This is a genomic window from Rhodococcoides fascians A44A, assembly GCF_000760735.1.
GTDB lineage: Bacteria > Actinomycetota > Actinomycetes > Mycobacteriales > Mycobacteriaceae > Rhodococcoides > Rhodococcoides fascians_E.
The window spans coordinates 1,877,013-1,932,857 of record NZ_JMEX01000008.1 but is presented as its reverse complement, the minus strand read 5'-3'; the positions used below and the strand labels follow the sequence as shown (position 1 = coordinate 1,932,857).

The window sequence follows — 55,845 nt, the reverse complement described above, 5'->3', positions numbered from 1 at the left end:
GGTGCCGCTGCTCCTCGTCCGGAGTTCTCGTGGATCTTCCGTGCAGCACCGTGGGGCAGGACCATGCCCGGTACCCGGTTCGGCTCCCGGTGACCGGTGCGCCGAGCACGATTCTCACCGAAGTTCGACGCCGCATCGCCGCCGTCCCGGACGGCGGCGCAGGTTACGTCACCGCGAAGCGAGCCCCCGCCCTCGCCCGCAAGCACGGCGCGCAGATCGCGTTCTCGTTCGAGCCCGACGCCGCCGCGATCACCGCGCCCGGCGACGACGATCCCCTTCGCCACAACCTCTCGGTCACGTGCAGCGTGTCCGAACTCGACGGAGTGGTCATGGTCGACGCCGAGTTCCGCTGGAACAGCCGAGTTTTCACTCGCGCCGACGTCGACGACTTCGAGAGGTTCTGGGAGAAGACCGTCTCGGCGTTCGTTCGATCCTGAACCTCAGAGCGACTTCAGGTACTGCACATCGGCCGCGAGGCCCTCTGCTGGAGTTTCCAGGATCACCGGCGCGCCCGACGCCTCCGCGACTGCGACCAGAACGTCGGCGTCGATGGTTCCGTCGGCAAGATTCGCATGGCGGTCACGAGCGGAATCGAACTCGTCGCGTGAATTGTTCAGGTGCACCAGGTCGATTCGTCCGGTGATGGCCTTGATCCGATCGACCACACCGACCAATTCCTCCCCACCCGCCCATGCATGGCACGTGTCGAGGCAGAAACCTGCACCGAATTCTCCGACGGCATCCCACAGCCGAGCGATGTCGTCGAAATGCCTGGCCATCGCGAAATCCCCGCCCGCAGTGTTCTCGATGAAGATCGGCACCGCGAAACCACCGTCGTCGGCCTGGCGCTCGAAAAGCTTGCGCCAGTTCTCGAATCCTTTGGCGGTGTCCTCACCGTCGCGGACATGTCCGCCGTGGACGACCAATCCGATGGCGCCGATGTCGGCCGCAGCGGACGCCTGCTCGATCACCGCTTTACGCGACGGGATGCGGATCCGGTTGTTCAGACTGGCGACGTTGAGAACGTACGAACTGTGTACGACGACGTCGACGTCACTCGCCTTCAACTCCTCACCCTGCGGATGCGGTGTCAGCTTGTTCCACTTCTGCGGGTCGGTCAGAAACATCTGAACGAAATCGACCCCGAGGCTAGCCGCAGAACCGAGCGGGTCGGCACTGTCGCGAACGTGTGCTCCGATGCGCATCTCTCCATACTAGGGGCGGATGGGTGGTCTCCCCGATATGGAAATGCAGAAAACACTGAAACACTGATGCCATGACTGACACAGGACCCTCAGGTCGTTCCGCAGGCTCCACTCCTGGCCATCCGGGTCGTTCCGCAGGCTCCACTCCTGCCGCCCGGGCGAGCGCCCTCACCAAGACCTACGGTTCCGGCGACACTCAGGTCCATGCGCTGCGGGACGTGACGGTGGAGTTCGCCCGCGGCGAGTTCACGGCGATCATGGGCCCGTCGGGGTCGGGCAAGTCGACGCTGATGCACTGCCTCGCAGGTCTCGACACGGCCACCTCGGGAACGGTGACGATCGGTGACACCGAGCTGACCAATCTCGACGACAAGCAGATGACCGGACTGCGCAGAGACAGAATCGGTTTCGTGTTCCAGTCGTTCAACCTCGTGCCCACGCTGACGGCGTTGGAGAACATCACGTTGCCGCTGGACATCGCGGGGCGCAAGGCCGACCCGCAGTGGCTCGACACCGTCGTCGACCGACTCGGCCTACGTGACCGTCTCGGCCACCGGCCGAGCGAACTGTCCGGTGGCCAGCAGCAACGCGTCGCGTGCGCACGTGCACTCGCCGGACGACCCGATATCGTCTTCGGCGACGAACCGACCGGCAACCTCGATTCCCGCTCGTCCGGTGAGGTGCTGAGCATCCTCCGCGCTGCCGCCGACGAGTTCGACCAGACCGTCGTGATCGTCACGCACGATCCCCGCGCCGCCAGTTACGCCGACCGGGTCGTGTTCCTCGCCGACGGTTCGGTCATCGATCACCTCGCGAACCCGACCGCCGAGAACGTGCTCGACCGCATGAAGCGTCTGGAAACGGCCTGACCATGCCTTCGACCAATCCCATGCGCAAGGTCTCACTGCGCAATCTCGCCGCCCACAAGGTCAGACTCGCACTGACCGTCCTGTCCGTCGTGCTCGGAACCGCCTTCGTTGCAGGGTCTTTCGTGTTCACCGACACACTGCAACGAACGTTCTCGTCGATCTTCTCCGACACTGCCCAGGGCGCCGACGTCCGTGTCAGTGCCGAGGACGCACGCTCGAGCGGCGTCCCTGTCTCCGCAGCCGACGTCATCTCGTCCCTACCCGACGTTCGTGCCGTCGCACCGTATGTCAGCGGTCAGATCGTCGTACTGGATTCCTCGGGCGCTGCCGTGCAGACCGGTGGCGCGCCGACTATCGGCGAGGCGTACCTACCGCCCGAGCGGCGACTGGGCGAGGACGCGGTGTTCATCGCAGGTTCAGCGCCCACGGCACCGGGCGACGTCGTCATCAACGAGGGCGGCGCCACGCGCTCCGGGCTCGGCGTGGGTGACACCACGCAGGTCCTCGTGCCGTCGAAAGGCACCGTGGACGTCACCGTGACCGGGATCTACGACACCGCCGTCGAATCCGGCGGGTACATCGGCATCCAGTTCACCGAGGGCCAGGCCGACGAACTGTTCTCCGACGGCGAGCACGTGCAGTACTACGACATCGCCGGAACAGGCGTGTCGCAGACGGAGCTTCGGGACGAGATCGCCGCCGCCCTACCCGACTCGAAGGTGCAGACCGCGGACGACGTCCGGGACGAAGCACAGGCCGAGATCGAACAAGCCCTGTCCTTCGTGAACTACTTCCTGCTCGCATTCGGCGCGATCGCATTGCTCGTGGGCACGTTCATCATCTACAACACCTTCTCGATGATCGTCGCCCAGCGCGTTCGCGAGCTCGCTCTGCTCCGCGCGATCGGCGCCAGCCGCGGCCAGGTCAGCCGCTCCGTGGTGCTGGAAGCTCTCGTCGTCGGTGTCATCGGCAGCGCGATCGGCTTCGCGGGCGGCATCGGTCTCGCCTACGGCCTGCGCGCACTGCTCAACGCGTTCGACCTCGGATTGCCCTCGGGGGCACTGGCACTCGAACCTCGAACCGTCGTCGTCGCTTTCGCCGTCGGCATCGTCGTCACCGTGCTCAGCGCATACGCACCCGCTCGTCGTGCCGCCAAGGTGCCACCCATCGCGGCGATGCGCGAGGAGTTCGCCTCCGCCGGTGACAGTCTGCGCGTGCGCACCTGGATCGGCGTCGTGATCGGCGCGATCGGCGCCGCTGCCGTCGTCATCGGAGCGCAATCCACCGGCGGCGCTGCCGCAGCGACCGTCGGCGCAGGTGCCGTGGCGGTGATCGTCGCCGTCGCGCTGGCGGCACCGTCACTGTCCCGGCCGGTCGTCGGTGCCCTCGGTTCGGTTCTGACGCGGCCGTTCGGCCCGATCGGACGCCTGGCCCGAACCAACTCGGTCCGCAATCCCCGGCGTACGGCCGCCACTGCCTTCGCTCTCATGCTCGGGCTGATGCTGGTGTCGGTCATCGGCGTCCTCGGCTCGACCGCCAAAGCGAGCGTCGACGCCCTGGTCGACAACGGAATCGAAGCCGACTACATCTTCAGCGGCCCACCGTCGATCGGAATCCCGACGGGAGCCGCCGCAGCCGCCCGGGAAGTGAACGGGGTCGACCGCGTCGCCGTACTTCACCCGGTGTCGGTGGACATCGACGACGAGCCCGCCTTCGGCGTCGCGCTCGAAGGGAGCCCGGAAGGATTGTTCGACAGCGTCGTCGTCGCCGGGTCGCCGGAGCTGCAAGGCGACAGCATCGCAGTGTCGTCCTCCGCGTCGCGCGGCGAGGGGTGGGCGCTCGGCTCGATCGTGAACATGACGTCGGTCGACGGGCAGCAGGTTCCCGTCACGGTCACCTCCGTCTACGAGGACAACCCGCTGGTAGGGCAGTGGATGATCTCGAACGACGTCTACCAGAAGGTGACTCCGAGCATCGTCCGGTCGGACATCGTCGTGCTCGTCGGCGCCGCTCCGGGAACCGACCTGAACGTGCTCAGGACCGACCTGGAAGCCGCCACCAAGCCGTTCGTCGTCGTTCAGGTCCAGGATCGCGACGAATTCAAGGGGTCGCAGGGCCAGCAGATCGACACGCTGCTCGCCGTCCTCTACGGGCTGCTCGCGCTCGCCGTCGTCATCTCCGTGCTGGGAATCGTCAACACTCTCGCTCTGTCGGTCGTCGAACGACGCCGTGAAATCGGAATGCTCCGGGCCGTCGGCATGCAGCGCCCCCAGGTCAGGCGCACGATCTATCTGGAGTCGCTGCTCATCGCGCTCTTCGGGGCCATCGTCGGTCTCGGCCTCGGCGTGGCCTTCGGATGGGGATTCGTCAGAACTCTGCGCGACGAAGGTCTCGGTCTCCTGACCGTTCCGTGGGGCCAGATAGTGGCCATGCTGTTCGGCTCGGCCGTCGTCGGAGTCCTCGCGGCACTCTGGCCGGCGGTGCGCGCCGCCCGCACCCGACCTCTGGAGGCAATCACGGAACCATGAGACGGGTCGTGGCGGCCTCGTCGGTCGATCGAACGAAGAAGTTGCAGCCAAAAGGACCGCAGGGTTACCTTGTATGGAGTAAAACAGACTTTACGATTGTTTTCGGGTTGGTTTCCCGGTAGAGCGATCGCAAAGGACGCCGTACTCGAGGAGCAACCATGTCGGTGCACAAGCTGGAAGCGCCAACCCACGCGCCGCTTGCACCGCTGTGCAAACCCGGCACCAGGGATACCCTTCTCGACCGACTCTGCGAGGTCGCCCACGCGGTGCCCGACGCCGTCGCCGTCCACACCGAGGACGGGGCGGTCACGTTCGACCAACTCCTGCACCGCACCTATGCATCGGCGAGAAAGATCGCCCAGCTCGCGGGTGACGACCCTCGCCCGATCGCCGTGGAAGCCGCCTCCACGTCGGAGTCGATCGCCACGATGCTCGCGGTGATGGCGTCGGGCCACGCGCTGGTCCCGTTGGATTCCAACCTGCCGGCCAACCGCGCGGACCGCATCGTGGAGTCGGCAGCGGCACTCCGCCTCGACCAGGCGGACCTCGCGAACACGCAGGATTCCGCGATGCCGCTACCCACTCTCACCGGCAGCCGGACGGCATTGATCGCCTACACCTCGGGCTCCACCGGTGCCGCCAAAGGCGTGCTGCTGAGCCACCGCATGTGCCTGACCAAGGCGTACGAGGTCAGCTCGGCACTCGGCCTGTCCTCCCGCGATCGCGTCGGCAACGCCCTGCCGGTCAGCTTCGGCGCGGGCCTGAACACGTTGTTCGCCGGCATCCTCAGCGGTGCGACGGTCTACTGCACGGACCCACGCACCGTCCTGCCCACCACCTTGACCGAGTGGATCGAACGCTCCTCGCTGACAACACTGCACTGCTCCCCCTCGCTGGTGCGGAGCTTCCGAGGGGGAGCAGGGGAAAGCCCGTCCGACGCCATCGTCCCGCTCCCGGACAACGCCGTGCCGTCGCTGCGCGTCGTGACCACCTACGGCGAAGCCCTGCACTCGCGGGACGTCATCGGATTCCGTAGCGCACTCGGCAGCGGCGCCACCTTCGTCAACTGGTACGCAACCACGGAAGCAGGCGGCGTGGCGTACGGCGAATACCGATCGGACCACCCCCTGCCGTCGGGCTTCCTCACCGCGACGACCCTCCCGAAGGGCAAGATCGTCGACGTCGTCGACCCGGCGGGCACGCTCGCACCGGCCGGAGTGGCCGGGGAGATCCGCGTCTCCGCGGAATGCCTGTCCGACGGCTACCTCGGTCTCCCGGACCTGACGGAATCCCGCTTCGCGAGCGACGGGCCGCTCATGCGCTACGCAACCGGCGATCTCGGCCGATTCGACGAGACCGGACAGCTGCACCTGCTCGGCCGAGCCGACGACGCCGTCAAGATCCGCGGATACCTCGTCGAACCCGCCGAGGTGGAAGCAGCAATCCGCGGACTCGACGGCGTCCGAGACGTGGCGATCGTTCCCCGCTCGACCGACGACGAACCTCACCTCGATGCGTTCTTCGTCAGCGACACACGGGACAGTGCCTACGTCCGGGCGCGCATTCAGGACCAGCTCCCCACGTGGATGGTTCCCCGGAACATCACGCGCACACACACGATCGAACGCAACGAACGCGGCAAAGTGGACCGGCAGCGGCTGCCGGAGCAGGGTGCAGACCTGGAGTCCGCCACGGTGACGGAAGCGCCGCGCGGCGCGACGGAGATGTGGATCGCCAACATCGTCCACGATGCCCTTCGGGACGAGGTCGACGGGATCGACGACATCGGGTCCACCACCGACTTCACCGCCATGGGCGCTACGTCGCTTGCTCTGACGCGTATCTCGGTGGGGGTCGCGCGCGCCTTCCACATCGTGCTGTCGGCGGAGGAACTGGTCGGGGCCATGAGCGTCCGCCGTCTGGCCTCGATCGTGGACACCAAGCTCGCGTCCATCGACAACAACTCGGCCCGTTCCAGAGCCGAGTCGATCGCGGTGCCACTGCGCACCGCGGGTGCGCTCACGCCTCTCTTCGTCGTCGCAGGTGGTGGGGTGCCCGCCGTCGGTCTGGCCGCGCTTGCTCGGCGGCTCGATCCGGACCGTCCCGTCTACGTGATCCAGGCCAAGGGAATGGACACCCGGGCACTTCCCGACCGCACCATCCGCGCCGCAGCCCGCACCTACGTACGAGAGATCACGCGAATCCAGCCGACGGGCCCGTACCTTCTCGCCGGGCACTCGCTCGGCGGATGGATCGCACTCGAGATGGCACACCAGCTTCGGGCCGGCGGCGGATCGGTGGCGCGGTTGACTCTCCTGGACCCCCGCCTGTACCGCCATCTGCTCGACCGCTTTCCTGGCGGAAGCTCCCTCGAAGCTGCACCGGCGGGCGTAGGTGCAGCCGCGTCGCCGAAGATCACCGTCGCAACCCGCGTCGGTATCGCAGCGCGGGTGGTCACCGCGGGCATCGCACGTTATTCGACGACCGAGAGGTGGCTGGCATTCGCGGCGATCGGCTCGCTCGCTCTGCGCTTCCATCGTCCGAAACCATGGAACGGGCCGGTCAGCGTCATCGTCACGGCGGAGAACACCGACGATCGCCGGTCGTGGGCCGCGATAGCCACCGGTGACCTGTCCATCACACATGTCGACGGCCGCCACGTCGACATGGTCCGCGAACCGGTCGCCGAGGATGTCGCTCGAATCCTCGACCACGAACTACGCCGAGCAACCGAGGGAATCATCCACTAGTGCAGCACCTCGACCCGGAACGACGACACTCCTCTCGTCGTGCCGCCTCACGGTCACTGACGGCCTCCATCGCTGCTCACCGGGGCATCGACTGTCCCGAGGACGCCGATCCGCGTACGTTGGGCATCGAAGCCGCCGACGGAACGACCACGGCCACTGCGCGAGGAGGATCGATGCCAGACCGAACGTCGCCCTACGAGCTCGAGTCGGTCGAGTTCCATCGGGACACCCTGCGGTACGTCGACGCCGGGGACGGTCCACCTGTGGTCCTAGTTCACGGCCTTCTCGGCTCGCACGAGTCCTGGGCAGGTCAGATCGAGCGGCTGTCGGAGAAGTACCGCGTCATCGCACCGGACCTGTTCGGCCACGGCGACTCGGACAAGCCACCCGGCGACTACTCGCTCAGTGCGCACTCGGCGACCATCCGCGATCTACTGGACCACCTCGACATTCGTTCGGCACCGATGGTGGGGCATTCGCTCGGCGGCGGAATCGTCATGCAGACCGTCTACCTGTTCCCCGAGCGCGTGGAGCGGATCGCCCTCGTCAGCAGTGGCGGCCTCGGACGCGAAGTCAGCTTGTTCCTGAAGGCTGCGACTCTGCCGGGCAGCGAACTGGTGCTGCCGGTGTTGGCGTCGGACTGGGTCCGTAGGAACACCGAGAACGTGGTGACTAAGCTCGGTAAATGGGGGCTGCCTGTGCGTCCCGGTAAGAGCACCACCGAGACGTGGCGCGCGTTCAAGACGGTGGCGGACCACGGCTCCCGCTCCGCTTTTCTGGCGTCGACACGCGCCGTCGTCGGTCCACGCGGTCAAACAGTCAGCGCCAAGCAGCATTTCGAGAAGTTCGAATCGCTGCCCTCTCTCCTGGTCTGGGGCGGGAAGGATCGCATGATCCCGGCCTCGCACGCGGACAACATTCGACGCGAGGTTCCGAACTCGCGCGTCGAGATCTTCTCCGATGCAGGGCATTTCCCACAACTGGACGAGCCCGATCTGTTCTTCCGGGTGCTCGACCAGTTCCTCGGCACGGCAGCGGTGTCCGAGCTCGCACCGATTCCGCAGTCGACGCGGCCGGCCTCGTCGGACTGACCGTGGCAGTGATTCCGATGTTTCCCCTGGGAAGCGTTCTGCTCCCGGGTGAGCCGCTTCCTCTGCACATCTTCGAACCGCGCTACCAGGAGATGCTGCGAGACTGCCTCGCTACCGAGGACCCGAGCTTCGGGGTGGTGCTCATCGCCCGCGGCCACGAGGCCGGAGGCGGAGACGTTCGGCACGATGTCGCCACCAGGGCACACATCGTCGCGCACCAGGAGATCGGCGACGGCCGCTTTCTCGTGGAATGCGTAGGAGGGGAAAGAATCCGAGTCGACGCCTGGCTCGAGGACGACCCGTACCCTCGTGCCGACGTACGGCCGTGGCCCGATCATCCCGAGGATTCGGTCACCGAATCCGAGTTCGCCGAACTCCAGGAGCAGATCAGGGCGCTGTATCGACTGATCGGCACTCTCGCCGAAGCGGAAGGCTCGACGCCGCCGGACGATCCCGAATTCTCCGAGCTTCCCGCCGCGTCGGGGGAACGCCTGTTCCGCCTCGCCGCACAGGTTCCCATGGGCCAATCCGACCGCCAGGACGTCCTCGAGGCACTCGGCGCGTCGGATCGACTGCAGGCCCTGACCGACGCCATCGACAACGTCAGCGACATAGTCCGGTTTCGACTGCAGTAGCACATTCAGCGCACAAAGGAAGAACCCCCGGGAAGCAATGCTTTCCGGGGGTTCTTCTTTCGTAGCGGGGACAGGATTTGAACCTGCGACCTCTGGGTTATGAGCCCAGCGAGCTACCGAGCTGCTCCACCCCGCGTCGGGTGCTTCACTACCGTACCTCTCCACGGGCCCGAACACCCAATCGCCTGGTCAGACGCATTACGCCCACAGCGATCTCTGCTCGGAGCAGAGAATCCTTCCTTCCCGCCGACCCACCGCGCAGCCTGATGGGGACCGACGACACTCACGAGTGAGGAATGCACATGTACACCACCATGAACGAACGCGACACCGCCGCGGTGTCACCGTTCGACGACCAACTGGCGTCCCGACTGCTCGATCAACGCATCGTCGTACTGGGGGCCGCCGTCGACGACGCCATCGCCGGACGGATCTGCGCGCAGCTGCTCCTCCTGTCCGCCAACGACTCTCGCCGCGATATCAGCCTCTACATCAACTCACCTGGAGGTTCGGTGAGCGCGGGCCTCGCGATCATGGACACCATGCGGCTCATACCCAACGACGTATCCACCCTCGCAATGGGTTTCGCCGCCAGCATGGGCCAGTTCCTGCTCACCGCGGGCACCAAGGGAAAACGCTACAGCCTCCCGCACGCCCGCGTGATGATGCACCAGCCGTCCGCAGGCATCCGCGGCACCGCCGTCGACATCGAGATCCAGGCGCAGAACCTCGAATACACGAAGGCATTGATGCACAGCCTCAATGCCGAACACTCCGGCCACGACGTGTCCACGGTGACGGCGGACAGCGAACGCGACCGTTGGTTCACGGCCGAGCAGGCTCGGGACTACGGCCTTATCGACCACATCGTCACCACCCTCGACGACATACGACCATCGGCACCGCACCACAAGGTAGGACTGGGAGTCGAGCAATCATGAGCCAGTACACGATCCCCACCGTCGTCGAACGGACTCACAGCGGCGAGCGCGCCTACGACATCTACAGCCGACTCCTGTCCGAACGCGTCATCTTCCTCGGAACCGAGATCGACGACGGCGTCGCGAACGTCGTCATCGCGCAGCTCTTCCACCTCGAATCGGACAACCCCGATGCCGACATCAGCTTGTACATCAATTCACCCGGCGGATCGTTCACCGCGATGACCGCCATCTACGACACGATGGAATACATCAAACCCGACGTGTCCACCTTCTGCGTCGGGCAGGCAGCGTCGGCCGCGGGAGTGCTGATGGCGTCGGGAGCACCAGGTAAGCGAATCATGCTGAACCACGCCAGGATTCTGCTTCACCAGCCGTCAGGTGGAGGTGAGGGAACCATCTCCGATCTCACGCTGCAACGCGACGAGATAGTGCGCGTGCGCTCGGAGATGGAGAAGATCCTCGCCCATCACACCGGTCAGAAACCCGAGACACTACGGCTGGACACCGACCGCGATCGGATCTACACCGCCACCGAGGCAGTCGATTACGGGTTGGCAGACCTGATCGCGACCAATCGGAACTGACTGCGCTGCAGACCACTCCGCCCCGGTCAGGCGGCCAGCATGGTGACGGGAGCGGGACCGCGCGAGACTCGTTGGACGGAGTTCGTTCCAGCGAGTTCTCGCCCGGTCAACATCAGCAGGCGAGACGGGGCGATCTCCAGCGCGCCGCACAGAGCCGAGAGCACCTCGGACGACGCTTCCTTTCGTCCCCGCTCGACCTCGGAGAGGTAGGGCATCGACACCCGCGCCTCGGACGAGACCTCCTGCAAGGTGCGGCCCTGTTCCGTGCGGATTCGACGCAGAACCCGGCCCATACCCTCACGGACCAGCGGTTCGGGGCCGGGCGGCGTACGACCTGCGGCGGGGCGCAGCGGGAGAACCTTCGCGATAGCTCGTTCGTCTGCCATGCAGCCAGGCTAGGAGCTGTGTGGACCCTTCGCTCGATCTTCCGAACCTATTCTGCTGTCGGCAGAAATCGGTCCCGTCCGTCCTGGTCGTCTCCATACTGTCGCCGCGGTCATGAGCTCCCACGCCACGAAGGTGTAGATCGAGACACGCTCCACCGCGCCGACCGGCCCGACACCCGTGAGGAGCAACGCCGACGCCGCGAACCCCACCGTCCCCAGCCCGACGGAAGCGCGCGAGTACCAGCGCGGGAATCTCGTCGCATCGGAACCGACAGTCCGTGCCGAACCGACAGTCCGTGCCGAACCGACAGTGAGGGCGATGACGTTTCCTGCGCCGATGGCCAGAACCGCCCCCAGGGTGTGCAGGTTGCCCTCGCCCGTGTGCACCACGGCAACCAGCACACTCCCGACCGCGTAGGCGAGGACACTGCCACGCATCAGCTGCGCCCGTCCCCTCGTCAGCAGGGGAGCCGCGACGAGTCCCGCCGCGAGCACCGACGCCGCGGACACGCAGAACGAGGCGTTCATCAGTCCGTGCCACTCGGACACCTCCGGCACCCCGAGCTCGCTGACGGTGTCGTGCAGTGGGCTGTAGCCGTCGAACCGGAGAGCTGTAGCCGCCTCCGCGAGCAGATATTGCACACCGGCCACTCCGAACAGAGCGCCGGCAATGCGGCATCGTCGACCTACCGATGCGCCGCGTGCCCAGGCAGTACGCAGTGTCCCGATGACTGTCTCCCTGTACGAACGATCCGGAACCAAGGGGTCCGGGTGAACAGCCTGTACCGGTAGGTACAGTCGGGGTCGTTCCCACGCAGCGCGGCGCGGGAGCACCCCCTCGAGGAGCAACTGTGCCACGAACAGCAGCGTCACGAAGAGCAGCGTCACGAACAGCAGCGTCACGAACCACCGCCGACAGGCGGGACGTGGTGCCCGTCCTGGCAGGTGTCTTCGGAGACCTGGGCTGGAACGGGTCCTCGCTGTCGGTGATCAGCAAGCGAACCGGGCTCGGCAAGGGCAGCCTGTACCACTTCTTTCCCCGCGGAAAGACCGAGATGGCGGAGGCAGTTCTCGACGAGGTCGAGCGGTGGTTCCAGAGCAACGTGTTCGCACCGCTGCGTGCCGCGACGGACGCCCGCGCGCGCTCCCACGACATGTTTGCGCAGACCTCGAAGTACTTCCAGTCCGGCCGTCGGGTCTGCTTGTTCGCGGCGTTCTCGCTCGGTGAGGAGCGGGCACTCTTCGGCTCCCGCGTCGCCAAGTACTTCAGCGATTGGATCGACGCGCTGACGCCGGTGCTGCGGCAACTCGGACACGGCGACGACGCCCAGGGTTTGGCGGAGGAGATCGTCGCCGGGATACAGGGAGCGTTGGTGCTCTCCCGCACGTCCGGCGACACCCGTAGCTTCGAGCGTCTCATGTCCCGCCTGGAGACCGCCGCGCTCGGCACGGGCTCGCTGGAGATGGCGCGATGACCACCGGACCCATCACCACCAGACCTGCTCCGCCGCTGCGTACATTCGGAGTTCGCGAATTTCTGCGCCTGCTCGTCATCGGCGCGGTCCTGGTGTTCTATCAGGTGCTGGCTGTCGGAAAGTGGGCGCTCGCACCGCGTCGCGGTTGGCCGCTTCACGCCTCGGAGGGCGTCGTCGACGCCTTCTTCGTCCTGGGACCGACGTTCGTCAAGGTCGGGCAGTTGATGGGCTCATCCCCGGGACTGTTTCCCAAGGTCCTGGCCGACACCTGCCTCCGATGTCTCGACGAGGTCCCGCCCTACCCGGGTGCGCAGGCCCGCGCCACCATCGAGTCCGACCTGGGACGGCCGACGGCGGAACTGTTCAGCCGCTTCGACGACGTCCCGCTGTCCTCTGCATCGGTCGCGCAGGTGCATCTGTGCGTCCTGCGCGACGGCCGCGAAGTGATCATGAAGGTCCAGCGCCGGGGCATCTACCACCGCATGAAGGTGGACCTGCGCATCGCCTACATCTTCGCCCGGGCGCTCGAGAAGTTCATCGTGTTCTTCAAGACCGCCAACGCATCCGCGATCATCGTCGACCTCCACGCCGCCACATTCGCCGAGTTGGACAGTGTGGTCGAAGCGCGCAGGCAAGCACGCTTCCGCGAATCGATCTCCGCGTTCGGCGACAACGAGTACGTCACCGCGCCAGAGGTGTTCACCGAATACTGCGGCAGCCGCGTGATCTGCATGGAACGAATGCACGGTTCACCGCTCGACCAGTGCACGCCGGGCGACGCGTCGGAACTCGTCGTCCGGCGAGCCGCGAAGGTGTGGATGGAAGCGCTTGTGCTGCACGGCCTCTTCCACGGCGACGTCCATGCGGGCAACGTCTGGGTGCTCGACGACGGACGCGTGTCCTTCCTCGACTTCGGCGTGATGGGCGAACTCGACGAACAGTGGCGGATGCTCCTGCAGGACCTGTTCCACGCCACAGTCGTCGACGGCGATTTCACCCGCCTCGCGGGCAGCGTCAAGCGTCTCGGCATCGTCACCGAGGACGTGGGCACCGACGCCGAGGTCGGACTCATCCTTCAGGCCGTGTTCGCACCGATGCTGTCGGACACGTTGGCGCACTTCAGCCTGACCGATTTCATCAAGGCTCTCGTCGGAATGGGCAAGCAGTACCGAACGTCGAGTCCCGAGGAACTCATTCTCGTCGGCAAGCAACTCGGATATTTCGAGCGGTACGCGATCGAACTGGCCCCGAACTGGGCGCTCGGGACCGACCCGTTCGTCTTCAAGAACGTCTTCCCCGCGGAGATCGCTGCGTTGTCCACAGCACGCGGAGTGGAACTTCCCGATTGAACCGGAGTGGAACTGCCGGCTACTTCAGTTGTAGAACCACTTTTCCTGCGGCGGTGCGATTTTCGAGTGACAGTATGGCATCGGATGCCTTGTCGATCGAGAACACCGTCGGCTCCGGGGCTGTCAGTTCTCCCGACGCCAGCAGCGGTTCCAGCTCCGCCCACTGAGTCGCGAGGTACCCCGGCCGCGTCATCCACCATGCGCCCCAACCGACACCGACGACGTCGACGTTGTTGAGCAACAGGCGATTCACCTTCACTGTCGGGATCTCGCCGCCCGTGAAACCGAGCACCAGGATGCGTCCCGACGGCGCCAAACTCCTGATGCTGTCGGTGAACCGATCACCGCCGACAGGATCGACGACGAGGTCGACGCCTCTGCCGTCGGTCAGCTTCTTGACGGCGTCCTTCCATCCTGTTCCGTCCGCGTCCGCGGTGAGCACGACGTCGGTGGCGCCTGCAGCCCTCGCGATCTCACCCTTTGCCTCGGTGCTGACGACCGCGATCACGCGCGACGCTCCGAGTACCGGCGCCAACCGCAGCGCAGACGTTCCGATACCGCCTGCAGCGCCGTGCACCAGCACGGTCTCGCCCTCGGCCAATCGCCCTCGTTCGCGAAGCGCGAAGTGCACCGTCAGGTCGTTGAAGAGCAAACCCGCCCCTGCCGTGAGCGACACGGCGTCGGGTAGTGGAAACACGGTGTCGGGCGAGACGACGGCGACCTCCGCCATACCGTCGGACAGTCCGGTCAGCGCGGCGACACGGTCGCCAGGGGCGAACCCCGATCCCTCCGGCGCCGAGCGCACGATCCCGGCGATCTCGCTGCCGGGAACGAACGGTAGTTCCGGCTTGTACTGGTACAGCCCCCTGGTCAGCAGCGCATCCGGGTACGCGACGCCCGCCGCCTCGACGTCGATCACCAACGCGTCGTCGCGAACCGCGGGTTCGTCGATGTCGACGATCTGCACCGATTCCGGGCCGTCGAGACTCGTGATGTGTACCGCGCGCATGTGCTGTCCTCTCGGAAGATCTGCTGCCAGGGGGGATGCCGACGATCTACGTACCTCGATCCCACCGTACAAGTCGATGTGATCGAATCGACTCATGAGTACCCCCCTCACCGTCGAAACACCGTCCGGGCCGGCGCGCGGAGGCATCGTCGTCGTCCAGGAAGCCTTCGGAGTGACCACCCACATCGTCGACATCTGCCGGCGCCTCGCCGACGCCGGCTGGGTAGCCGTCGCACCCCATCTCTTCCACCGCCAGGACAAGCAGATTCACGATTACACCGACATGGACTCGGCGATGGCGTCCATCGGCGCGCTGCAGGCCACCGAGGTCGATGCCGACGTCGACGCGGCCCTCGGTGACATCGCCGCCCGAGGCTTCGAACCGGCCCAGTCCGCGATCATCGGGTTCTGCATGGGCGGATCGGTTGCCTTCCACACCGCTGTTCGACGCACGCTCGGCGCAGCCGCCACCTACTACGGCGGCGGTATCGACAAAGCCCGCTTCGGTTATCCGACAATGCTGTCCGTCGCCGACGCACTCCAGACACCGTGGCACGGTTTCTTCGGCGACCTGGACACCGGCATTCCCGTCGAACAGGTGGAACAACTGCGTGCCGCCGCAGCAACGGCCCCTGTGTCGACCGAGATCACTCGCTATGCAGAAGGCCGGCACGGCTTCAACTGCAACGACCGGCCCGCGGTCTACAACCCCGACGCCGCCGCCGACGCCTGGGTCCGCACTCTCGACTGGTTCGACGGCCATGTCGCCCACTGAACCGAGCTCGACCGAACGAGGAACGGACGAACCAGGAACGGACGAGACGGAGCAGGTCCGAGCGTTCTGGCAGGAGCTCGAACTTCCGGGGCTGTTCGACGTCCACACCCACTTCATGCCGAAGAACGTCATGGACAAGGTGTGGGCGTACTTCGACAGTGCGGGGCCGCTCGTGGGCATGGACTGGCCGATCACCTACCGCGAGGACGAGGAGGTGCGGCTGAACCGGCTGCGCGAGTTCGGCGTACGCGGTTTCACGTCGATGATCTATCCGCACAAGCCGGGGATGGCCGCGTGGCTGAATTCGTGGGGTGCAGATTTTGCGCAACGCACACCGGATTGCCTTCGGACGGCAACGTTCTATCCCGAGCCCGACGCGGGACGGTATGTCGCCGACGCGATTGCCTCCGGGACCCGAATCTTCAAGTCGCACATCCAGGTCGGGAACTACTCTCCCGGCGATTCGATGCTGGATCCCGTATGGGGCGCCATCGAGGATGCGGCGATACCCGTCGTCATCCACTGCGGTTCCGGCCCTGCACCCGGCGATCACACCGGGCCTGAGCCGATCGCGGCACTGCTTCGACGCTTTCCGCGCTTGCCGTTGATCATCGCGCACATGGGCATGCCCGAGTACACCGAATTCCTCGATCTCGCGACGCTTCACCAGGAGGTACGGCTGGACACCACCATGTCCTTCACCGATTTCTCCGAGTCGGCGTGGCCGTTCCCGGTCGCCGAGAGATCGCGTCTACTGGATCTGCAGGACCGCATCTTGTTCGGAAGCGACTTTCCCAACATCCCGTACCCGTATCTCGATGCGCTCGAGGCCGTCCGTCGACTCGATCTGGGCGACGACTGGGTTCGAGATGTCTGCTACCACAACGGCGCAACCCTCTTCGGACTGCACGACGCCTGAGCCGAAGCACCTGAACCGAAGGTCAGGCCAGCTTGAAACTGCGAAGCGCCTCGCTGGCCGCACTGCCTTGACGGAAGCCCGCCTCGGCGGCTGCAGAACGCACAGCCGGGTCCGTGGGGTCGGGTCCGATGACGGACAGGGTTTCGGCGTCGGGCCGGATGACCTCGACGCTCGAACCTCCCGCGATCAAGCGTTCACGCTCGGCAGCCGACGGATCCTGCCCGGCATCGATGACGCCGACCTGCAGGATCAGGACTTTCGCGAAACCGACTGCGAGGTCGGCGTTCTCGCTGGATCGAACGCCTCCGTCGACATAACGGTGCACGCCTATCGTCACCGGTGGCCACATTCCCGGGATGGCGCAGCTGGCCGCGACAGCGTCGACCAATCGCACTCCGGAATCACGATTCAGCACGCGGTGTCGGCCCGACTCCGCGTCCACCGCCACGACCCTGAGATCGCGGTCCGGCCACTCGTGCGACGGCAGCCGGTGTGCGATCACCGCACGCCGTTCGGCTTCGGACGGTGTCGACGCCGCCAGTGCGGCGGTACCGACGTAGCGGGCGAAGCGCTGACGGTCGCCGGCGGCCCGCTCGGCTGCCGTGTCGAGCAGCTCGTTCAACGAATCGATCGACACGTTCGGGCGCGGCTCGTCGATCTGCAATTCGGGCCGAACCTGCTTGTCGTAGAGGTCCGCGAGCGACACACCACTGCTGACCTGGGCTGCGACGGCTGCGCCCGCCGAGGTGCCGAGCAGCATGTCCGACCAGTCGGGGCCGGTCACGTCGACGCCGGCGTGGGCCAGTCCGTGAAGCAGTCCCGTCTGCCATGCGATTCCGGCGACCCCACCGCCGCCGAGAACCAACGCTGTGCGCGACACATTCATCCCCTTCGATACGAACATCCCCGGCTACGTTCTTCGAGCCCCAGGCACAGAACCTACTACCTCGGTGTCGACTCACTCGCGGAGCCAGACTGTCGATTCACCCGCGGAGCCAGCCAAGCGACCAGATCGGCGAGGACCTGCTCACGTTCGGGTTCGTTGAAGACCTCGTGGAACAAGCCGTCGTACACCTCGAGGGTGAGGTCGGTGGAGCCGGCTCTCTCGGCGATCATCCGGCTGCCTGCCACGTCGGCGAGCTTGTCCTCGCTGCCGTGCTGCAGCAGCACCGGCAGCGTCAACGACGGCAGAGCCGCCGGGAAACTGTCCATCGCGCCGACGAGGTGGCTGGCCAACCCGGCAGGAACCTTCCCGTGATGCACGAGAGGATCCGCGTCGTACGCGGCGACGACGGCGGGGTCGCGCGAGACGTCGGCCGAGTCGAGTGCCTGAACCGGAACGGAAGGCGCGATTCTGCCGAGAATCTTTCCGATCGGGACGAGGATCTTGGGTGTTCCGTCACCGAGCACCACGGCCGGTCCGGACAGCATCAGACCGTCGAGCTCGGCTTGATGCTCGAGTGCGTACGACAGCGCGATAGCGCCGCCCATGCTGTGCCCGAGCAGGAAGGTCTTGGTGTTCGGGTGCGCGGCGCGGGCGATGCGGAACAGCTCGTGCAGGTCGCTCACGTAGTCCGACCAGCTCTTGGACTCGAGCCGTTTGCCACCCGACCGCCCGTGCCCTCGGTGGTCGATCGCGTACACGACCAGACCGAGGTCGCCGAGGACGGCGGCAACGTGGTCGTAGCGTCGGGCATGCTCACCCAGTCCGTGGGACAGCACGACCAGCCCGGTAATCTCGGCATCGGGCGTCCAGACGTCGTAGACGATGTCGGTCCCGTGCCGGCCAACGAGCGAGAACTCGGCTCTGTCCACAGTGGTGCTCCTCACGTCGGGTCTGTGTGCCCATCCGATCACGTGGCTGGTTCGAACGACAATGGTGAGGACCTTTGCCCGAAAATAACTGTTACCTTTAGTCAGAGTAAATTTCTTGCGGTCGATTTTCCGAGAGGGGGTATGCGACCCTCATGAGCCAGCAGACTCCGAGCGTGCCGCTCACGTGGCGCGATCCCAAGAGATACCTGTGGCCTCTCGGCCTGGTGATCCCGCTCAGCCCGTTCATGGCCTGGGGCCTGGTCAGTTGGCTCGGCCCTGGCGCGTTCTGGCTGCTGGGCCTGGTGATCATGGGCATCGTCATCCCGCTCGTCGACGCCTTCTCCGGCGTAGACCGTCGTAACCCGCCCGTCGAAGCCGCCGAGGCGCTCGAAAAGGACAAGTACTACCGCTGGTGCCTGTATCTGCTGATCCCGCTGCAATACGCCGGGCTGGTCCTGGCCTGCTACCTGTGGGCGCACGGACCTCTCGGAGTTCCGGAGCGTGTCGGGTTGGCGATCACCATCGGAATCGTCGGCGGAGTCGGCATCAACGCCGCGCACGAACTGGGCCACAAACGTGAGAACGTCGAGCGCTGGTTGTCCAAGGTGACATTGGCGCAGTCGTTCTACGGGCACTTCTACGTCGAGCACAACCATGGGCACCACGTGCGCGTGGCGACGCCGGAGGATCCTGCGTCGGCCAAGTACGGCGAGAGCTTCTGGAGGTTTCTTCCGCGCAGCATGATCGGCGGCATCGTCTCCGCGTGGGAGCTCGAGCAGCGCCGGCTTCATCGCATCGGCAAATCGCGCTGGACCGCCCACAATCACCTGTTCAACGCGGCGGCCATCTCGGTCGTGTTGTTCGCGGCTCTGATCGCAGGCTTCGGCTGGATCGTGGCGCCGTACCTGGTGCTGCAGGCTGTGATCGCGGTAATTCTCTTCGAGGCCGCGAACTACCTGGAGCATTACGGGCTTCTGCGGCAGAAGACCAAGCGCGGGCGGTACGAGCGCACCAATCACACCCACAGCTGGAACAGCGATCACCTGTGGAGCAACCTGTTTCTGTACCACCTCCAGCGGCACAGCGACCACCACGCCAACCCGGTGCGGCGGTACCAATCCCTGCGCAGCATGGACGATTCACCGCAGCTCCCGGCCGGGTATGCGGTGATGATCTTCTGTGCACTCGTGCCTCCGCTGTGGCGGAAGGTGATGGATCAGAGGTTGATCGACTACTACGACGGGGACATGTCGCGCATCAATTCCCTGTGAGCGCGGAGCGCCCTAGTCGTCCGTCTGCGCCCGCAGGTATCGCCCGAAGTGGGGGACCGTGAAGGCGATGGTTCCCCGCTCGGCGGAGTAGATCAGCCCCTTCTTGATGAGCCCGTCCCGTGCGGGGGACAACGACGCGGGCTTGCGGCCCAGTTCGGTGGCCACCGCGGATGTCGGCACCGAGGCATCGTCGCCCGAAAGATCGGCCATTGCCCGCATGTACTCGCGCTCCGCTGGAGTTGCCCGCTCGTACCGCGAACCGAAGAATCCGACCGCGAGCTCTTCCTCCGCAGTCGGTGCTGCGACACGGACGTCCTCGGCGGTGATCGGTGATTCGGCCGCGAGATCCCACGTCGCCTTGCCGTACGCCTGCACGAAGTACGGGTATCCGTCCGCAGCGTCGTACAGCGCGTCGAGTGCCTCGGTGGTGAACTCGACGTCTTCGCGATCCGCCGGCGCGATCAACGCAAGATCTGCCGCGGTCCGTTCGAGCCTGCCGATGCGGTGATAGCTGAACAGCCTCTCCGAATAGCTCTTCGACGCGGACAGGACTGCAGGCAGATGCGGCAACCCTGCGCCGACGATGATCAGCGGCGCCGCGTCCTGGCTCAGCTCGTGGCAGGCCGCGCACAGGGCCGAGATGTCCGCAGGCCCGAGATCCTGCATCTCGTCGATGAAGATGGCGATACCTACTCCGACGTCCCCGGCGAGCGCCGACGCGTCGAGCAGCAGTTCGACCAAGTCGATCTCGATGTCACCCGAGTCGGCGCGTCCGGTCTTCGCCGGAACGTCGATGCCGGGCTGCCAACGCTCGCGCATGCCCTTGTCCGCCGACGCTCGGAGCGCGAACGCCTTGAGCACACCGAGAAATTCGTCGACGCGCTCAGGATCCCGGTGCGACGCAGCAATTCCTCGGACGGCCATGTGCAGCGCCGACGACAGTGGCCGTCGCAGCTCCTGGTCCGGCCGCGCTTCGATCTTTCCGGTTCCCCATCCTCGCGCGACGGCCGCCGATCGCAGGTGGTTCAGCAGCACCGTCTTCCCGACGCCGCGCAGACCCGTCAGTACGACGCTTCGCTCCGGACGGCCACGGGTGATGCGCTCGAGTACGACGTCGAAGGCGTCGAGTTGTTTCTTTCGCCCGGCAAGTTCGGGCGGACGTTGACCTGCGCCGGGAGCGTAGGGGTTACGCACGGGGTCCATGGGGCCAAAGTAACAAGTGGGATTGAACTTTATGGGCACATCTAGGTCGTGTCCTAGAGAGTGTTATCGAGACCTAGCGACTTCATCGCACCGTATCGGGCACTATCGGCTGAGCGCTAGACGCCGTTAGACGACCGAATTCTTGCTCTGCATGGGCAGGCGGGAGTACTTTGACACTCGTGCAGAAGTTTCTCGTAGTACACCGCCGTAGCGGGGTCTGATTCGGACCGACCCCCGCTGCGGGTCGTTGTGCTACCTATCTCGGTCCTTCCTTCACATTCGGAAAGACCACTTCCATGAACGCTCTCCCCTGCACCTCTTCCGCCCCGTCGTCTGCCAGCGAGTCCTTCGCGTCGCGTTTCGGCGGCATTCTCCCGCCGGAACTGACGGCCTCCGCGCAGGCCATGACCTGGTCGGAGTTCCGTGCCGAGTTCAGCGGCGCCTCGAGTCCGATCCGCCTGGGCAGCTGGCAGGAATCCGACGCGCGAGGCGGCCGGAAGACCTTCGATGCGACCTTCGGGATCGGCGACTCCATTCACTCCACGACGGCAACCAGCTTCGGCCCGATCGACGCGTTGACGTCGATGCTCTACGACGCAGGCATCCACATCGAGATCACCGCGTTCCACCAGCAACCGCTGGGCCTGCATGAGCTTCTGCACGGCTCGACGGCGACCTTCGTCCAGTGCGACATCGACGGTCGACGCGAATGGGCGATGGCCATCGACGCGAGCAGCGTCGAATCATCGATCAGGGCCGTCATCGGCGCAGCCAACCTACTACTCGACCGGCGCAGGGCTGCACGTCCGTCTCTGGATGGTTCTACACCTCTATCGGCTGCGCGCTAGATATGCGTAGAAGGCGATAGCAACGCTCACTATCGCCTTCTACGGCTTTCGTCCATGGACACTAGAAACATGTAGAAAGCGCTACGGCATTTCCATCGTCTGGGCCCGCCGAATCTCGCCGACCGCGCGTTGGATGTAGCCCTGGGCCGCGACCTTTCGCCTGACCAGCAAGTCGGTGATGATCAGGATCGCGTGCTCCGGCCGGGGAAACGGCCGTTGCTCCGCGGCCTCCTGCATGTGATCGGCGACGCCGAGCGCCCCCGTCAGCACCTCGACGAAGCCGGGAACGTCCAGATCCTCGTACCACGCGGCCGACGCCCGGACCGCGCTCGTCAATGCATCCTGGACGTCCTCGCCGGTAAGACCGTCGGGATGCAGTTCTTCGAGTAGCGAACGCACCATCTCGGCGTGGATCGAGGAGACCTGGGCTCTGTCCTCGGAGTCGAGACTCCGCGCGGCGTCGTCGAAGTCGCCTTTCGAGCGGGCGCGTGCCGCGGTGATTGCGTCATCGGTTGCGTCGGCGATCGCGCGTACGGTCGGCGGCCAGTCGGAGTTCTCGATCACCGGTCGATTCTCGCAGGCAGGACCGACAGTTCGTGTACATGTAACCCGGATTCATACTAAAGTCGAGTGCATGAGCACCGCTATGGACCGCAGAATCGTCGTCAACGAGGGCATGCACCTCGCCGTGTTCGAGACCGGCAACCCGGACGGTGAGACGATCGTGCTGGTTCACGGCTGGCCCGACACGCACGAGTTGTGGAGCCACATCGTCCCGCTCCTCGAAGAGGACTATCGCGTCGTGTCCTACGACGTGCGCGGAGCAGGCGAGAGCACGATTCCTCAGGAGCAGTCGGCATACCGGCTCCGCAACCTGGCCTCCGACTTCTATGCAGTGATCGACGCCGTCAGCCCGGACCGGAAAGTCCACGTCCTCGCGCACGACTGGGGCGCAGTCCAGGCCTGGGAAGCAGCGGCCGAGCCACACGCCATCGACCGCATCGCCTCCTACACATCCATTTCCGGTCCCAATCTCGACCACCTCGGCAAATGGTCGCGCTCGCGCCTCGCGAAACCGACGGCGGAGGGCATCCGACACGTCCTCGCCCAGGTGCGCGCCTCCTGGTACACGGTCACGTTCCACATCCCCGGACTGTCGACGCTGCGAATCAAACGCCAGTTCGCCAAAGGGTGGCCCGCGTTCCTGCAGGAGTTCTCGGGCGTCGATCCTGCTCTGGTGACACAGAATTCGACCCTGTGGTCCGATGCAACCAACGGCACCAACCTCTATCGCGCCAACATCGTTCCACGACTGACGAAGCCGCGGGAACGCTACGTGGACATCCCCGTCCAACTGATCGTGAACACCGAGGACGTCGCCGTGCGCCCGTACCACTACGCGGACACAGGCAAGTGGGTGAAGAACTTGACTCGCAACGACATTCCAGCAGGCCACTGGTCGCCGATCTCCCACGCGCGCGACATCGCGGAACTCACCAGGACGTACATCGCCGGACTGGCCGCTGAGTAGCCGGCCGTCGACCGAAGAACATCTCAGGGCGCGAGAACCAGCTTGTGCCGCACCGATGATGCTCGGCTCCATGCCTTCTCGACGTCGGACAGCGGAACTTCCTCGTACTCGATCCGAAGCTTGCCTTCGGCTGCCCAGTCACTGACCCGGCGGTAGGCGTCGACCACCGCTTGCGGCCCGTGGTGAATCGGCATGAACCCTGCGACTGTCGCTCCCAGTGCCCTCATGAGCTGTGCCGGGATCGTGATGTCGGCTCCGGCTCGGTCGCCGATCTGAATGGACCGCACGCCTCGGTTTCCCGCCCGAAGCGCGGCGAGTGCCACAGTGCCCCAGGTGTAATCGAGGATCACGTCGACGCCTCCGGACGCGTCGCGGATCGCTGCCGTCAGGTCGCCTTCGGTCGAGCCGACGGCGACCACACCGGTGGCGCCGAGTTCCAGCGTCGCCTCCAATGCCTGCCGGTCGCGTCCGACGACCGTGATGGACCCGGCGCCGAGCAAGGACGCAGCCTGCACGGCGATGCGCCCGACCACGCCGGTGCCGCCCAGGATGACGACGCTCTCGCCTGCCTTCAGGTGCGCCCCCTCGACGAGCGGCATACTTCCCGCCAGGCCTGCGTTTCCCAAGGTCGCGGCGGTTCCGAAGTCCAGGCCGTCCGGAATGTCGATCAGGTTGCCCACGGGTACGGGCGCGAACTCGGCCATCGAACCGAACGGAGCCCGCGGCAGGGAGAAGTACACCCGACGTCCGTCGGCGGTGACGCCACCGCCTTCGATGCCTGCGATCACGGGCAGGGTTCGCGGGCTCAGGTAGTGCCCGCCCGAGGCGATGGCAATATCGACGGCATTGATCGTGGCCGCTTCCACCCGAAGCACCTCGATGCCCTCCGCACCCGTCGGGTCCTCGTGATCGGCGAACCTCGGAATCCCGTAGTCGGTCAGAACTGCTGCTTTCACGACGTGCCTCCACCCATCGTCCGCACCCTCACGCGGGTGACTGAATCGGTATTCACTGAATCTAGATTCAGTCTGTACGCTACACATGTAGCTGTCAACCGAAAGGGCGCATGTGCCGACCACTTCACGCGAGCTTCAAGCCGCCCGAACCCGCACGGAACTCGAGGACGCCGCGCGCGTCGTGTTCGCGCGGACGGGATACCTCGCGGCCAAGATCACCGACATCACGCGCGAGGCCGGCCGGTCGACGGGGTCGTTCTACAACCATTTCGACAGCAAGGACGCACTACTGCTCGCCCTCGCCGAACGGCTCGGCGAGGAAGCCGACGCGATAGTCGCCGCGCAGGATCCGGTCGCACGAACCGCGCGAACCATGCGTCCCCACCTCGAGGTGTTCTGGCGGATCTTCGGCGAGAATCGAACAGTCATCGACGCGCTCCGCGACGCAGCCCTCGTCAACGACGAACTCTCCTCCCGTGTCGAAGAATTCACCATCCTGCAGTTCGAGCCGTGGGTCGACAGACTGCGCGGATTCGAGAGCGACGGCGTCGAGCTGCCGGCGTCACCCGCGGTGACGGCGCAGCTCGTAGCCGGCGCCGCCGAGTCGTTCGCACGCCGATGGACGGGCGAACCGTCGCACGGACTCGATGCGCTCGTCGACTTCGTCGATCGCGCAGTCTTCGGTCCACTCGTGAACACACGCCCCGATCAGGCGAGGTGACCACGCAGCGTGTCGGAGGTGTAGTCCCTACGGAAGAGCCCCCGCGACTGCAGGACAGGTACCACATGGTCGACGAAGTCGTCCAAACCGTCCGGATACAGCGGGGGCATCAGGTTGAAGCCGTCCGCTGCACCGCCGTCGATCCAGGCCTCGATCTCGTCGGCGATGGACTCGGGAGTGCCGATCATCGTCGCGTGGCCGCCGCCTGCGGCGAGCGTGCCGAGCAGCTCACCGACGGTCGGGGAGTCCTTCGCGATGATCCGAAGGATGGTCTCGTACCGTCCGTGGGGCCCGGTGAATTCCTCGATGGGAGGCAGTGAAGGGACAGGAGCATCGAGTTCCCACGCACTGCAGTCCTGTTCGACGAACGTGCTCAGTTGTTTCAACGACTGCTCCACCGGCAACAAGGCGTCGAGCTCGTCCTTCTTCGCTCTCGCCTCGGCTGTGGTCGATCCGACGTAGGTCACGAGGCCGGGCATGATGCCGACGGACGCCGGTTCCCGTCCAGCGCTGCGGACCCGCGCCTTCACATCTGCGTAATACGCTGCGCCGGAGTCGATATCGTAGGCAACTGCATAGATCGCCTCGGCGTAGCGGGCGGCCAGATCCCGGCCCTGCCCCGACGCGCCCGCCTGGAACAGCACCGGCCGGCCTTGCGGCGAACGAGGGACCGTCAGTGGACCGTCGACCCGGAAATGTTTGCCCGAGTGGTCAATCCGGTTCACCTTGTCCGGATCGGCGTACACGCCGTCACGGTCGAGCACGAGCGCGTCGGCGTCCCACGTGTCCCACAGAGCGAGGGCGACGTCGACGAACTCCTCGGCACGCGCGTATCGCTCACCGCGAGGCGGGATCTCGTCGAAGCCGTGATTGCGTGCCTCGGCGTCGAACATCGAGGTGACGACGTTCCATCCGGCACGTCCGCCGCTGATGTGGTCGAGGGAGGCGAGCAGGCGCGCGGCGTGGAACGGCGTGTAGAACGTGGTGGACACCGTGGTCACCAGACCGATGTGCGTCGTCGCCCGCGCCATCGCCGTCAGCGCGGTGATCGGTTCCAGAAACCATGTTCCCGCTCCTGCCGGGTCACGCACCGAGTGGCCGTCGGCGAAGAACACCGCATCGAGCTTGCCGCGCTCCGCCGTTTGTGCGAGCTTCTCGTAGTACCCGATGTCGCCCAGATCCTCGACGCGCGAACGCGGATGTCGCCAGGCGGCGCTGTGGTGACCGCAGTTGTACAGGAAGGCGTTCAGATGCATCATCAGTCCTTGACCAATCCACCGTCCACGACGAGATTCTGGCCGGTCACCGAACGGGACCACGGCGATGCGAAGAACAGCAACGCATCGGCGAACTCCTCGGGCGTCACCACACGCTTCAGTGGAGTGGAGGCGGCGATGAAATCGAAGACCTCCTCCGGCGTCGCGGCGCTCGCGTCGGTGGTGCGCAACAGGCCGCCGGACACCATGTTGACGGTGATGCCGTCGCCGCCGAGGTCGGCCGCAAGCGTCCTGGTCAGGGACAGAAGCGCGGCCTTCGATGCCGTGTAGTCGTGATACGGCACCACCGGGTTCTGAAACAGGTTGGTGCCGACGTTGACGATCCGGCCCGATCCGGCGGCCCGCATACCCGGCACCGCGCGCTGAGTCGTGTTGAGTGCGCCGCGCACTGCGCCTTGGAACTGGGCGTCGAACTGGTCCCAGGAGATGGTGTCCGCCTTGCTGCGCGCGTCACCGTCGAACGAGAAATCGGCGAGAGCATTGTTGACGACGGTGGTCACCGACGTGCCGAAATGCTGCTCGGCTGCGGTGAACAGGGCGTCGACCTGGGCGGGATCGGTGACGTCGGCAGCGACGGCCACACCACCGATCTCCGACGCCAGTGCCTCCGCAGCCTCGCGGCTACGTCGATAGTTGACGACGACGCGTGCTCCCTGCGCAGCGAACGCGCGGGCCACTGCGGTTCCCAGGCCCCGTCCGGCTCCGGTGACGACGACGGTCTGACGATCGAAGTTCATGCGTGTGCCTCTCGCTCGGCGGACACCACGAACGTGAGGATGCACGGACACCCAGATACCACTTTCGATCCGCGCTGACATCCCTAGGAATACCGGGGCATTCCGCAGGCTCCACGCCTGCCGCTGGTGTTGACCAGATCAGGTTCGACGGGTGTGTTCTCAGCCGCATCGGTGCGGCACCCCGTGTCGACTGCACACTGTAGTCCCTTCGCTGGGCACTACCGTTTATCACTGCTTCTACGGACATCTATCGAAATTTGTAGAGAGTGATAGATCGTCCTACGGTCGAGCTAGCCGATGACCGCCCATCCGTGTGCCGGCACCATCGTCCGTCCCCCGTCCACGGAGGCAATACCTGCCAGGACTTCACCGGAGATGCGGTAGTCGACGGTGTCGTCGCCGAGATTGAGCGCGACGTGCAGTGCGTTGTCGCCACTGTGGACCCGATAGAGCATCGCGGTGTTGGCCAGCTCGACGGTCTCGGTTTTCGCAGTGTGCAGCCACGGAGCGCGTCGACGTAGTCCGATCAGTTCCTGGTGCAGGTGGAACGTCGACCATCCCGCCGAATCGAGTTGCTCACGGGTCATGGGGAACTCGGGCCGGACGTCGTCGTCGCCGCCGACGCGCTCCTCCTTGACGCCGCGGAATCCCTGCTCGTCGCCGTAATAGATCATCGGTGTTCCACCAGTGGTGAACAGCGTGACGAGCGCGTGGGGGAGATGCCGTTCGTCGGAGATGGTGCTGGCGATGCGATTGACATCGTGGTTGCCCACGAACGTGGCGGGCACGAAGGTGTCGAGCCACTCGTTGTGGCGACCGAGGGCGTGCGAGAGCTCGAAGAAATTCTGCTCCGCGATTGCACTCCACGTCGCCTTCCACAGCTCGTACTGGGTCACCGAGTCCAGCGAGCTCCGCTGCACGATCTGTGCGTAGTCACCGTGGATGACCTCGCCGAGGAAATACGCGTCGGGGAACCGTTCGCGGACCCGCGGTAGCACGGTCGCCCAGAACTCCGGCGGCACAGCATATGCCGCATCCAGACGCCATCCGTCGGCGCCGCGGCCGAGCCAGTGTTGCATGACGTCGACGACGTAGTCCTGCACTGCCGCGCTGCTGTGGTCGAGCGCGACGAGTTCGTCGTGACCTTCGAAGTTGCGGTGACGCCCGGAGGCGTCGAGATGAAACCAGGATGCCGCGTCGGAGTCCCCGGCAAGAGCGCTCTGGAACCGTGGAAAGCTCTGCCCCACATGATTGAAGACACCGTCGAGCATGACCCTGATTCCCCGGCCGTGCGCTCGGTCGATCAGAGTGTCGAAGTCCTCGTCGATACCGAGCCGCTGATCGACGCGCAGGTGGTCGACGGTCTCGTACCCGTGGCCTTCCGAGGCGAAGATGGGACCGAGTGCGACACCGGATGCCCCGAGTTCCAGTGCGTAGTCGAGCCATTCGACCACCTTGAGCAACCGATGCTCCTCGGCCAAGGAGGTTCCGTCCCACTCTCGCACCGGCGCACCGGCGAATCCGAGAGGATAGACATGCCACCAGATTGCGTGCTCGACCCAGGACGGACTCATGCGCGCACCACGGATTCGCGGCCGAGTTCGCCGGCACCGGTGTGCCCGGACAAGCTGGTGACCAGATCGAATTCGGCGAGGATGCAGCGTAGTACGTGCTCCACGCCCTCCTGCCCGCCGAGCGCAAGGCCGTACAGGAACGGCCGGCCGAGCAGTACCGCGTCCGCTCCGAGCGCAAGCGCCTTGGCCATGTCCGCACCAGTGCGCACACCGGAGTCGAACAACACCGTCACCTGGTCACCGACGGCGTCGACGATGGCAGGCAGCGCGTCCAACGATGCTCGTGCGCCGTCGATCTGGCGCCCACCGTGATTGGACACCACGATGCCGTCGACTCCGTGCTCGACGGCAGACCTCGCATCTCCGACGGTGCAGATCCCCTTGAGGACGATCGGACCGTCCCAGTGATCCCGCAGGAACTTCAGCTGACCCCAGTTCAGCCCCGGATTGGGGAACATCTTGGCCCAGTGCATTGCCGCAGCAATGGGATTGGTCTCCACGGGCTGCTCGAGACCGGCCTTGAACGCCGGATCGGTGAGATAGTTCTCGATGCCGAGGTTGGCGAGAAAGGGGAGATAGCCGCGGTCGAGGTCCGCCGGACGCCATCCCAGCAGGGTCGTGTCCAGGGTGAGCACGAGCGTCGTGAAGCCGGTGGTCTTGGCCCGATCCAGAAAGCTCAGAAGCACCGATTCATCGGTGGGCCAGTACAACTGGTACCACCGCGGTGCGTCGCCACCGGCTTCCGCCACTTGCTCGAACGAGTGCGACGCCTGCGTCGAGTGGATGTACGGAATGCCGAGCGCCGCTGCGGCTCGTGCGGTGGCGAGCTCGCCGTCGGGATGGGCGAGGGTCTGAATTCCCACCGGAGCGATCAACACAGGCGCGGGTAGCTCCGTACCGAGCACCGTGACCGAGTGATCCCGCTCGGCCGCACTACGCAACATACGCGGTGCAATGCGCCACCGGTCGAACGCTTCTCGATTGGCCCGGGCCGTCGAACCACTACCGGCGCTGGCGACGATGTACCCCAGCGCCTCGGGCGTCAGCCTCGCCGCGGCCTGATCCTCGAGTTTCGCGAGGTTGGTGGTGATCTTCGGCTTCTGATCGGTGAACATGCCCTGGGCATAGATGCCGATCTGATGGTCACTGAAGTTCATGCTCCCCACCGTAGTGGGCGGCGGGAAGTGGACGGCACGAAATCCACCCGTCGAGCAGCGCAGCGCAGCGTGCGCGCAGGTCGGCTTCGTTATCCACCAGGTCTTTCCTGATGGCATCGACCATGTCCTGGTCCTGCTCGATACCGTCGCGCACCCACGCGTCGGCCCAGGAGTCGAAGACGTCGACGTCAATCTCGGGGTGGAACTGCAGTCCCAGGTGCCTGCCGTGCACGAAAGCCTGCTGGCCGGCACTGTTGCTCGCGATCACCGTCGCGGTGTCCGGCGCGACGAAGGTGTCGTCGTGATACTCCATCCACGGTCCGGGCCCGATCAGATCCGGGCGCGTCGAGCGGGTCTCGGTCAGGCCGTGTTCGGGGAACTGCGACCGCGTGACGGTCCCGCCCAGGATTCGAGCGAGCAACTGCCCACCGAAACAGACACCCAGAATCGGTACGTCCTTCTCGATGGCACGCTCGAGATAGTCGATCTCCGGGCCGATCCACGACGACTCTCCGTACGCGGCGTCCGGCGATCCCATGACGACCACCATCCCGGCGTCGTCCAGCGACGGCGGGGTATCGGCGTGCCCGTAGTCGAAGGAATGCACGGCGAGTCGGTATCCGCGACTCTCCAACTCGGGCGCGAGCGTACCGATGTTGCGTCGGCCCAGAGCCGGGTCACGATCGTGGACCAGAACGACTGCGCGCTTGTCGGTCGCGGAATCCTGTCGAGAATCGAACGTCATGAGGGACGAGGTTAGGACACGGTGCCGAACGGGACGTCCTCTGTACCGATACTGCCGTGTCGGTCGTGTGCTCTACGGTTGTTCTCCGTGCCACCACGTCGACGCAAACCCGCTTCCACCACTGCCCGCACGGTCGGCGCGGGCAAGAGCGCTGCCGCACGTAAGTTCAAGGCGTCGTCGGGAACCACCACCGCGAAGAAACGCACCACCACACGCAAGAAGCCGGTCCGTAAGACGGCGTCGCCGGATCTGCCGCTTCCCGATCCAGGCGAGCGCGTCTGGGTACTCGACGTCCCGTTCGAGGATCGCGCATTGGCATCGGCGTCGGGCGCCCGCTGGTATCCGGGCCCACGCGTGTTCGCGTACTACGGAACCGATCTGCCCGACGGGTTGGCCTCGTTCGAGTCCATGCCGTACAGCCTCCAGCGGTGGGTGGAGGACGACGCGAACGAAGAGTGGAGACCGGAGGTCGTCCACGAACGGTCGTTGACGCCTCGCGAGACGCAACTCGAATCGGTGCGCCGGCAGCTGGGCGCGATGAACGCTGGGTTCCCGTACTTCGCGCAGATGGACTCGACGGGTCTCGGTAAGACTCTCGCCGTCTGCGAGGCCGTCCGGCATGCAGGCTCCACTCCGGACATCGGCACGGTTCTGGTCGTCGCACCCAAGGGCGCGCTTCCGGGCTGGCGACGGACCATCGCCGATACCGAGGCGGATCTCGATCCCGCGGATCGCAAGCGTTGGCTGCTGGTGACGTATCAGTCCACCAAGAAGTTGTTGACGGTTCCCGAGGACACGGACCTGGGCAAGCGCAAGAAGACTCAGAACAAACGCACGATCACATTGGGCGAGTTACGTTTCGACATCGACGTCGTCATCGCCGACGAGTCGCATGCGCTGATGAACATCGAGTCGCAACAGTCGCAGATTCTGTGGCGGTATCAGGAGGCCGCGCGTGCGGTCGTGTGGATGTCGGCGACACCGGGGTATCAGCCGATGCACTTCGCGTACATGGCTCGCGCGATCGAGCAGAGCCGGGCGGCCGGTCCCATCGTCGGCGACGAGGAGGTCCTCGGGTACGGCGTGACCACCAAGTGGGCAGAATTCCTGATCGAGCAGGGATTCGCACTGAAGGAGGGCAAGGCGACCACCGGGCTGAAGACGTGGAGGTGGGAACCGGAGGACGCCGCGCAGCGTACGCGCGACATCGACACCATTCACCGGTGGCTCTCCGGAGGTGCTGTGCCGTGGTCGATCTCGCGGCCCTCGCCCCCGACGCCGCGTGAGCCGCTCGGCCAGGAACTCACTGCCGCGCAGAAACGCCTGTACAACTCGGCGTGGGTGGATTACCGCAAGGAGCTCGGCCTACCACTGTGGAAGTCCGTCGGCGGCAAGCGTGTGCTGCAGAAGAACCCGAGCACGAGAGCTGCGGCACTGCGGTTCCGTCAGAAATGCTCCTACCTGCGGATCCCGTCGACGGCCGATCAGGTTCGCGCGTGGATTCGCGACGGCAACCAGGTGTTCGTCTCCATGTTCTACCGCGAGTCGGTCGCCGGCCTCGCGGAGGCGCTCCGCGACGAAGGCAAGGAGGTCGCCGTCGTCGACGGCAGCATGAGCAGTCAGGACCAGGAGCACGAGATCCGACGCTTCCAGACCGGCGCCGCCCGGGTGATCATCTCGACCACGACGAGTGCGATCAACCTGCACTCGAACGAGCTGTTGCTTCCGGAGCGGACGGTGTCGACGTCGGCGCCGCGTGTGACCTTGATTCACGATCCACGATGGACACCGATCGAGATTCGTCAGATCGAAGGCCGAGCCAACCGCATCGACAAGGACCACGAGCACACGACGTCGACGTGCTATTACGGATACGCCGAGGGCACCGTCGAGGAGGAAATGGTGCTCACCGGGATCGAGCGCATCGCGGACCTGGGCTCCATCGTCGGTCAGGCCGACCTCATCGACCCGGAAGCATTCCTGGCGGCGCGGGCGGAGGCGGGATCGGCGTCGGGCGAATAACGTGGGGTAGTCGACCGAGCCACTACGCGAGGGGGAGTCATGAGTCCAGACAGTTCCGATCCGCACCGCTTCGATCCGCACGATCTGTTGGCCGAGGCACGTCTCGGCGTCCTGGCGACCATCAAGTCCGACGGTAGGCCGCAGCTGTCGCCGGTGACGCCGTACTACGACCGCGACGCCGGAATCGTCTACGTGTCGATGACCGACGGTCGCGCGAAGACCAAGAACATCCGGCGCGATGCTCGGGTGTCCATCGAGGTCACCAGCGCCGACGGCAGGTCGTGGGCCACGGTGGACGGGACCGGGACGCTGGTCGGGCCGGGAGCGGACGCGTCGAGCCCAGAAGTCGACGCACTGGTCGACTACTACCGAGCCGCCGCCGGAGAGCACCCCGATTGGGACGAGTACCGGTCCGTCATGGTGTCCGACCGCCGCGTTCTGTTGAAGCTTGCGATCGAGCACGTCTACGGCCAGCGAATCGGCTGACGAACCAGCTGCCCGTCGGGAACCGGCTGCGTTGACTTCCGCGACATGAGTCCCGTGCCCACCCACACGCTGACGATCGGTGTGCTGGGTCCGATGCGTGCGCGCCTCGACGAGCGCGACATCGACCTCGCCGGCCCCGGCCGACGCGCAGTACTCGCGCGACTCGTCCTCGCCAGGGGTTCGGTGGTGTCGACGGATCTGTTGATCGAGGAACTGTGGTCGGGTGAACCTCCCCCCCAAAGCGCTGGCAGCCCGAGGAATTGCAGCAGCGTCCCGATCAGCAGCAAGTACTGCGCGTACGGGTTGAAGGGTTCGCTGAGCGCTTCCACCGAATGCGCCCATCCGCCGACGACCGGATGCAGTGTTCCGCCGATCAAGTTGAAGACGAAGGCGACGACGACGGCGATACCGCTCAGCCTGTACAGGAGCGAAGGTGTGATGTTCATGGTCGACAGCGTCGCCCACTGCACTTGGTCGCCACTTGGCGAGAACTTTCGGCAGCTCACGTCAGCCGTAACCCGGAATAAGTAAGCCGACGTAACTATTGTACCTTTACAGAAAGGTAGTTCTAGGTTCAACTACCACTAGTTTCGATTCACGAGGAGATGGGTTGTCATGGCCACGTACGACGTAGCAGATCGCTCGGCGATCGTCACCGGAGCAGGCTCCGGAATCGGCCGCGCGGTTGCACTGGAATTGGCGGCGAACGGAGCATCGGTACTGGTCGCCGATCTCGACGGAGACCACGCGACGGCCGTCACCGATGAGATCACTGCAGCCGGAGGCACCGCGGCAGCCTTCGTCGGCAACGTTGCGAACCTGGACGACGTGAAGGCCATGGTCGCTGCGGCCGGTGACCTGGCTCCGCTTCGCATCGCCGTCAACAACGCAGGCATCGGAGGCGAACCCCTCCCCGTCGGCGACGTGTCGGTGGACAGCTGGCGCAAGGTCATCGAGGTCAATCTCAACGCGGTGTTCTACGGAATGAAGGCCCAGATCCCGGCCATCGCCGCAGCAGGCGGTGGATCCATCGTCAACATGGCCTCGGTCCTCGGCAGCGTCGGAATTGCCAACTCGGCCAGCTACGTCGCATCCAAGCACGGCCTGCTCGGTCTGACGAAGAACGCTGCGCTCGAGTACGGCGCACAGGGCGTTCGCGTCAACGCAGTCGGCCCCGGCTTCATCCGCACGCCGCTCCTCGTTGCCAACATGGACGAGGATGCGCGAAAGGCGTTGGAGGCCAAGCACGCTCTCGGTCGTCTCGGCACCTCCGAAGAGGTGTCCAGCCTCGTTGCCTTCCTTGCCAGCGACGCCGCAGGCTTCATCACCGGCAGCTACCACCTCGTCGACGGCGGCTACGCAGCCCAGTAGCTCCGGGCCGTGTCACCGCAGTCGATTCCGTCCGCTCGACGGTGCATCAGCGCACGAACGGCATGACCTGACGCACCTTGGGGTCGCGGAGGTAGAGCGCCGCCCACACCGCGACCCCGACGTACACCGCGAACAACACCGTGCTGAACAGTGGCTTGTCGACCCTCCAATTGGTCAGGACCGCTCCACCGAGGTAGCCGGTGAGCAGTACCGCGCCGAGAAATGCCGTGCGCGGCACCAGGAACAATGCAAGGCTGACCAACAGAACCACACCGATGACCGGCGTCATCTCCTCGCGTAGACCGAGATCGACCGTCGCGTCCCGCACTTGCTGCACATTGATCAACTTGGTCACTCCGTCGAAGATCAGGAAGATCGCGAGGAGTGCCGTCAGCACCCACCCGGCGCGTGCGGCAGTGCGGGAGCCGGACGGGACGGTCGGTGTCACGTTCTCGGTCTGTGTGTTGTTCGAGGCCATTGTCTTCTCCGATGCTCGCGGGGGAGTGTGTGCCTGTACCGACACCGCCCGGCTCGGAAACTCATCGCACGACGCGGTCAGGTACCCAGTTCGCCCGAAATGTCCGCCGCGGCGAGCATCGACACGAGCAGAGGCACAACCTTCTTCGCTCCGACTCGGTACTCACCTCTCCCATGCTGTTCGACGATGTGGGCCGAGCCCAGCACCTTGAGGTGGTGGTAGACCTGCCCCGTCGACCCGAGCCCGACGGCCTCCTGCAGTTCCGACGCGTTGGCCGGTCCCCGCAGGAGCACTTTCACGATCTGCAATCGGACGGGATGGCCAAGGGCAGCAAGCACATCAGTCGTACGCGCGACCGAGAGGTCCAGGACCCCGTCGGGCGAATACCCGATGTCCCATGTCACGTCCCCGTGTAGATGGACGTCGCCGCGGTACGCGATCTCACCGCCCGTCGGGGCAGCTTTCTCTGTCGGAGCACCGACTTCGCGGCGTTCCAGCTCCGCGACCCTGGCCTCCAACTCGGCGAGTCTGGCCTCGAACTCCCCGCTCACACTGCGCAGGCAATTCGGTCGAAGCCCGACGGTGAGCTCAGCGCGTCGACGATCAGCGTCTGCTGGTTCCCGAAGCCGGCGAGAGCTGCCTCGTACCGATCGGCAGGCAACGAGTCGATCAGCCACACCGCCGTCGCCACGGTGCCGTCGTCCCGCCGTAGCTCGAATGCCTGCGTCAGGACGCCCGGCAGGTTGCCGCCTTTGAACCCGATTCCGGCGGCACCGTCGGGCGCGGGTCGGTGTTCGAGCTGCCGCAGTGCGACATCGCTACCGTCACCGAAGGTTCCGTCGGCGATCGCGCGATAGAACCCGGCGAGTTCGGCAGCCGATCCCTGCGCCGACCGCTCCTGCACCCCGTCGACCTGCTGATCGTACGACGGCAGTTCGAGGCCTGCACTCACGTCCACACGGAACTGCTGATCGAAGGCCCACCTCTCCGCCGTCGCCCACGTGTCACCGTCGCCCAACGCGGGATCGAACAACGACAGCGTCTGCGTCACGAGTGTCGGAGCCTGGAAATTCTCCCACCCTCCGGCCGCGGCAGCACGCGTGAGCGCGTCGTCACCCAGCCGATAGCGAAGGTAGTCCGGCGCGGCATTGTCACTTTCCTGGATCATCGCGGAGACGATGTCGTCCAGCCGAACGGTGCCGGCAAGATCGGTCGCGCTGGTGCCGTCGCTCGCGATCCCCAGCCGTTCCAGCGCCGCCGGGTGCGCTCCGCCGTCCGTTCCCGGTACGTACCACCGCTCCCAATCCAACAGCGGCACTTGCTCGTCCGGGTCCAGTTCCCCTGCGGCGACCGCGCGAGCATAGGCGCCGAGGTGGACCACTTTCACGGCCGATGCCAGCGGCTGCTGCTCCTCGGCGCGATGTTCGACGGTGCGTCCACTGCCGTCGTCGACCAGCAGGCTCACGGACTCCGGCGCCTGACCGATCAGACCCAACCACCCGTCCTCGGTGTTCAGATCCGTCGACGTCACCGGCGTGCACTCGTCCGGCTCCGGCGCACTGTCGGTGCCGGATGTGGATGTGCACCCCGTCGACACGAGTAGAGCCAGGCAGCTTGCGGATACAGCAATGGTTCGACGCATCGTGACCCCTCTGTCATTCCGTAATTTCGTAATTTCGTAATTTCAGATTAGGACACAGCGAAGGCGAGTTCAATGGGAACATATGTTCGAATGCGTGTTACTCTGAGTAGGCCGTCCTGGAGTCCCCCGGCTCCGGACGGTCCAAACGTCGAGCAGGCGGTGGCAAGCATGGATTCACCCGGAAAGAACGCGGCGGCGCATGACGACAGCGGAGGGTGATGACGGCAGCGGAACCCTCCATCGATTGGGCGATCGATGGGTCGAGAACGCACCGTGCAGGTGCGCTCGCGGTCACGCCCTCGGCCCACGGACCGTACTGGTCGGGTCGAGGGCGTGTTCCTGCGGACGAGGGCACCACCGAACCCACGCGTGCCGCACCTGCGGAGATGTCACCTTCAGCCCGCCACTCGGCCCGAGATGCGCGGACGCGAGCTTCGACTCACGCGGATCCCACCGCACCTAGGGCCGCCGGCCCGGTAAGGGACAATCGAGGGCATGGAACGCGATGCCACGGGCGACGAACCCCAGGCGGTGCCGGATTTCGACCGGCTCCGGAACGACTTCACCCGATTCATGATGGGGTACAAGTTCGGCATCGACGAACTCATGACCAAGATCAACATCTTGAAGGAGGAGTTCACCCACATCCATCGGTACAGTCCGATCGAACACGTCGGTTCACGGCTCAAGACCCCCGAGAGCATCATCACCAAGGCTCGACGAAAGAACTGCCCGCTGGCCCTCGACGACATCCGGTCGACCATCGTCGACATCGCGGGCATTCGCATCACGTGCAGCTTCATTTCCGACACGTACCGCATCGCGGACATGATCGGCAGCCAGACCGACGTGCGTGTACTCGAGGTCAAGGACTACATCGCGACGCCGAAACCGAACGGTTACAAGAGCCTTCATCTCATCGTCGAGATTCCGGTGTTCATGAGCGACCGTATCCAACCGGTGCCGGTGGAGCTGCAGATCCGTACCATCGCGATGGATTTCTGGGCGAGCCTCGAACACAAGATCTTCTACAAGTACTCCGGGACCATTCCGGCGCCGTTGCTGGCCGAGCTCACCGAGGCCGCGGACAGCGCCAACCGCCTCGACGTCACAATGGAGCGGCTGCACGACGAGGTGGCCGAGTTCAAGAACGACAAGTCCGACGACGCCATCCACCTCAACTCGATGCCGCCGTTGGCTCTGCCCCGCGAACTGTTGATCGCCATGCTCGACGGCACCCGATCACTGTGACACGTCACAGAACCGTGAACGTGATCGACTGATACCGAACCGGTTTCGCCGCAAGACCCCCTCGCGGTGTGTCAGACTCCGATCGCGGAACCGTACAGAATCGGGGGATCGGGATGTCGGCAGCCGGCGACACGCTGGAAGAGCGGTACGAGTGGGTCGTCGACGCGATGGCGTCGCTCGCGATCACGACGATCGTCAAACGTGTGCTGGCGTTCGCGACCCTGAGCATGGCCATCATCCCGGCGTTGGAACTCGCGTCGGGTTACGCCCCCGCCACCACGGCCGGAGTAGCCGTCACGTGGGCATCGATGCTGTTCGCCTTCGCCGCCGCAGTGTGGTGGTGGGTGTCGCCGTGGCCTCGCATCGGCCCGGCCTTCGTATTCGTCATCGGATCCGACATCGCCATCTTCCTCGCAGTCTTCTCCTCGACCACACCACCCGCGATCACCCTGGCCAAGACTGCGTTCTTCATCGAGATCGGGATGTTCGTCGGCTTCTTCCTGGGCCGGTGGATGCTCGCGACGCACGTCGCGCTCTGCACACTGTTCACGACGATGATTGCCGTCTGGGTGGTGGTCGTGGACGGTCTCAGCCCCATGATGACCGTGTTCGTATGGGCCCCGATCGTCGTGTCGATCAACGGATTCGTGCTTCTCCTGTACTTCTGCGCCAGCTCGGTCCGAATGGAGTTCGAGTAGTCAGATACGTTCGCGCAGCCTCATCGCATCGAACGGAGCGAAGCCCTTGACGTCGTTGTCGAAGTACGCGAAGACGTCTCGGCCCGTGGCCGTCCACTGCGCGATGCGATTGGCCCACTTGTCCAGGGCGGCATCGTCGTAACCGCTCGCGTACAGTTCCTCGTCGCCGTGCAACCGGAGGTACATGAAGTCCGACGTCGGCGTATCGATGAACGGGTAGCGTCCGGCAGTGTCGGCGACGACGAACGCAACATCTTTCTCTCGCAACAATTCGACGGCCTCGTCGCATCGGAAGCTGTCGTGCCGTACCTCGAGTGCGTGACGCAACGGGCGGTCACCGTCGATCACGAGACTGACCCTGTCGTCGGGCAGCTTGTCGTCCCGTAGGCCCGCGAGAGCCACGGCCTCCGTGGTCGTGCGCGGCAGTAGATCGAAGAACGCAGCCAGCGCACCGGCGTCGAACTGCAGGTTGGGCGGCAACTGCCACAGAAATGGACCGAGTTTCGGTCCCAAGCTCAACACACCCGTCGAGTAGAAGTTGGCGAGAGCGGATTCGACGCCGACGAGCCTCTTGATGTGGGTGATGTACCGCCCGCCCTTGACGGAGAACACGAAGTCCTCCGGCGTCTCGTCACGCCACTTCACGAAGCTCGCCGGCTTCTGCATTGCGTAGAACGTTCCGTTGATCTCGATGGAGGACAGCCGTTCCGACGCGTACTCCAACTCTCGGCGGTGTGCCAGACCTTCGGGGTAGAAGTCACCACGCCACGGTGCGTACGTCCAACCCGAGATGCCGACCCCGACCGCCGGCGTCGATGTGTCCGGTACCCGTCGCGTCATGCGAATCAGTATGCCCTCACCGCATCAGACCGGCAGGGCTGTCTTTCCGGTTTCGCGAATGGTGAGAACCGTGGCGACGCCGATCGCGCAGACACCCATGACCCAGTATGCGGGAGACATGGCGTTGCCGGTCGATTCGACGAGCTGCGCCGCGACGTACGGAGCAGTACCACCGGCAGCGATGGTGCCGATGTTGAAACCGAGCGAGACTCCGGTGTAGCGAACGGACCTCGGGAAGAGCTCGGTGAAGAGAGGAAACGCGGGTACCTGGACGACGCCGTTGAGCACCATGTAGACGAAGTACACGATTCCGACGACGACGATGCTGGCCGTGGCACCGAGAATCATGAACGCGGGCAATGCGATCACGATGTACGCGAGGTATCCGGCGAGCAGCACGGGTTTGCGGCCGAATCTGTCGGTCATCATGCCGCTGAGGGGGAACGTGGCGCACGCCAACGCAATACTGATCGCGGATGTCCAGTACACCGCGTCCTTGGAGAACCCCAGATCGTTGATCAGGTACACACTGAAGTACGTCAGGCCGATGTACCCGGACCCGTTCATCGCGATCGCGATACCCACGACGCGCAGCACCGACCACGGGTTGCGCTTCACCACGTCGGACAGCGGGCTCTTGGTGACCTGGTTCTTCTCGGCCATCTCCTCGAATTCGGGGCTGTCCTCGAGCTTCAACCTCACCCGCAGGCAGACGACAGCCAGGGGCAGAGCGAGAAGGAACGGAATTCGCCATCCCCAGGACGACATCTGCTCGTCGGTGGTGACAAGGGCGACCAGACCGACAACCGCTGCGGCGACGGCGAATCCGAGTGTCGAACCGATCGGCGTGAACGATCCGAAGAATCCCCGACGGTTGGGCGGCGCGGACTCGGCGATGTACGTTGCGGCGCCGCCGATCTCACCCCCGGCCGAGAACCCCTGCGCCAGGCGGATGATCACCAGCAGAACCGGAGCGAGGTAGCCGACGGACGAGTGCGTCGGAAGCAGCCCGAGGATGCCGCAGGCGATGCCCATGCAGACGACGGTGATGACCAGAGCGGATCGCCGACCACGTCGATCGCCGAGGCGGCCGAAGAAGATGCCGCCGAGGGGACGTGCGACGTAGGCGACGCCGAACACGGCGAGTGTTGCCAGGATCGACACTCCCGGGCTGGTGGACGGGAAGAACAGCGGAGCGATGACGACGGCGAGGAACCCGTACACCGCGAAGTCGTAGTACTCGATCAGAGTTCCGACGCCGCCGGCGATCGCGGCCCGTCTGGCGGTGGTGTTCGACTTTCCGGGGCTTGCCACGTCGGTCCTCGTGGATGGGTGCGGCGCATTGGTCATGTCGGCTGTCCTTGCTGTACGAGTGACTGCTGTGCGAGTGACTGCTGTGCGAGTTGGTGCTCGGCGATGAGGAGTTCGTAGGATCCGCCGGCCTCGATGACGGCGACGGTCCTGGGGTTCGGGGGCGAGCCGACGAGTTCGGTTCCGTCGTCGGTGCGGAGGGTCGCGGAGCGCCAGTCCAGTGTCACGGAATCACCCGTCGCCACGGCGGTGGACACTCCGGGAACGGTGATGAGCGGCATCCCGTTGAACGTTTCGCCTCGCCAGAATCCGGGCGAGAACGACTCGGCGACGATCGCTGCGATTCCGGCGTTGCGCAGCGCGACCATCGGCGGGTAGTGCGGGTGACCGTATCCGAAGTTCCGGCCACCGACGATGATGTCTCCCTGCCGAACTCGGTCGACGAACCCCGGGTCGTAGGCGTGCATGCACACGGACCTGAGGTGGTCGGGGTCGTAGGACTTGATGTTGGAGACCCCGACGACGAGGTCGATGTCGAAGTCGTCGCCGAAGATCCAGGCGACTCGTCCTTCGATGACGTCGGGTGGTGGTGGATAGGCACTCACGTCATGAACTCCATTCTCGAACGGTTCCGGCCAGGGCACTCGCCGCAACCGTGTACGGCGATCCCATGTAGATGTTCGCGTCGGAACTACCCATCCGGCCGGAGATGTTGAGAACTCCCGTGGAGATGCAGTTCTCACCTGCCTGGAGTGGCTTCTGATAGCCGAAGCAGAAGTCGCAGCTCGACACCGCGATGGTGGCCCCTGCGGATCGGAGTACGTCCAGAATTCCCTCGCGCTCGGCCTGCTCGTGTACCTGCTGCGAGGTCGGGACGACGTTCAGTTCGACGCCGGGGGCGATGGTGTTGCCGTCGAGCACCAGGGCCGCGGCACGAAGGTCTTCGATGCGCCCGCTCGCACAGGATCCGATGAAGGCCTTGGTGATCGGCGTTCCGGCGGCCTCCTTCGCGGTCATGGTGTTCGCGGCACGCGCCGAGCCTGGCTGTACGACGCGGGGGACGACCTCCGACAGATCGATGGTGTGCCGGGCCGCGTACACAGCGTCGGCGTCGGGGTGAACCGGCTCGAAGCTCCGGCGTGCAACCGTGTTCGCGTACGCCAACGACGTCTCGTCCGGCTCGAACACCGCGGACACTGCACCGGTGAACATTGCCATGCCGCACAGTCCTTGACGGTGATCGATCTTCATCGACCGAGCGCCGGGACCGCCGAATTCCATGACCTGGTGCGCGCATCCGTCGGCGCCGACGAGATCGATGATGGTGTGGACGAGGTCTCTGCTGTCCACGCCCGGGGAGAATGCACCGACGAGATCGAACCGTGTGGTGGCTGGAATGTCGACGTACACCTTCCCGGTCACCCATGCCTCGATGAGATCGCGTCGGATTCCCCACCCGAGCGCTCCGAACGCTCCGACGCCGCTGATGTGGCCGTCGAAATGAACGAGGAAGTCGCCCGGAATCGCCAGTCCCAGTTCGGCCGTCAGCTGGTGCCCGATTCCGCGGCCTTCGTGCAGTTCGATCCCGTAGAACTCGCACCAATCACGCGTGACCTTGTGGACCTCGGCTTCTTTGTCGTTGTTCTTCGTCAACATGTGGTCGATGAACACGACGTACCGACTCGGATCCTCGAGCTCGGTGATGCCGAAGTCCTCCCGCATCTGACGGAACATCACGTCGGTGTACCCGGGGAAGTCGTAGGCGATCATGCGGGCCGGACGGACCGGGTGATTCTCACCCGCGCGTACCGTCTCGCTGTCGCAGGTGCGAGCCAGAATCTTCTCGGTCATGGTGTAGCCGGGACTCGTCGGGTGGGGACTCGTCGGGTGGGGACTCGTCGGGTGGGGACTCATTTGGCAGCCTCGGGGAGGTATTTGCGCTGTTTGGCTTCGACGTCGGAGAAGCCGATGAGGTCGACGAATTCGTGGTGCGACAGTGCGTCGGCGCTGACCGCGGCGGGAGCTTCGCCCCCGGCGAGGCGCCGCAGTGCCGTTTGCGCGGCGCCGGTTGCCGCCATGAGAACCTGCGTCGGCAAGAGGGCGAGTCGAACTCCGATGCGCTCCAGCACTTCCGGAGTGAAGTCGCGTTCGGTCCAGGTCGACGCCGTCAGCGTGGCCATCAGTGGAACGCCTACCTCGTCGTGGCAACGCTCCCATTCCTCGATGGTCTCGAACGTCTTGGTGACGGGCATGATCATGTCCGCGCCCGCCTCGACGTATGCCTGCGCACGACGGATCGCGTCGTCGCCCCGAGCATCGGTGCGCGCGATGAGCAGCACCGTGTCGGGTGTGGAGTCTCGCACGGCACGGATCTTGCCCGTCGCCTCTTCGACGTCGACGAGTGCCACCGGGTCGCCGACACAGATGGGGCAGGACTTGGGAGACACCTGGTCCTCCATGAACATTCCTTGCACGCCTGCGTCGACGAACTTCGTCGCGGTTCGTGCAGCATTGACGGCGTTGCCGTAGCCGGTGTCGATGTCCGCGACCAGGGGAAGTTTGGAGGTTTCCCGGATGGTCCTGATGGCCTGAAGGTTCTCCGTCATGGTGTACAGCTCGGCATCGGGGAGTCCGAGCGCAGCGGACACCGCGAATCCCGACGCGCACAGTGCGTCGAATCCGGCCTGCTCGGCGAGCTTGGCCGTCAGACCGTCCCACACCCCGGGGGCGTAGACGAGTCCGGCGGAGGTGAGGTCCTTGAGGGTGGGTGTCGAAGCCGTCATCATTGAGTCCGTTCCGTATTGCGGAATGAGTTCCGTATTTCGTGATACGAAGCTAGAGTGGTCCGGGTCACATGTCAACACGGCACCCCGAAGACGCCGGTTCGTATGATGGCCAGACCGATCACGGACTACCCCCGAAAGCGAGTAACCAGTGGCTGCGCCCTTCCAGTCCGACACCCAGGCGGGACGGGACATCGTCGGAGCCGTCCTCAAGGCATGCACTCTGCTGGAGCATTTCGACGCCTCCCGCCCGGTCTGGACTCTCGGAGATCTCACCGCGGCGAGCGAGATGAACAAGACGACGGTGCATCGCTTGATGACCACTCTCGTTCACGCTGGGTGGATCGACCGGACGGCGGACGGGGCATACCGCGTCGCGATGCCGGTGTTCGAAATCGGCTCGGCGGCATTGGTGAACCTGGACATCCGAACGGCAGCGCGGCCGTACATGACCCAACTCGCCGACGCATTCGGGGACACCGCCTACCTGATGGTTCCCGCCGAGGAAGGTGCCGTGTGCATCGATCGGCTCGAAGGGAACAATCCGTTGGTGGTCGCGGGCATCAACATCGGCTCGGTGCTGCCCTACCACGCTGCTGCAGGCCCCATCGTGATGCTCGCCAACTCGGACACGTTGCGTGACAAGTGGATACAGAGCGATCTGCACGCATTCACCGAACACACCGTCACCGACGCAACCCGCCTGCGCGAGCACCTCGACGCCGTCAGAATCGCCGGATACTCCGTGAGCAATTCCGACTACCTGACCGGCGTCGCCGCCGTCGCCGCCCCGATCCTCGGACGAGGAGGAGCCGTCGTGGCCTCCATCAGCATCGGCGGACGAGTCGAGGCATTCGAAGGCGAAGCCCTGGACCGGAAGATCGAACGCGTTCGCGACGCTGCCACCCGGCTGACGCGTGCTGCCGAGGCGTTACCTCAGCGAACGTGACGTTTCGGTCCGTGATCGGGCCGTCACTCTCGCCCCCGACACCTACTCCCGAGCGTCGGTAGCCTGGACAGAGTGAAGGCCGCCCCGACCATCGGATCTCTCCTGCTCGCGTGTGCTCTCGTCGGCGCCGACGCCGTGGCCGCCCCCGGCGAGATCCGGTCGCAGGCACCCGCCACGGCGGTACCCGCCCTCGGACTCACCTCCGTTCCGGAGGCGGTGTCTGCCGACATGGTCGCCGGAGTGGGCGACGGCACCGCGAGTGTCGAGGAGTCGTCGGGCTCCGCCTCCCGAACATCGGCGTGGGACGAATTCCCGTACCTCCGCTACACCGCGACGTTCGCCCCCGGAGTCGAGTCCGCTGTTCTCACGTGGAACGGCACCTCCGTCAACACCAACGATCTTGCAATGCATGTGCGCGCACCCGGGTCGGACTCCTGGGGGCAGGCCGTCGCCGTCGCCCGCCCCGACACCAGCGGGGGCGACATCACTCTCGCGGCGCCCGTGACGGGAATCGACGGCGACGTCGAGGTGATGATCATCGACAGCCCCCGCGCCGATCGGTCCTTCGTCGACGACAACGCCTCTCCCGACGGCGCTTTCGCCGAGCCGGGCACCTACGACTTCGCGCTGCAACACATCAGTGACACCCAGTACATCTCGCGGGACGATCCCACCGTCTACGACGACATGACGCAGTGGACCGTCGACAGTGCCGAGAAGTACGGCATCGACTACAGCATGCACACGGGGGACATCATCCAGAGTTGGATCAGCCCCGGCCGTCCGGATGCGCAGTCGCGCATCGAATTCGAGGCTGCGAGCGAGTCCATGAAGCGGCTGGAGGATGCGGGTGTTCCGCACGGGGTGCTCCCCGGCAACCACGACAACCTGTGGAATGTCGCGGGCAAACTGGTGCCCGGAATGCACGAGCAGAACCACGTTCTGTACAACGAATACTTCGGCCCTCAGCGATACCGAGATCAACCGTGGTGGGGTGATTCGTTCACGGCCGAGGACAATTCGGCACACTACGACCTGATCGACATCGCAGGCGCGAAGTTCCTGATGCTCTACATCGGATACAACCCGCCCGAGAAGGTCATGAAGTGGGCCGAGCAGGTTCTCGACGATCATCCGGATCGGAACGTCGTGATCGGCACCCACTACTACCTGGACGAAGGCGGCGAGAAGAAGCTGATGGCCTTCGGCGACATCGGCGCCAGCTCGGGTCAACAGATCTGGAACCGCCTCGTGAAGCCGTACGAATCGGTGTTCCTCGTGTTGTCGGGGCATGTCGACGGGCAGGCCACCGTCGTCGACAGAGAGGTCGACGACACCGGCCGCACCGTCGTCCAACTCCTCGCGGACTACCAGTACTTCGAGGTCGACGGCGAACGCGCCACAGGCTTCCAACGCCTCCTGCAATTCGACGTCGACGGCGGACAGATGGCCGTCACGACACATTCACCTGCTCTGAATCGGTTCGACGTGGAGAACTACGATCCCCGACGCCGATTCGTCCCCGAGGACGGAGAATTCGTCACCGACTTCACACTCCGCGCCGACGTTCCCCGAGCCGTCAGCGCGCGATAGCCGAGTTCGGGAGCTAGCACCTTTTTTGTGAGGTTGGCACGCGAAATCGATGGATAGAAGGCGTGCCAGGTCCGCAGAAAGAGTGCTAGGTCTGTAAGAGGTGTGCCAGGCCGCCGCATTTTCGTCGACGGGCGGCCATAATCGGAGGCTATGCAGGCAGCTGGTCGGGCGGTGACCGTGGTGGTGCTGACGCTCGCGGCGACGGCGCTGGCACCCCAGCTGGCGCCGGGTGGGTTCGACGCTGTTCAGCCTCCGGTTGCGTTGCCTCCGGCACCACCACCAGCGCCCGCGGGGCCCCCGCTCACACCGGAGCAGTTGTCCGCCCGCGTGGATCCGACGGTGGTCACGATCTCCGCCGAGTTCGGCACGTACGGAGTGGCCGGAACGGGATTCGTCGTCGGCGCGGACGGGTTGGTTCTGACGAACTTCCACGTCGTCGAACAGGCGACGGATGTGACTGCCGTGCACATGGGCAACGGCCTGATCTACGACGCGTCGGTGCTGGGCTACGACAAGTCCCGTGACCTTGCGGTGCTGGAGTTGGCGACCGCGTCGGATCTCCCGCCGGCGCCCATCGGGTCCTCGGCGGACCTCGCGGTCGGTGACGCGGTCACAGCCGTCGGGAATGCGGCAGGCGGCGGAGTTCTCGTCCCGGCGCCGGGGAAAATCGTCGCACTGGATCGGGTTGTCACCGCGCAGAACTCGGTCGACGGAACCAGCAACGAGCTGACCGGGATGATTCAGATCGACGCCGACGTTCGCGCCGGCGACTCGGGCGGACCGCTTGTCGACGCATGGGGAGACGTCATCGGAGTGGACGCGGCCGGGCTCTCGGACGACGCCAGAGCCACGCAAGCTCCGGAGGCGTACGCCATCCCGATCGACGACGCCATGGCCGTCGTCGAACAGGTGCGGACCGGACGCTCGGGTGGGACTGTCCACGTCGGCCCGACGCCGTATCTCGGGGTGTCGATCCGGGACGTGTCGGCTTTCCGTTCGGCGGGCCCGTCGCAGGGAGCTGCGGTGACGTCTGTTCGGAACGACTCTCCCGCAATGAGAACCGGCCTGGCCGACGGCGATGTGATCGTCTCCGTCGACGGCAGACCTGTTCGATCCTCGAAGGACATGTCGGCGGAGATGATCGGGCGCAGGCCGGGGGAGACGATGCGTCTCGAGTGGGTGACCGAGCAGGGTATTCGTCAGGAGCAACCCGTGACGCTCGAGCTGGGAACTCCCACCGCCTGATTCGCACCCGCAATGTTCACGCCTGCAACACGGACAGGATGTTGCCGGACGGGTCGGTGAACCAGGCGATCAGCGGTCCGCCGTGGCGGAAGATCCCCTTCTCGTCGGTTCCCATGTCCGGATACTGCTGAAAGACAACTCCTTCGGCCGTCAACGCGTCGACGGCGGCGTCGATGTCCGCGACCGGAAAGTTGAGAATGGTGTACGGCGCGGGTTCGTGCCGCTCCCGCGGGTAGATCAGAATCTCGACGGCGTCGCTCAGGCGAAGGTGGAGCATGCCCATCTCACCTGTCTCGACGGTCAGCCCGAGCGTGTCCGCGTAGAACGCTCGGGCCGCCTCCATGTCGTCGACGGCGAATCCGGAGAACGGTGGTCCTGTGAGTTCGAGTGTCGGCATGGTCCGATTGTTCACCCGATGCACGTGTTCTGCAGCGAAAACCTGCTTCAGACCCGTTCCAGAACCGTCGCGTTCGCGAGCCCGCCTGCTTCGCACATCGTCTGCAGACCGAATCTGGCATCGTTCTGCTCCATGGCGTTGACCAACGTCGTCATGATTCGTGCTCCGCTTGCCCCGAGTGGGTGGCCGATCGCGATGGCTCCGCCGTTGACGTTCACCCGGGACGAGTCTGCACCGGTTTCCTTCTGCCATGCCAGAACCACCGAAGCGAAGGCCTCGTTCACCTCGAACAGATCGATGTCGGCCAGGCCCAGGCCCGCCCGCTTCAACACCTTCTCGGTCGCTGGAATGACGCCGGTGAGCATGTACAACGGATCGGATCCGACGACAGCGACGCTGTGCAGGCGCGCGAGAGGCTTCAACCCCAAGCGCGTGGCGATCTCGCTCGTCGTGATCAGCAAAGCGGCGCTGCCGTCGCTGAGCGGACTACTGTTCCCGGCGGTGACGGACCAGTCGATCTGCGGGAAGCGTTCACCTACTGCATCATCGACGAATGCCGACCGTAGAGCAGCCATCGATTCCAGCGTTCCGCCGCTACGGATGATCTCGTCGTGATCCAACTCCGCCAGGGGTGCCAATTCTTTCGAAAACCTGCCTCCGGTGGCGGCGGCGTAGGCCTTGGCATGACTGTTCAATGCGAACTCGTCCTGAGCGGTCCGGTCGAATCCCCACTTCGCTGCGATCAGCTCGGCGCTGTGACCCTGCGCCACAAGCCCTTCGGCGTATCGTTCGCTGAAGCCGATCCCTCGCGGATCGGAACCCGGCCTGACGTTGGAACCCATCGGCACACGTCCCATGGATTCGACGCCGGCAGCAACGACGATGTCGTACGCACCGGACATGACACCCTGCGCGGCGAAATGCACTGCCTGCTGGCTGCTTCCACATTGGCGGTCCACCGTGGTGCCGGGCACGGACTCGGGGTAACCGGCAGCCAGCAATGCCGTCCGAGCGATGTTGAAGGCTTGTTCGTCCACCTGCGTGACCGCCCCGGTGATGACGTCGTCGATCATCGCCGGGTCGATCCCGCTTCGTTCGACGACGGCCCGGAGGCTGTGCGCCAGCAGATCGGCTGGATGTACACCGTGCAGCGCCCCGCTGGCCTTGCCTTTACCGACCGGAGTACGGACCGCCTCGACGATGACTGCGTCGCGGCCGAATGTGTGTGACATGGCAAGACCCCTTCGACTGGCTTTGGTTTACCCTAGCTAGCCTGACTATATCTTTGCATAGTCAACTCGTCCAGGTGGCATACGTCACCGACGGGAGTAGCGTTCAGTACGTGACTATTCGTCTCGGTTACCAGATGCCCAATTTCAGCTACGAAGGTTCCGTCAAGGAACTGTTCCCCACGGTCATCGCGCAGGCGCGCGAGGCAGAAGCCGCGGGATTCGACACCGCGTTCGTCATGGACCACTTCTACCAACTCCCCGGAATCGGCAAGCCGGACGAGCCGATGCTCGAGGCGTACTCCGCCCTCTCGGGGCTGGCCAGTGCCACGGAGACCATCCAGCTGTCGGCCCTCGTCACCGGCAACACCTACCGGAACCCGGCAATACTCGCCAAGACCGTCACCACGCTCGACGTCGTCAGCGGCGGACGCGCGATCCTCGGCATCGGTGCGGGCTGGTTCGAACTGGAGCACACCAGCTTCGGGCTCGAGTTCGGCACGTTCACGGACCGTTTCGAGCGTCTCGACGAAGCCCTCCAGATCATCGAACCCATGCTTCGCGGTCAGCGACCGACGTTCGACGGCCTCTGGTACCAGGTCGAGAACGCGATCAACGAGCCTCGCATCCGCGACGATCTGCCCATCATGCTCGGCGGCGGCGGCGAGAAGAAGACGTTCGGTCTCGCGGCGCAGTTCGCGGATCACCTCAACATCATCTGCAACGCAAGCGAATTGCCGCGCAAGGTCGCAGCCGTCGAAGCGCGCTGCGAAGAGGTGGACCGCGATCCCAAGGATCTCGAAACCAGCTTCCTCGCGTTCGTCATCATCGACGAGGACGGCGACAAGGCAGTGAAGCTGAGGAACGACTACCTGCTCTCCACCGGCGTCGACGTGTCCAACCTGTCCGACGACGATGCCGCGGCCGCCACCGATCGCATCTTCTGCGGCACTCCCGACGACATCGCCGGGCAGATCCAGAAGCGCGTTCTCGACCACGGTATCGACGGAATCATCATCAATCTGGTCACCAATGGACACGAGCCCGGCGTCGTCGAACTTGCAGGTAAAACCCTGAAGCCGCTCGTCGGGTAAAGCTGGCACGGGGGAACTGCGCGTGGCATAGTTCCCCCGTGGCTCAGCTGACTTTGAACGGGCACCGAGTGCTCGTCGCGAATCTGAACGGTGACTCGCTGCGCGCGATCACCGGATCGATGGTCGCGTACGAGGGCGACGTCGCCTTCAAGAACGCCGGAATGGGCGGTGGTGGAGGTCTGCGCGCTGCGCTCAAGCAGAAGGTGACGGGCGAATCCCTCTCTCTGATGGAGGTTTCCGGTAAAGGCACCGTCTATTTTGCCGTCGACGCCCAGGACGTCACCATCGTCGACATCTCCGGTGACTCCATGCACGTCGAAGCGTCGCAGCTACTGGCTCTCACCGGTCAGCTGAAGACCGAGGTCAAGTTCTCCGGCCTCCGCGGAGCGTCGTCGGGCCAAGGACTGTTCACGACGGTGGTCAGCGGAAGCGGCCAGGTCGCACTGCTGTCGGCGGGCGGGCCGCTCATCGCGCTGGCCGTCGACCCGCAGTACCCGCTCGTCGTCGATCCCGACGCGTTCGTCGCCCACCGCGGGCAGCTGAACCAGAGCTTCGTGACGGACGTGACCTGGCGATCCGCCATCGGAGGCGGCAGCGGCGAAGCCTTCTCGCTGCGTTTCGACGGCCACGGCGTCGTCTACATCCAGCCCGAGGAGCGCTGACATGCCGCTGGAACTCGTCAACAGCAAAGTCGTCAAGTCGACCCTCGCACCGGGCCAGAACGTGTTGGCGCGCAAGGGTTCCATGCTCTACTACACCGGCGACGTCCATTTCATCCCGCACTCGATGGGTGGATCGGCGGGTGCCATGCCGTCCATGGGTGGCGTGGCGGGGATGGCGGGGAGGATGATGTCCGGCGAGCACGTCGCGATGATGGCGGCCGAAGGCCAGGGTGAGGTCTTCTACGGCCACGCGGGCCTGTACGTCGAAGTGATCCACCTCGACGGGTCGTCGATGCTGACCGTCGAAGCCGATCGACTGCTGGTGCACGACGGTTACCTCCAGAGCTCGATCGTCGCGCTCACCTCTCAGGGTGGTGTGCGCGGAGCAGTTCGAGGAGCGATGACCGGCCAGGGATTGTTCACCACGCAGCTGACCGGGCAGGGCAGCGTTGCCGTTCTGTCTCACGGCGGGGCCATTCCACTGCAGGTCGGGCCGGAGCACCCCCAGGTGGTGGTCGATCCCCAGGCGTACGTCTGTCACATCGGCAACATCGATGTCGACATCTCCGCCAACGTCGGATGGCGTGACGCAGTCGGTAAAGGCAGCGGCGAGGCCATCCAGTTGAAGATGACGGGCTTCGGGACCGTCTGGGTCCAGGCCTCCGAGCAGAAGTTCTAGGAGCTGACATGAGCCTCGAGATCCACACCCCACACACGCTCCCGGTCAACGACAACGTCCCCGGCAACGACTATGCCTTCTGCGTCGAACTCGCCGGCCAGCCCTGGTTCACTTCGAAGGGCGCAATGATCGCCTATTACGGCAACGTGCGCTTCGAGCCGCTCGGCCAGACGTCGATGCCTGCCATCGTCGCCGCGCGATTCTCCTCGCCGCTGTACTCGAACGACTGGGTGCTCGCACAGGGTCAGGGCAAGCTGATCCTCGGCGACCGCGGCTTCAACATCAACTCCTACGACCTCGACAACGGCAATCTGACCATCCGGGCGTCGAACCTTCTTGCGTTCGAGCCGACCCTCGATCTGAAGCAGTCGATCGTTCCTGGATTCCTGACCTTGCTGGGTACCGGCAAGTTCCTGGCGTCGTCGAACGGGCAGGTCATGTTCGCCGAACCTCCACTGCGCATCGACCCGGAAGCACTCGTCGGATGGGCCGACTGCCCGTCGCCATCGCATCACTTCGACGCAGGCTGGATGCAGAACTTTCTGGGCGCAGCGCGCGGATTCCTCGGCGCGAACAGTGGTGAAGAACGCCAGTTCGACTTCACCGGCGCAGGCACCGTGCTGATCCAGTCCAGCGAAAAGGTCCTCGACGACGGTCACCTGCTGCGCCACATCGAGTCGCAGACCGTCACCCTCGGTCAGAACAGTCTCCGGGCCCTGCACAACACGATCGGTGCACGGCTTCAGCAGTAACTCCGCAGCAGGCGCACACTGGAGACATGACCAACAACGGACCGTTCAACATCGACCCCGAAGACTTCGATCGTTTCGCCAAGGAAGCGAGCGACGGACTGCGTGACGTCGTCGGCCAGGTCGGCAAGATCATCGGCCAATCCGGTGCGATCGGGCCATGGGGTGCATTCTTCGGTGAGGCGGCAGCGCCGACGAGGAAGTCCGCTCCGGAGCCAGAGACCACCGGCGACAAAGGCGACGGCGTCTGGACCATCTACACCGTCTCCGACGACGGTGCTGCCATCGACCAGGTGTTCGCCACCGAACTCGACGCTCTGCGAGCACACAAGGACAACACCGACCCGACGCGCAAGGTTCGGTTCTTGCCGTACGGAATGAGTGTCAGCGCGCTGGACTAGACCTCTCGACCGCATCGGCCGCCTTGGCGATTCCGCCGTGCGCGCGGACCTCGGCACCGATCTCGATCAAGCGTGCGCGTACCTCGGGTGATACGGCAACCGATTCGACGGCCTTGCGCAGCGATTCCACCGTCACCTCGTCGTTCTGGAGCTGGACGCCGACGCCGAGTTCCTCGAGCAATGACGCATTTCCGAACTGATCCACCGCCTGCGGGATGGCGACCGTGGGGACCTCGAACCACAGTGCCTCGGTGCAGCCGCCCATTCCTGCGTGGGTGACGAACACCGACGCGGCACGCAGGACCGTGAGCTGCGGAACGCGCGCATGGATCTCGATGTTCGACGGCACGTCTCCTAATTCCGCTGCGCCGACACGGTTTCCGATGGAGATCACCACGTGCCAGTCCGTTCCGCCGAACGCCTCGATGCAAGTGCGGTAGAACTCCGGCCGCTCGTTGAACCCGGTACCGAACGAGATGTAGAGAACGCGTGCACTCGGGGCCGTCCAGCCTGTCTCGGCAAGACGCCCGGCATCGAGACACGGGCCGACGAATTGCACCCGGTCCGGTACCCGGTCCGCATTGGGCTGCATCGCACGCGGAATCAGCGACAGAACGTGTTCGGGATGGGAGATCCAGTCCCAGGCGTCGACGTGAATATCGTTGTCGGTGAGCCATGTCGAGTACGCGGCGTGGTACTTCTGCCCCGTCTCGGATGCTCGTAGTGGACCGAGCATCTCGGACAGATCGTCCTCGTATCCATCCCATGCGACCATCGCGGGTGAGAGTTGGACGGCCTTGACGTCGTAGCGACGACCCAACACCGGTGCCGCCAGACCGCCGATGTCGTACAGGAACAGATTCGGGCGGTCCTCGTCGTAGAACGCCGCCAATCCGGCGAAGGATTCCAGCGCCTCGTCCAGGAACACGTGCATCGCCGACGCCGGGTCGTCCGGCCAGTCGTCCTCACCCTGCGGGAGGATGGAGGAGAACGAAACCACCTCCACCCCAAGGGGTTCGACCAGCCCGGCCAGCTGTTCACCGACGGCGTACGTGACCCGATGCCCGCGGCGCACCAACTCGGCGATCAGGCCGCGAGAAGGGTAGATGTGGCTCGGCGCCGTCGTGCCGATCATCGCGATGTGCATGTCGACGACGCTAACGCGTGCTCTCGCGCGGTGCTACCCGATTTACGGCGACTCGTTGGCGATGAGGTCCAGCAGGCCGGGGAACCGCTCGTTCAGTTCCGGCCTGCGCAGCGTGACCTTGCGACTGTTGCCCCGATCGACCTGGAACACCAACCCGGATTCGCGCAGAACCCGAAAATGATGCGTCAGAGTCGATTTGGTGACGCCCAACTCGAACGACATACACGTTCGCTCGGCACCGTCGTCGTCGCCGACCAGCTCGGTGATCACCTTCCTCCGCAACGGATCTGCCAACGCGGACATGACTTTGCCCAGTTCCATCTCCGACACCTCGGGGTGCCCGTTCTCGTCCATGGTCCCACTTCCTAGTTAATAGGTACGCCTTGCGTCGTACCTATGTTTCTGCTTGTCTGGTACGGCAATCATCGTACCTAGGGGGAGCCGATGCAATCCAAGAACACTCTGGTCGTCGTTCTCGCGGCGCAATTCGTCGTACCCATGTCGATCGCGGGAACGGCCATCGCACTACCGGACATCGCGCGCGACCTCGGCGACGCCCCCGCTCCGCTGCACTGGGTCGTCAACGGGTTCAACCTCGCATTCGCGCTGTTCACGGTCGTGTGGGGCGCAGTGTCGGACCGCATCGGGCACCACATCTCGTTTCGGCTCGGTGTCGCGCTGACCGGCCTGGCCGGCATCGTGAGTGCCGCCGCTCCCTCGGTGGAGATCCTCGACGCCGCCCGGGTTCTCGCCGGAATCGGCGCCGCGGCTGTGCTCGTCGGATCGACATCGATCCTGTCGCATCTCTACACCGGTGCCGACCGCGCAACGGCTTTCGCCGCGTTCGGCACAGTCAACGGGCTCGGACTTGCGCTCGGCCCCACGATCTCCGGCTTCCTCGTCGGCGGAATCGGCTGGCGAGGAGTCTTTCTCGCGCAGGCAGCGGTGTTGATCGTCGCGCTGGCGGGGACAGTCGTACTGCCGCGCGTCCGGCCCGAACGCGTGGGCTCGGCCCCTATTCTCGACGTCGGCCTCCTACGCAACCGCACCTTCCTCGGCCTGTGCCTGGTGCCCGTCGCGGGCGCGATCGGATTCGTCACCCTCCTGACCTACCTGCCGAATGCACTCAGCGGCATCACATCGATGGATCCGACGTCCGCGGGCCTGTTCATGCTGACGATGACGGTCCCCGTTCTGCTCGCACCTGCCGTCGTGGCCAAGCTGATCACGACGGGGTCGGTCACGCCGAAGACGGTCATCGGCGTCAGTCTCGCCGCTCTCGTTCTGGGCGATCTCGGGATGCTCGCGCTGCGGCCCGACGCTTCCCTGTGGTGGATCGTGGTGCCGATGGTGGCCGTCGGCCTGGGATTCGGTCTACCCATCGGTTTGGTCGACGGAGAAGCTCTCGCGGCGGTTCCCCCGGAGCAGACCGGCACGGCTGCGGGCGTCCTCAACCTGTTCCGCATCGGCGGCGAGGCTCTGCTCGTCGCCGGCTATGCGTGGACGCTCACCGCGTTCGTCACGGCCTCGATGCCCGACAACCCCGTCGCCGACGCCACCGCGGCCGGGATTCCCGGCCATCCGCACGAGTACGCGGCGGCATTCCACGATGTCGTGGTCGTCCTTGCGCTGCTGGTCGCGGTGACAGCCGCTGCGGTCGTGCTGCTCACCCGCTCGCGCAAGCGCACTGACGTATCGTCGGCCGCGTGACTTTCCTGCAGCCGGTGACGTTGACCAACGACGTCGTGACGCTCGAACCGCTGAGCCACGACCACCTCGAAGGACTTTCCGACGCCGTTCGCGACGGTGAACTCTGGAACCTCTGGTACACCTCGGTGCCGAGGCCTGAGAACATGGCCGCCGAGATCGATCGGCGACTCGGCCTGCTCGACGCCCAGTCGATGCTGCCGTTCACCGTGCGCCGTAACGACACGGGGCAGATCATCGGCATGACGACGTACATGAATGCCGACGCCGCGAACCGCCGACTGGAGATCGGGTCCACCTGGAACGCCACCTCCGCTCAGCGCAGCGGAACCAACACCGCGAGCAAATTGCTGCTGCTCACTCATGCGTTCGAGGAAATGCACTGCATCGCAGTCGAATTCCGTACCCATTGGATGAACCTGCAATCACGCACCGCCATCGCACGGCTCGGCGCCAAGCAGGACGGCATCCTGCGTAACCACCAACGCATGCCCGACGGCTCCCTGCGCGACACCGTCGTGTTCTCCATCGTCGAGTCCGAATGGCCCGCTGTTCGTAACGAGCTGGTGCGTCGACTGGCGCGGTAGTCGGCCGGTCGGCGGCACCGCCACGGTAAGTTGGCGCACGTGCGAGTCGACGGGCGGGACATTCCGGTCACCGGGAGTCTGTTGCAACCGCTCGTCCGACGGACAAGCGACATCCTGCGTGTGGTGCTGTCCGTGCTGCTGCTCGCGACGGTCATCGCGGGCTCGCTCAT

Annotated in this window: 59 protein-coding genes and 1 tRNA gene (2 of these 60 running past the window's edge); 32 read left to right on the top strand and 28 right to left on the bottom strand. The window is 65.1% G+C overall.

Annotated features, from left to right (window positions below; genetic code table 11):
- Positions 1-437: the 3' portion of a hypothetical protein gene (locus BH95_RS21480; RefSeq protein ID WP_037183985.1), read on the top strand. It extends 217 nt beyond the left edge of the window; the window shows 437 of its 654 coding nt (coding positions 218-654); the start codon falls outside the window, past its left edge; it ends in the stop codon at positions 435-437.
- 3 nt (positions 438-440) lie between these two features.
- Here the strand turns inward: BH95_RS21480 and BH95_RS21475 are convergent, their stop codons facing one another.
- A complete protein-coding gene (locus BH95_RS21475; RefSeq protein ID WP_037109540.1) occupies positions 441-1,205 on the bottom strand; it encodes a deoxyribonuclease IV in 765 nt (254 codons plus the stop codon).
- 71 nt (positions 1,206-1,276) lie between these two features.
- Here BH95_RS21475 and BH95_RS21470 point away from each other — a divergent pair, with 71 nt between their 5' ends.
- The 5 genes from BH95_RS21470 to BH95_RS21450 all read left to right on the top strand — a co-directional run bounded on the left by BH95_RS21470 (position 1,277) and on the right by BH95_RS21450 (position 9,078).
- The gene (locus tag BH95_RS21470) at positions 1,277-2,074 is read left to right on the top strand and encodes an ABC transporter ATP-binding protein (RefSeq protein ID WP_020112449.1); all 798 of its coding nucleotides are present in this window, start codon (positions 1,277-1,279) and stop codon (positions 2,072-2,074) included.
- Between the two features lie 20 nt (positions 2,075-2,094).
- Positions 2,095-4,602, top strand: a complete 2,508-nt coding sequence (locus tag BH95_RS21465) for an ABC transporter permease (protein WP_037185403.1) — start codon at positions 2,095-2,097, stop codon at positions 4,600-4,602.
- 158 nt (positions 4,603-4,760) lie between these two features.
- Complete coding sequence (locus BH95_RS21460) at positions 4,761-7,352, top strand: alpha/beta fold hydrolase (protein ID WP_037183983.1); 2,592 nt, start codon at positions 4,761-4,763, stop codon at positions 7,350-7,352.
- A 173-nt stretch (positions 7,353-7,525) separates the two neighbouring features.
- The gene (locus BH95_RS21455; protein WP_052060205.1) at positions 7,526-8,443 is read left to right on the top strand and encodes an alpha/beta fold hydrolase; all 918 of its coding nucleotides are present in this window, start codon (positions 7,526-7,528) and stop codon (positions 8,441-8,443) included.
- Positions 8,444-8,445: 2 nt separating this feature from the next.
- A complete protein-coding gene (locus BH95_RS21450) occupies positions 8,446-9,078 on the top strand; it encodes an LON peptidase substrate-binding domain-containing protein (protein ID WP_037183981.1) in 633 nt (210 codons plus the stop codon).
- 62 nt (positions 9,079-9,140) lie between these two features.
- Here the strand turns inward: BH95_RS21450 and BH95_RS21445 are convergent.
- Positions 9,141-9,214: transfer RNA gene (locus BH95_RS21445), tRNA-Met, on the bottom strand.
- A 160-nt stretch (positions 9,215-9,374) separates the two neighbouring features.
- Here BH95_RS21445 and BH95_RS21440 point away from each other — a divergent pair.
- Together BH95_RS21440 and BH95_RS21435 are read left to right on the top strand one after the other, a co-directional pair.
- Complete coding sequence (locus tag BH95_RS21440) at positions 9,375-10,019, top strand: ClpP family protease (protein ID WP_019666967.1); 645 nt, start codon at positions 9,375-9,377, stop codon at positions 10,017-10,019.
- Positions 10,016-10,606, top strand: a complete 591-nt coding sequence (locus BH95_RS21435; protein WP_020112455.1) for a ClpP family protease — start codon at positions 10,016-10,018, stop codon at positions 10,604-10,606. Before BH95_RS21440 ends, BH95_RS21435 begins: the two co-directional genes overlap by 4 nt.
- A gap of 26 nt (positions 10,607-10,632) precedes the next feature.
- On the opposite strand, the gene BH95_RS21430 is transcribed toward BH95_RS21435, so the two are convergent.
- Together BH95_RS21430 and BH95_RS21425 are read right to left on the bottom strand one after the other, a co-directional pair.
- Positions 10,633-10,992: a helix-turn-helix domain-containing protein gene (locus tag BH95_RS21430; RefSeq protein ID WP_019666969.1), complete on the bottom strand. Its 360-nt coding sequence runs from the start codon at positions 10,990-10,992 to the stop codon at positions 10,633-10,635.
- A gap of 9 nt (positions 10,993-11,001) precedes the next feature.
- Positions 11,002-11,895, bottom strand: coding sequence for a DUF998 domain-containing protein (locus tag BH95_RS21425; RefSeq protein ID WP_037183978.1), 894 nt, complete (start codon positions 11,893-11,895; stop codon positions 11,002-11,004).
- Positions 11,896-11,918: 23 nt separating this feature from the next.
- Between BH95_RS21425 and BH95_RS21420 the strand changes: the two genes are divergently transcribed.
- Together BH95_RS21420 and BH95_RS21415 are read left to right on the top strand one after the other, a co-directional pair.
- Positions 11,919-12,467, top strand: coding sequence for a TetR/AcrR family transcriptional regulator (locus BH95_RS21420; protein WP_020112458.1), 549 nt, complete (start codon positions 11,919-11,921; stop codon positions 12,465-12,467).
- Positions 12,464-13,816: an ABC1 kinase family protein gene (locus BH95_RS21415; RefSeq protein ID WP_037183976.1), complete on the top strand. Its 1,353-nt coding sequence runs from the start codon at positions 12,464-12,466 to the stop codon at positions 13,814-13,816. Before BH95_RS21420 ends, BH95_RS21415 begins: the two co-directional genes overlap by 4 nt.
- A 19-nt stretch (positions 13,817-13,835) precedes the next feature.
- On the opposite strand, the gene BH95_RS21410 is transcribed toward BH95_RS21415, so the two are convergent.
- Entirely contained in the window at positions 13,836-14,825 is a 990-nt protein-coding gene (locus BH95_RS21410; protein ID WP_026348114.1) for an NADPH:quinone oxidoreductase family protein, read from the bottom strand.
- 94 nt (positions 14,826-14,919) lie between these two features.
- Between BH95_RS21410 and BH95_RS21405 the strand changes: the two genes are divergently transcribed.
- Entirely contained in the window at positions 14,920-15,600 is a 681-nt protein-coding gene (locus tag BH95_RS21405) for a dienelactone hydrolase family protein (protein WP_033189034.1), read from the top strand.
- Positions 15,587-16,519, top strand: coding sequence for an amidohydrolase family protein (locus BH95_RS21400; protein WP_037140007.1), 933 nt, complete (start codon positions 15,587-15,589; stop codon positions 16,517-16,519). Before BH95_RS21405 ends, BH95_RS21400 begins: the two co-directional genes overlap by 14 nt.
- 22 nt (positions 16,520-16,541) lie before the next feature.
- Here BH95_RS21400 and BH95_RS21395 read toward each other — a convergent pair whose 3' ends face one another.
- A complete protein-coding gene (locus tag BH95_RS21395; protein ID WP_230595535.1) occupies positions 16,542-17,405 on the bottom strand; it encodes a patatin-like phospholipase family protein in 864 nt (287 codons plus the stop codon).
- A gap of 56 nt (positions 17,406-17,461) precedes the next feature.
- Complete coding sequence (locus BH95_RS21390) at positions 17,462-18,334, bottom strand: alpha/beta hydrolase (RefSeq protein WP_037140009.1); 873 nt, start codon at positions 18,332-18,334, stop codon at positions 17,462-17,464.
- A 152-nt stretch (positions 18,335-18,486) separates the two neighbouring features.
- On the opposite strand from BH95_RS21390, the gene BH95_RS21385 reads away from it, so the two are divergent.
- Positions 18,487-19,605 carry an alkane 1-monooxygenase gene (locus tag BH95_RS21385; protein WP_037183975.1) on the top strand — a complete coding sequence of 373 codons (1,119 nt, stop codon included), beginning with the start codon at positions 18,487-18,489 and terminating at the stop codon, positions 19,603-19,605.
- Between the two features lie 12 nt (positions 19,606-19,617).
- On the opposite strand, the gene BH95_RS21380 is transcribed toward BH95_RS21385, so the two are convergent.
- Positions 19,618-20,808 carry an ATP-binding protein gene (locus tag BH95_RS21380; protein ID WP_020112464.1) on the bottom strand — a complete coding sequence of 397 codons (1,191 nt, stop codon included), beginning with the start codon at positions 20,806-20,808 and terminating at the stop codon, positions 19,618-19,620.
- A 296-nt stretch (positions 20,809-21,104) separates the two neighbouring features.
- Here BH95_RS21380 and BH95_RS21375 point away from each other — a divergent pair, with 296 nt between their 5' ends.
- Positions 21,105-21,656, top strand: coding sequence for an alpha-isopropylmalate synthase regulatory domain-containing protein (locus BH95_RS21375; RefSeq protein WP_037183973.1), 552 nt, complete (start codon positions 21,105-21,107; stop codon positions 21,654-21,656).
- Between the two features lie 81 nt (positions 21,657-21,737).
- Here BH95_RS21375 and BH95_RS21370 read toward each other — a convergent pair whose 3' ends face one another.
- Positions 21,738-22,220: a hypothetical protein gene (locus tag BH95_RS21370; protein WP_019666981.1), complete on the bottom strand. Its 483-nt coding sequence runs from the start codon at positions 22,218-22,220 to the stop codon at positions 21,738-21,740.
- Between the two features lie 70 nt (positions 22,221-22,290).
- Here BH95_RS21370 and BH95_RS21365 point away from each other — a divergent pair, with 70 nt between their 5' ends.
- A complete protein-coding gene (locus BH95_RS21365; protein WP_037183972.1) occupies positions 22,291-23,187 on the top strand; it encodes an alpha/beta fold hydrolase in 897 nt (298 codons plus the stop codon).
- A 23-nt stretch (positions 23,188-23,210) separates the two neighbouring features.
- Here BH95_RS21365 and BH95_RS21360 read toward each other — a convergent pair whose 3' ends face one another.
- On the bottom strand, positions 23,211-24,143 hold the full coding sequence (locus tag BH95_RS21360; RefSeq protein WP_037183971.1) for a quinone oxidoreductase family protein: 933 nt from the start codon (positions 24,141-24,143) through the stop codon (positions 23,211-23,213).
- Between the two features lie 112 nt (positions 24,144-24,255).
- Between BH95_RS21360 and BH95_RS21355 the strand changes: the two genes are divergently transcribed.
- Positions 24,256-24,864, top strand: coding sequence for a TetR/AcrR family transcriptional regulator (locus BH95_RS21355; protein ID WP_019666984.1), 609 nt, complete (start codon positions 24,256-24,258; stop codon positions 24,862-24,864).
- Here BH95_RS21355 and BH95_RS21350 read toward each other — a convergent pair.
- From BH95_RS21350 to BH95_RS21330, 5 genes are all read right to left on the bottom strand, one after another.
- Positions 24,852-26,123: an LLM class flavin-dependent oxidoreductase gene (locus BH95_RS21350; RefSeq protein ID WP_019666985.1), complete on the bottom strand. Its 1,272-nt coding sequence runs from the start codon at positions 26,121-26,123 to the stop codon at positions 24,852-24,854. The genes BH95_RS21355 and BH95_RS21350 overlap by 13 nt on opposite strands.
- Complete coding sequence (locus BH95_RS21345) at positions 26,123-26,878, bottom strand: 3-oxoacyl-ACP reductase (protein ID WP_026348116.1); 756 nt, start codon at positions 26,876-26,878, stop codon at positions 26,123-26,125. Before BH95_RS21345 ends, BH95_RS21350 begins: the two co-directional genes overlap by 1 nt.
- Positions 26,879-27,168: 290 nt before the next feature.
- A complete protein-coding gene (locus BH95_RS21340; RefSeq protein WP_037183969.1) occupies positions 27,169-28,452 on the bottom strand; it encodes an alpha-amylase family protein in 1,284 nt (427 codons plus the stop codon).
- Entirely contained in the window at positions 28,449-29,609 is a 1,161-nt protein-coding gene (locus BH95_RS21335; protein ID WP_037140027.1) for an alpha-hydroxy-acid oxidizing protein, read from the bottom strand. The genes BH95_RS21340 and BH95_RS21335 overlap by 4 nt, the downstream gene beginning before the upstream one ends.
- Entirely contained in the window at positions 29,596-30,354 is a 759-nt protein-coding gene (locus BH95_RS21330) for a type 1 glutamine amidotransferase (protein WP_037140029.1), read from the bottom strand. Before BH95_RS21330 ends, BH95_RS21335 begins: the two co-directional genes overlap by 14 nt.
- Positions 30,355-30,441: 87 nt before the next feature.
- Here BH95_RS21330 and BH95_RS21325 point away from each other — a divergent pair, with 87 nt between their 5' ends.
- Positions 30,442-32,376, top strand: a complete 1,935-nt coding sequence (locus tag BH95_RS21325; RefSeq protein WP_244165078.1) for a helicase-related protein — start codon at positions 30,442-30,444, stop codon at positions 32,374-32,376.
- Between the two features lie 39 nt (positions 32,377-32,415).
- On the top strand, positions 32,416-32,862 hold the full coding sequence (locus tag BH95_RS21320; RefSeq protein WP_037183967.1) for a PPOX class F420-dependent oxidoreductase: 447 nt from the start codon (positions 32,416-32,418) through the stop codon (positions 32,860-32,862).
- Here the strand turns inward: BH95_RS21320 and BH95_RS29655 are convergent.
- Positions 32,841-33,308, bottom strand: a complete 468-nt coding sequence (locus BH95_RS29655; protein WP_244165076.1) for a hypothetical protein — start codon at positions 33,306-33,308, stop codon at positions 32,841-32,843. The two genes, BH95_RS21320 and BH95_RS29655, sit on opposite strands and share 22 nt — an antisense overlap.
- Before the next feature lie 169 nt (positions 33,309-33,477).
- Here BH95_RS29655 and BH95_RS21310 point away from each other — a divergent pair, with 169 nt between their 5' ends.
- Positions 33,478-34,233, top strand: coding sequence for an SDR family NAD(P)-dependent oxidoreductase (locus BH95_RS21310; protein WP_020112475.1), 756 nt, complete (start codon positions 33,478-33,480; stop codon positions 34,231-34,233).
- Between the two features lie 46 nt (positions 34,234-34,279).
- On the opposite strand, the gene BH95_RS21305 is transcribed toward BH95_RS21310, so the two are convergent.
- The 3 genes from BH95_RS21305 to BH95_RS21295 all read right to left on the bottom strand — a co-directional run bounded on the left by BH95_RS21305 (position 34,280) and on the right by BH95_RS21295 (position 36,353).
- Positions 34,280-34,711, bottom strand: coding sequence for a DoxX family protein (locus tag BH95_RS21305; RefSeq protein ID WP_020112476.1), 432 nt, complete (start codon positions 34,709-34,711; stop codon positions 34,280-34,282).
- A 77-nt stretch (positions 34,712-34,788) separates the two neighbouring features.
- Positions 34,789-35,262: an ArsR/SmtB family transcription factor gene (locus BH95_RS21300; protein ID WP_019666996.1), complete on the bottom strand. Its 474-nt coding sequence runs from the start codon at positions 35,260-35,262 to the stop codon at positions 34,789-34,791.
- A complete protein-coding gene (locus BH95_RS21295) occupies positions 35,259-36,353 on the bottom strand; it encodes a serine hydrolase (protein ID WP_037183961.1) in 1,095 nt (364 codons plus the stop codon). The genes BH95_RS21300 and BH95_RS21295 overlap by 4 nt, the downstream gene beginning before the upstream one ends.
- A gap of 495 nt (positions 36,354-36,848) precedes the next feature.
- Here BH95_RS21295 and BH95_RS21290 point away from each other — a divergent pair, with 495 nt between their 5' ends.
- Positions 36,849-37,604: a GTP pyrophosphokinase gene (locus tag BH95_RS21290; RefSeq protein ID WP_037183958.1), complete on the top strand. Its 756-nt coding sequence runs from the start codon at positions 36,849-36,851 to the stop codon at positions 37,602-37,604.
- A gap of 113 nt (positions 37,605-37,717) precedes the next feature.
- Positions 37,718-38,302: a hypothetical protein gene (locus tag BH95_RS21285; RefSeq protein ID WP_037185399.1), complete on the top strand. Its 585-nt coding sequence runs from the start codon at positions 37,718-37,720 to the stop codon at positions 38,300-38,302.
- Here BH95_RS21285 and BH95_RS21280 read toward each other — a convergent pair whose 3' ends face one another.
- The 5 genes from BH95_RS21280 to BH95_RS21260 are packed head-to-tail and all read right to left on the bottom strand — an operon-like array spanning position 38,303 to position 43,236.
- Positions 38,303-39,142, bottom strand: coding sequence for a DUF72 domain-containing protein (locus tag BH95_RS21280; protein ID WP_037183955.1), 840 nt, complete (start codon positions 39,140-39,142; stop codon positions 38,303-38,305). It abuts the gene before it with no gap.
- Between the two features lie 24 nt (positions 39,143-39,166).
- Complete coding sequence (locus tag BH95_RS21275; RefSeq protein WP_019667001.1) at positions 39,167-40,492, bottom strand: MFS transporter; 1,326 nt, start codon at positions 40,490-40,492, stop codon at positions 39,167-39,169.
- A complete protein-coding gene (locus BH95_RS21270; RefSeq protein WP_037159104.1) occupies positions 40,489-41,058 on the bottom strand; it encodes a 3-isopropylmalate dehydratase in 570 nt (189 codons plus the stop codon). Before BH95_RS21270 ends, BH95_RS21275 begins: the two co-directional genes overlap by 4 nt.
- A gap of 1 nt (position 41,059) precedes the next feature.
- Positions 41,060-42,304 (bottom strand): 3-isopropylmalate dehydratase large subunit, encoded by a 1,245-nt coding sequence (locus tag BH95_RS21265; RefSeq protein ID WP_037183953.1) that lies wholly within the window; start codon positions 42,302-42,304, stop codon positions 41,060-41,062.
- Between the two features lie 59 nt (positions 42,305-42,363).
- A complete protein-coding gene (locus tag BH95_RS21260; protein ID WP_019667004.1) occupies positions 42,364-43,236 on the bottom strand; it encodes an isocitrate lyase/PEP mutase family protein in 873 nt (290 codons plus the stop codon).
- A gap of 151 nt (positions 43,237-43,387) precedes the next feature.
- On the opposite strand from BH95_RS21260, the gene BH95_RS21255 reads away from it, so the two are divergent.
- The 3 genes from BH95_RS21255 (at position 43,388) to BH95_RS21245 (ending at position 47,023) form a co-directional block, all read left to right on the top strand.
- Positions 43,388-44,185 (top strand): IclR family transcriptional regulator, encoded by a 798-nt coding sequence (locus BH95_RS21255; protein ID WP_037183950.1) that lies wholly within the window; start codon positions 43,388-43,390, stop codon positions 44,183-44,185.
- A gap of 72 nt (positions 44,186-44,257) precedes the next feature.
- Positions 44,258-45,778, top strand: coding sequence for a metallophosphoesterase (locus BH95_RS21250; protein ID WP_037183947.1), 1,521 nt, complete (start codon positions 44,258-44,260; stop codon positions 45,776-45,778).
- A 150-nt stretch (positions 45,779-45,928) separates the two neighbouring features.
- Complete coding sequence (locus BH95_RS21245; protein ID WP_037183944.1) at positions 45,929-47,023, top strand: S1C family serine protease; 1,095 nt, start codon at positions 45,929-45,931, stop codon at positions 47,021-47,023.
- A 16-nt stretch (positions 47,024-47,039) separates the two neighbouring features.
- Here the strand turns inward: BH95_RS21245 and BH95_RS21240 are convergent, their stop codons facing one another.
- Positions 47,040-47,420: a VOC family protein gene (locus BH95_RS21240; RefSeq protein ID WP_020110364.1), complete on the bottom strand. Its 381-nt coding sequence runs from the start codon at positions 47,418-47,420 to the stop codon at positions 47,040-47,042.
- Between the two features lie 47 nt (positions 47,421-47,467).
- Positions 47,468-48,652, bottom strand: coding sequence for a thiolase family protein (locus tag BH95_RS21235; protein ID WP_037183938.1), 1,185 nt, complete (start codon positions 48,650-48,652; stop codon positions 47,468-47,470).
- A gap of 110 nt (positions 48,653-48,762) precedes the next feature.
- Between BH95_RS21235 and BH95_RS21230 the strand changes: the two genes are divergently transcribed.
- The 5 genes from BH95_RS21230 to BH95_RS21210 are packed head-to-tail and all read left to right on the top strand — an operon-like array spanning position 48,763 to position 52,234.
- Positions 48,763-49,743 carry an LLM class F420-dependent oxidoreductase gene (locus tag BH95_RS21230; protein WP_026347813.1) on the top strand — a complete coding sequence of 327 codons (981 nt, stop codon included), beginning with the start codon at positions 48,763-48,765 and terminating at the stop codon, positions 49,741-49,743.
- Positions 49,744-49,781: 38 nt separating this feature from the next.
- Positions 49,782-50,405 (top strand): AIM24 family protein, encoded by a 624-nt coding sequence (locus tag BH95_RS21225; protein ID WP_371828326.1) that lies wholly within the window; start codon positions 49,782-49,784, stop codon positions 50,403-50,405.
- Between the two features lies 1 nt (position 50,406).
- The gene (locus BH95_RS21220) at positions 50,407-51,084 is read left to right on the top strand and encodes an AIM24 family protein (protein WP_020110367.1); all 678 of its coding nucleotides are present in this window, start codon (positions 50,407-50,409) and stop codon (positions 51,082-51,084) included.
- An 8-nt stretch (positions 51,085-51,092) separates the two neighbouring features.
- On the top strand, positions 51,093-51,836 hold the full coding sequence (locus BH95_RS21215) for an AIM24 family protein (RefSeq protein ID WP_019665266.1): 744 nt from the start codon (positions 51,093-51,095) through the stop codon (positions 51,834-51,836).
- A gap of 26 nt (positions 51,837-51,862) precedes the next feature.
- The gene (locus tag BH95_RS21210) at positions 51,863-52,234 is read left to right on the top strand and encodes a hypothetical protein (protein WP_019665265.1); all 372 of its coding nucleotides are present in this window, start codon (positions 51,863-51,865) and stop codon (positions 52,232-52,234) included.
- Here BH95_RS21210 and BH95_RS21205 read toward each other — a convergent pair.
- Both BH95_RS21205 and BH95_RS21200 read right to left on the bottom strand, forming a co-directional pair.
- Complete coding sequence (locus BH95_RS21205; protein WP_037183937.1) at positions 52,218-53,381, bottom strand: macrolide family glycosyltransferase; 1,164 nt, start codon at positions 53,379-53,381, stop codon at positions 52,218-52,220. The two genes, BH95_RS21210 and BH95_RS21205, sit on opposite strands and share 17 nt — an antisense overlap.
- Before the next feature lie 42 nt (positions 53,382-53,423).
- Positions 53,424-53,735 (bottom strand): ArsR/SmtB family transcription factor, encoded by a 312-nt coding sequence (locus BH95_RS21200; protein ID WP_033190287.1) that lies wholly within the window; start codon positions 53,733-53,735, stop codon positions 53,424-53,426.
- A gap of 90 nt (positions 53,736-53,825) precedes the next feature.
- On the opposite strand from BH95_RS21200, the gene BH95_RS21195 reads away from it, so the two are divergent.
- The 3 genes in view from BH95_RS21195 to BH95_RS21185 are tightly spaced (at most 39 nt apart) and all read left to right on the top strand, a layout consistent with a single transcriptional unit that may run on beyond the window.
- Positions 53,826-55,091, top strand: a complete 1,266-nt coding sequence (locus BH95_RS21195) for an MFS transporter (RefSeq protein ID WP_037183936.1) — start codon at positions 53,826-53,828, stop codon at positions 55,089-55,091.
- Positions 55,088-55,675 carry a GNAT family N-acetyltransferase gene (locus BH95_RS21190; protein ID WP_019665261.1) on the top strand — a complete coding sequence of 196 codons (588 nt, stop codon included), beginning with the start codon at positions 55,088-55,090 and terminating at the stop codon, positions 55,673-55,675. The genes BH95_RS21195 and BH95_RS21190 overlap by 4 nt, the downstream gene beginning before the upstream one ends.
- 39 nt (positions 55,676-55,714) lie before the next feature.
- Positions 55,715-55,845 carry the 5' portion of a lysylphosphatidylglycerol synthase transmembrane domain-containing protein gene (locus tag BH95_RS21185; RefSeq protein WP_037183930.1) on the top strand. Its footprint extends 2,245 nt past the window's final position, so only the first 131 of its 2,376 coding nucleotides appear in the window; it begins with the start codon at positions 55,715-55,717; its stop codon lies beyond the right edge, outside the window.

Bases quoted from the DNA above. Each gene is read 5' to 3' on its own strand.
- BH95_RS21475 (WP_037109540.1), bottom strand. From the start codon at position 1,205: ATGCGCATCGGAGCACACGTTCGCGACAGTGCCGACCCGCTCGGTTCT.
- BH95_RS21470 (WP_020112449.1), top strand. From the start codon at position 1,277: ATGACTGACACAGGACCCTCAGGTCGTTCCGCAGGCTCCACTCCTGGC.
- BH95_RS21465 (WP_037185403.1), top strand. From the start codon at position 2,095: ATGCGCAAGGTCTCACTGCGCAATCTCGCCGCCCACAAGGTCAGACTC.
- BH95_RS21460 (WP_037183983.1), top strand. From the start codon at position 4,761: ATGTCGGTGCACAAGCTGGAAGCGCCAACCCACGCGCCGCTTGCACCG.
- BH95_RS21455 (WP_052060205.1), top strand. From the start codon at position 7,526: ATGCCAGACCGAACGTCGCCCTACGAGCTCGAGTCGGTCGAGTTCCAT.
- BH95_RS21440 (WP_019666967.1), top strand. From the start codon at position 9,375: ATGCACATGTACACCACCATGAACGAACGCGACACCGCCGCGGTGTCA.
- BH95_RS21435 (WP_020112455.1), top strand. From the start codon at position 10,016: ATGAGCCAGTACACGATCCCCACCGTCGTCGAACGGACTCACAGCGGC.
- BH95_RS21430 (WP_019666969.1), bottom strand. From the start codon at position 10,992: ATGGCAGACGAACGAGCTATCGCGAAGGTTCTCCCGCTGCGCCCCGCC.
- BH95_RS21415 (WP_037183976.1), top strand. From the start codon at position 12,464: ATGACCACCGGACCCATCACCACCAGACCTGCTCCGCCGCTGCGTACA.
- BH95_RS21410 (WP_026348114.1), bottom strand. From the start codon at position 14,825: ATGCGCGCGGTACACATCACGAGTCTCGACGGCCCGGAATCGGTGCAG.
- BH95_RS21405 (WP_033189034.1), top strand. From the start codon at position 14,920: ATGAGTACCCCCCTCACCGTCGAAACACCGTCCGGGCCGGCGCGCGGA.
- BH95_RS21400 (WP_037140007.1), top strand. From the start codon at position 15,587: ATGTCGCCCACTGAACCGAGCTCGACCGAACGAGGAACGGACGAACCA.
- BH95_RS21395 (WP_230595535.1), bottom strand. From the start codon at position 17,405: ATGAATGTGTCGCGCACAGCGTTGGTTCTCGGCGGCGGTGGGGTCGCC.
- BH95_RS21385 (WP_037183975.1), top strand. From the start codon at position 18,487: ATGAGCCAGCAGACTCCGAGCGTGCCGCTCACGTGGCGCGATCCCAAG.
- BH95_RS21380 (WP_020112464.1), bottom strand. From the start codon at position 20,808: ATGGACCCCGTGCGTAACCCCTACGCTCCCGGCGCAGGTCAACGTCCG.
- BH95_RS21375 (WP_037183973.1), top strand. From the start codon at position 21,105: ATGAACGCTCTCCCCTGCACCTCTTCCGCCCCGTCGTCTGCCAGCGAG.
- BH95_RS21365 (WP_037183972.1), top strand. From the start codon at position 22,291: ATGAGCACCGCTATGGACCGCAGAATCGTCGTCAACGAGGGCATGCAC.
- BH95_RS21350 (WP_019666985.1), bottom strand. From the start codon at position 26,123: ATGATGCATCTGAACGCCTTCCTGTACAACTGCGGTCACCACAGCGCC.
- BH95_RS21345 (WP_026348116.1), bottom strand. From the start codon at position 26,878: ATGAACTTCGATCGTCAGACCGTCGTCGTCACCGGAGCCGGACGGGGC.
- BH95_RS21340 (WP_037183969.1), bottom strand. From the start codon at position 28,452: ATGAGTCCGTCCTGGGTCGAGCACGCAATCTGGTGGCATGTCTATCCT.
- BH95_RS21335 (WP_037140027.1), bottom strand. From the start codon at position 29,609: ATGAACTTCAGTGACCATCAGATCGGCATCTATGCCCAGGGCATGTTC.
- BH95_RS21330 (WP_037140029.1), bottom strand. From the start codon at position 30,354: ATGACGTTCGATTCTCGACAGGATTCCGCGACCGACAAGCGCGCAGTC.
- BH95_RS21320 (WP_037183967.1), top strand. From the start codon at position 32,416: ATGAGTCCAGACAGTTCCGATCCGCACCGCTTCGATCCGCACGATCTG.
- BH95_RS29655 (WP_244165076.1), bottom strand. From the start codon at position 33,308: ATGAACATCACACCTTCGCTCCTGTACAGGCTGAGCGGTATCGCCGTC.
- BH95_RS21310 (WP_020112475.1), top strand. From the start codon at position 33,478: ATGGCCACGTACGACGTAGCAGATCGCTCGGCGATCGTCACCGGAGCA.
- BH95_RS21305 (WP_020112476.1), bottom strand. From the start codon at position 34,711: ATGGCCTCGAACAACACACAGACCGAGAACGTGACACCGACCGTCCCG.
- BH95_RS21295 (WP_037183961.1), bottom strand. From the start codon at position 36,353: ATGCGTCGAACCATTGCTGTATCCGCAAGCTGCCTGGCTCTACTCGTG.
- BH95_RS21290 (WP_037183958.1), top strand. From the start codon at position 36,849: ATGGAACGCGATGCCACGGGCGACGAACCCCAGGCGGTGCCGGATTTC.
- BH95_RS21285 (WP_037185399.1), top strand. From the start codon at position 37,718: ATGTCGGCAGCCGGCGACACGCTGGAAGAGCGGTACGAGTGGGTCGTC.
- BH95_RS21280 (WP_037183955.1), bottom strand. From the start codon at position 39,142: ATGACGCGACGGGTACCGGACACATCGACGCCGGCGGTCGGGGTCGGC.
- BH95_RS21275 (WP_019667001.1), bottom strand. From the start codon at position 40,492: ATGACCAATGCGCCGCACCCATCCACGAGGACCGACGTGGCAAGCCCC.
- BH95_RS21265 (WP_037183953.1), bottom strand. From the start codon at position 42,304: ATGACCGAGAAGATTCTGGCTCGCACCTGCGACAGCGAGACGGTACGC.
- BH95_RS21260 (WP_019667004.1), bottom strand. From the start codon at position 43,236: ATGACGGCTTCGACACCCACCCTCAAGGACCTCACCTCCGCCGGACTC.
- BH95_RS21245 (WP_037183944.1), top strand. From the start codon at position 45,929: ATGCAGGCAGCTGGTCGGGCGGTGACCGTGGTGGTGCTGACGCTCGCG.
- BH95_RS21240 (WP_020110364.1), bottom strand. From the start codon at position 47,420: ATGCCGACACTCGAACTCACAGGACCACCGTTCTCCGGATTCGCCGTC.
- BH95_RS21235 (WP_037183938.1), bottom strand. From the start codon at position 48,652: ATGTCACACACATTCGGCCGCGACGCAGTCATCGTCGAGGCGGTCCGT.
- BH95_RS21220 (WP_020110367.1), top strand. From the start codon at position 50,407: ATGCCGCTGGAACTCGTCAACAGCAAAGTCGTCAAGTCGACCCTCGCA.
- BH95_RS21215 (WP_019665266.1), top strand. From the start codon at position 51,093: ATGAGCCTCGAGATCCACACCCCACACACGCTCCCGGTCAACGACAAC.
- BH95_RS21210 (WP_019665265.1), top strand. From the start codon at position 51,863: ATGACCAACAACGGACCGTTCAACATCGACCCCGAAGACTTCGATCGT.
- BH95_RS21205 (WP_037183937.1), bottom strand. From the start codon at position 53,381: ATGCACATCGCGATGATCGGCACGACGGCGCCGAGCCACATCTACCCT.
- BH95_RS21200 (WP_033190287.1), bottom strand. From the start codon at position 53,735: ATGGACGAGAACGGGCACCCCGAGGTGTCGGAGATGGAACTGGGCAAA.
- BH95_RS21195 (WP_037183936.1), top strand. From the start codon at position 53,826: ATGCAATCCAAGAACACTCTGGTCGTCGTTCTCGCGGCGCAATTCGTC.